General features: G+C 68.5%; 57 protein-coding genes (1 of these 57 only partly in view). 42 read left to right on the top strand and 15 right to left on the bottom strand.

Annotated features, from left to right (window positions below; translation table 11 throughout):
* Positions 1–756: the 3' portion of a PhzF family phenazine biosynthesis protein gene (locus AAD027_RS04865; protein ID WP_341724896.1), read on the top strand. 123 nt of this gene lie to the left of the window's left edge; only the last 756 of its 879 coding nucleotides appear in the window; its start codon lies off the left edge, out of view; it ends in the stop codon at positions 754–756.
* Positions 757–924: 168 nt separating this feature from the next.
* On the opposite strand, the gene AAD027_RS04860 is transcribed toward AAD027_RS04865, so the two are convergent.
* The 4 genes from AAD027_RS04860 to AAD027_RS04845 form a co-directional block, all read right to left on the bottom strand.
* The gene (locus AAD027_RS04860; protein WP_341724895.1) at positions 925–2,589 is read right to left on the bottom strand and encodes an amidohydrolase; all 1,665 of its coding nucleotides are present in this window, start codon (positions 2,587–2,589) and stop codon (positions 925–927) included.
* Between the two features lie 162 nt (positions 2,590–2,751).
* Positions 2,752–3,420, bottom strand: a complete 669-nt coding sequence (locus AAD027_RS04855; RefSeq protein ID WP_341724894.1) for a glycine zipper 2TM domain-containing protein — start codon at positions 3,418–3,420, stop codon at positions 2,752–2,754.
* A 69-nt stretch (positions 3,421–3,489) separates the two neighbouring features.
* Positions 3,490–4,185, bottom strand: coding sequence for an alpha/beta hydrolase (locus AAD027_RS04850; protein ID WP_341724893.1), 696 nt, complete (start codon positions 4,183–4,185; stop codon positions 3,490–3,492).
* 40 nt (positions 4,186–4,225) lie between these two features.
* Positions 4,226–4,660: an OsmC family protein gene (locus AAD027_RS04845; RefSeq protein WP_341724892.1), complete on the bottom strand. Its 435-nt coding sequence runs from the start codon at positions 4,658–4,660 to the stop codon at positions 4,226–4,228.
* Positions 4,661–4,904: 244 nt separating this feature from the next.
* On the opposite strand from AAD027_RS04845, the gene fusA reads away from it, so the two are divergent.
* The 8 genes from fusA to AAD027_RS04805 all read left to right on the top strand — a co-directional run bounded on the left by fusA (position 4,905) and on the right by AAD027_RS04805 (position 11,549).
* Complete coding sequence (gene fusA / locus AAD027_RS04840) at positions 4,905–6,950, top strand: elongation factor G (RefSeq protein ID WP_341724891.1); 2,046 nt, start codon at positions 4,905–4,907, stop codon at positions 6,948–6,950.
* 316 nt (positions 6,951–7,266) lie between these two features.
* Positions 7,267–7,665 carry an HU family DNA-binding protein gene (locus tag AAD027_RS04835; RefSeq protein WP_162109645.1) on the top strand — a complete coding sequence of 133 codons (399 nt, stop codon included), beginning with the start codon at positions 7,267–7,269 and terminating at the stop codon, positions 7,663–7,665.
* 243 nt (positions 7,666–7,908) lie between these two features.
* Entirely contained in the window at positions 7,909–8,589 is a 681-nt protein-coding gene (locus tag AAD027_RS04830) for a tellurite resistance TerB family protein (protein ID WP_341724890.1), read from the top strand.
* A gap of 9 nt (positions 8,590–8,598) precedes the next feature.
* Entirely contained in the window at positions 8,599–9,168 is a 570-nt protein-coding gene (locus AAD027_RS04825; protein WP_341724889.1) for a M23 family metallopeptidase, read from the top strand.
* 110 nt (positions 9,169–9,278) lie between these two features.
* Positions 9,279–9,590: a DUF3861 domain-containing protein gene (locus AAD027_RS04820; protein ID WP_341724888.1), complete on the top strand. Its 312-nt coding sequence runs from the start codon at positions 9,279–9,281 to the stop codon at positions 9,588–9,590.
* 28 nt (positions 9,591–9,618) lie between these two features.
* A complete protein-coding gene (locus tag AAD027_RS04815; protein ID WP_341724887.1) occupies positions 9,619–10,257 on the top strand; it encodes a LysE family translocator in 639 nt (212 codons plus the stop codon).
* A 144-nt stretch (positions 10,258–10,401) separates the two neighbouring features.
* A complete protein-coding gene (locus AAD027_RS04810) occupies positions 10,402–10,971 on the top strand; it encodes a DUF1439 domain-containing protein (protein ID WP_341724886.1) in 570 nt (189 codons plus the stop codon).
* Between the two features lie 8 nt (positions 10,972–10,979).
* Positions 10,980–11,549: a DUF1439 domain-containing protein gene (locus AAD027_RS04805; RefSeq protein WP_341724885.1), complete on the top strand. Its 570-nt coding sequence runs from the start codon at positions 10,980–10,982 to the stop codon at positions 11,547–11,549.
* A gap of 83 nt (positions 11,550–11,632) precedes the next feature.
* Here the strand turns inward: AAD027_RS04805 and AAD027_RS04800 are convergent, their stop codons facing one another.
* Together AAD027_RS04800 and AAD027_RS04795 are read right to left on the bottom strand one after the other, a co-directional pair.
* Positions 11,633–13,843: a DUF5916 domain-containing protein gene (locus AAD027_RS04800; protein WP_341724884.1), complete on the bottom strand. Its 2,211-nt coding sequence runs from the start codon at positions 13,841–13,843 to the stop codon at positions 11,633–11,635.
* Between the two features lie 121 nt (positions 13,844–13,964).
* Positions 13,965–14,432, bottom strand: coding sequence for an SET domain-containing protein (locus AAD027_RS04795; protein WP_341724883.1), 468 nt, complete (start codon positions 14,430–14,432; stop codon positions 13,965–13,967).
* Positions 14,433–14,583: 151 nt separating this feature from the next.
* Between AAD027_RS04795 and AAD027_RS04790 the strand changes: the two genes are divergently transcribed.
* The 17 genes from AAD027_RS04790 (at position 14,584) to AAD027_RS04710 (ending at position 33,923) form a co-directional block, all read left to right on the top strand.
* A complete protein-coding gene (locus tag AAD027_RS04790; RefSeq protein ID WP_341724882.1) occupies positions 14,584–15,117 on the top strand; it encodes a cytochrome C in 534 nt (177 codons plus the stop codon).
* Positions 15,118–15,298: 181 nt separating this feature from the next.
* Positions 15,299–15,760 carry an SUF system Fe-S cluster assembly regulator gene (locus AAD027_RS04785; RefSeq protein WP_341724881.1) on the top strand — a complete coding sequence of 154 codons (462 nt, stop codon included), beginning with the start codon at positions 15,299–15,301 and terminating at the stop codon, positions 15,758–15,760.
* Positions 15,761–15,775: 15 nt separating this feature from the next.
* Entirely contained in the window at positions 15,776–17,215 is a 1,440-nt protein-coding gene (sufB, locus tag AAD027_RS04780) for a Fe-S cluster assembly protein SufB (protein WP_341724880.1), read from the top strand.
* A gap of 191 nt (positions 17,216–17,406) precedes the next feature.
* On the top strand, positions 17,407–18,171 hold the full coding sequence (gene sufC, locus AAD027_RS04775) for a Fe-S cluster assembly ATPase SufC (RefSeq protein ID WP_341724879.1): 765 nt from the start codon (positions 17,407–17,409) through the stop codon (positions 18,169–18,171).
* A gap of 151 nt (positions 18,172–18,322) precedes the next feature.
* A complete protein-coding gene (gene sufD, locus AAD027_RS04770; protein ID WP_341724878.1) occupies positions 18,323–19,633 on the top strand; it encodes a Fe-S cluster assembly protein SufD in 1,311 nt (436 codons plus the stop codon).
* Positions 19,630–20,883 (top strand): cysteine desulfurase, encoded by a 1,254-nt coding sequence (locus AAD027_RS04765; protein WP_341724877.1) that lies wholly within the window; start codon positions 19,630–19,632, stop codon positions 20,881–20,883. The genes sufD and AAD027_RS04765 overlap by 4 nt, the downstream gene beginning before the upstream one ends.
* A 971-nt stretch (positions 20,884–21,854) precedes the next feature.
* On the top strand, positions 21,855–22,442 hold the full coding sequence (locus AAD027_RS04760; protein WP_341724876.1) for a GNAT family N-acetyltransferase: 588 nt from the start codon (positions 21,855–21,857) through the stop codon (positions 22,440–22,442).
* Positions 22,439–22,771 (top strand): non-heme iron oxygenase ferredoxin subunit, encoded by a 333-nt coding sequence (locus AAD027_RS04755; RefSeq protein ID WP_341724875.1) that lies wholly within the window; start codon positions 22,439–22,441, stop codon positions 22,769–22,771. Before AAD027_RS04760 ends, AAD027_RS04755 begins: the two co-directional genes overlap by 4 nt.
* Before the next feature lie 130 nt (positions 22,772–22,901).
* A complete protein-coding gene (locus tag AAD027_RS04750; protein WP_341724874.1) occupies positions 22,902–23,318 on the top strand; it encodes a hypothetical protein in 417 nt (138 codons plus the stop codon).
* 189 nt (positions 23,319–23,507) lie between these two features.
* Positions 23,508–25,733 carry a TonB-dependent receptor gene (locus AAD027_RS04745; RefSeq protein WP_341724873.1) on the top strand — a complete coding sequence of 742 codons (2,226 nt, stop codon included), beginning with the start codon at positions 23,508–23,510 and terminating at the stop codon, positions 25,731–25,733.
* Positions 25,734–25,943: 210 nt separating this feature from the next.
* The gene (locus AAD027_RS04740; RefSeq protein ID WP_341724872.1) at positions 25,944–26,411 is read left to right on the top strand and encodes a hypothetical protein; all 468 of its coding nucleotides are present in this window, start codon (positions 25,944–25,946) and stop codon (positions 26,409–26,411) included.
* A 164-nt stretch (positions 26,412–26,575) separates the two neighbouring features.
* Entirely contained in the window at positions 26,576–28,948 is a 2,373-nt protein-coding gene (locus AAD027_RS04735; protein WP_341724871.1) for a TonB-dependent receptor domain-containing protein, read from the top strand.
* 108 nt (positions 28,949–29,056) lie between these two features.
* Positions 29,057–29,692 carry a PepSY-associated TM helix domain-containing protein gene (locus tag AAD027_RS04730; RefSeq protein WP_341724870.1) on the top strand — a complete coding sequence of 212 codons (636 nt, stop codon included), beginning with the start codon at positions 29,057–29,059 and terminating at the stop codon, positions 29,690–29,692.
* Positions 29,693–29,726: 34 nt separating this feature from the next.
* Entirely contained in the window at positions 29,727–30,260 is a 534-nt protein-coding gene (locus tag AAD027_RS04725; protein ID WP_341724869.1) for a DUF2271 domain-containing protein, read from the top strand.
* 176 nt (positions 30,261–30,436) lie between these two features.
* Positions 30,437–31,246 (top strand): DUF4198 domain-containing protein, encoded by an 810-nt coding sequence (locus AAD027_RS04720; RefSeq protein WP_341724868.1) that lies wholly within the window; start codon positions 30,437–30,439, stop codon positions 31,244–31,246.
* Positions 31,247–31,290: 44 nt separating this feature from the next.
* Positions 31,291–32,283 carry an FAD:protein FMN transferase gene (locus AAD027_RS04715; protein WP_341724867.1) on the top strand — a complete coding sequence of 331 codons (993 nt, stop codon included), beginning with the start codon at positions 31,291–31,293 and terminating at the stop codon, positions 32,281–32,283.
* The gene (locus tag AAD027_RS04710) at positions 32,280–33,923 is read left to right on the top strand and encodes a sulfite reductase subunit alpha (RefSeq protein WP_341724866.1); all 1,644 of its coding nucleotides are present in this window, start codon (positions 32,280–32,282) and stop codon (positions 33,921–33,923) included. The genes AAD027_RS04715 and AAD027_RS04710 overlap by 4 nt, the downstream gene beginning before the upstream one ends.
* Before the next feature lie 48 nt (positions 33,924–33,971).
* On the opposite strand, the gene AAD027_RS04705 is transcribed toward AAD027_RS04710, so the two are convergent.
* Both AAD027_RS04705 and AAD027_RS04700 read right to left on the bottom strand, forming a co-directional pair.
* Positions 33,972–34,571 (bottom strand): HutD/Ves family protein, encoded by a 600-nt coding sequence (locus AAD027_RS04705; protein WP_341724865.1) that lies wholly within the window; start codon positions 34,569–34,571, stop codon positions 33,972–33,974.
* Between the two features lie 312 nt (positions 34,572–34,883).
* A complete protein-coding gene (locus AAD027_RS04700; protein WP_341724864.1) occupies positions 34,884–35,225 on the bottom strand; it encodes a ComEA family DNA-binding protein in 342 nt (113 codons plus the stop codon).
* Between the two features lie 246 nt (positions 35,226–35,471).
* Between AAD027_RS04700 and AAD027_RS04695 the strand changes: the two genes are divergently transcribed.
* Together AAD027_RS04695 and AAD027_RS04690 are read left to right on the top strand one after the other, a co-directional pair.
* Entirely contained in the window at positions 35,472–36,962 is a 1,491-nt protein-coding gene (locus AAD027_RS04695; RefSeq protein WP_341724863.1) for a M20 family metallopeptidase, read from the top strand.
* A 561-nt stretch (positions 36,963–37,523) separates the two neighbouring features.
* Positions 37,524–37,790 (top strand): GlsB/YeaQ/YmgE family stress response membrane protein, encoded by a 267-nt coding sequence (locus AAD027_RS04690; RefSeq protein WP_345786435.1) that lies wholly within the window; start codon positions 37,524–37,526, stop codon positions 37,788–37,790.
* Between the two features lie 57 nt (positions 37,791–37,847).
* On the opposite strand, the gene AAD027_RS04685 is transcribed toward AAD027_RS04690, so the two are convergent.
* Positions 37,848–39,254 (bottom strand): mannose-1-phosphate guanylyltransferase/mannose-6-phosphate isomerase, encoded by a 1,407-nt coding sequence (locus tag AAD027_RS04685; RefSeq protein WP_341724862.1) that lies wholly within the window; start codon positions 39,252–39,254, stop codon positions 37,848–37,850.
* Positions 39,255–39,331: 77 nt separating this feature from the next.
* Between AAD027_RS04685 and AAD027_RS04680 the strand changes: the two genes are divergently transcribed.
* Complete coding sequence (locus AAD027_RS04680) at positions 39,332–40,345, top strand: aminoglycoside phosphotransferase family protein (RefSeq protein ID WP_341724861.1); 1,014 nt, start codon at positions 39,332–39,334, stop codon at positions 40,343–40,345.
* Positions 40,342–41,052 (top strand): N-acetylmuramate alpha-1-phosphate uridylyltransferase MurU, encoded by a 711-nt coding sequence (gene murU / locus AAD027_RS04675; protein ID WP_341724860.1) that lies wholly within the window; start codon positions 40,342–40,344, stop codon positions 41,050–41,052. The genes AAD027_RS04680 and murU overlap by 4 nt, the downstream gene beginning before the upstream one ends.
* A 174-nt stretch (positions 41,053–41,226) precedes the next feature.
* On the opposite strand, the gene hda is transcribed toward murU, so the two are convergent.
* The 3 genes from hda to AAD027_RS04660 are packed head-to-tail and all read right to left on the bottom strand — an operon-like array spanning position 41,227 to position 44,200.
* The gene (hda, locus tag AAD027_RS04670; protein ID WP_341725394.1) at positions 41,227–41,925 is read right to left on the bottom strand and encodes a DnaA regulatory inactivator Hda; all 699 of its coding nucleotides are present in this window, start codon (positions 41,923–41,925) and stop codon (positions 41,227–41,229) included.
* Between the two features lie 11 nt (positions 41,926–41,936).
* Positions 41,937–43,103, bottom strand: coding sequence for an AI-2E family transporter (locus tag AAD027_RS04665; RefSeq protein WP_341724859.1), 1,167 nt, complete (start codon positions 43,101–43,103; stop codon positions 41,937–41,939).
* A 14-nt stretch (positions 43,104–43,117) separates the two neighbouring features.
* Positions 43,118–44,200 carry a DUF2066 domain-containing protein gene (locus AAD027_RS04660; RefSeq protein ID WP_425605393.1) on the bottom strand — a complete coding sequence of 361 codons (1,083 nt, stop codon included), beginning with the start codon at positions 44,198–44,200 and terminating at the stop codon, positions 43,118–43,120.
* A 139-nt stretch (positions 44,201–44,339) separates the two neighbouring features.
* Between AAD027_RS04660 and purM the strand changes: the two genes are divergently transcribed.
* The 5 genes from purM to AAD027_RS04635 are packed head-to-tail and all read left to right on the top strand — an operon-like array spanning position 44,340 to position 48,128.
* Entirely contained in the window at positions 44,340–45,416 is a 1,077-nt protein-coding gene (purM, locus tag AAD027_RS04655; RefSeq protein ID WP_425605392.1) for a phosphoribosylformylglycinamidine cyclo-ligase, read from the top strand.
* Positions 45,417–45,426: 10 nt separating this feature from the next.
* Positions 45,427–46,050, top strand: a complete 624-nt coding sequence (locus AAD027_RS04650; protein ID WP_341724858.1) for a DUF2238 domain-containing protein — start codon at positions 45,427–45,429, stop codon at positions 46,048–46,050.
* Positions 46,047–46,700 (top strand): phosphoribosylglycinamide formyltransferase, encoded by a 654-nt coding sequence (gene purN / locus AAD027_RS04645; RefSeq protein ID WP_341724857.1) that lies wholly within the window; start codon positions 46,047–46,049, stop codon positions 46,698–46,700. Before AAD027_RS04650 ends, purN begins: the two co-directional genes overlap by 4 nt.
* A gap of 16 nt (positions 46,701–46,716) precedes the next feature.
* Positions 46,717–47,436, top strand: coding sequence for a DUF3108 domain-containing protein (locus tag AAD027_RS04640; protein WP_425605391.1), 720 nt, complete (start codon positions 46,717–46,719; stop codon positions 47,434–47,436).
* Between the two features lie 2 nt (positions 47,437–47,438).
* Positions 47,439–48,128, top strand: a complete 690-nt coding sequence (locus AAD027_RS04635; RefSeq protein WP_341724856.1) for a DUF3108 domain-containing protein — start codon at positions 47,439–47,441, stop codon at positions 48,126–48,128.
* Between the two features lie 47 nt (positions 48,129–48,175).
* Here the strand turns inward: AAD027_RS04635 and AAD027_RS04630 are convergent, their stop codons facing one another.
* The 3 genes from AAD027_RS04630 to AAD027_RS04620 all read right to left on the bottom strand — a co-directional run bounded on the left by AAD027_RS04630 (position 48,176) and on the right by AAD027_RS04620 (position 50,125).
* Complete coding sequence (locus AAD027_RS04630) at positions 48,176–48,511, bottom strand: EF-hand domain-containing protein (protein WP_341724855.1); 336 nt, start codon at positions 48,509–48,511, stop codon at positions 48,176–48,178.
* 2 nt (positions 48,512–48,513) lie between these two features.
* On the bottom strand, positions 48,514–49,785 hold the full coding sequence (murA, locus tag AAD027_RS04625) for a UDP-N-acetylglucosamine 1-carboxyvinyltransferase (RefSeq protein WP_341724854.1): 1,272 nt from the start codon (positions 49,783–49,785) through the stop codon (positions 48,514–48,516).
* A 109-nt stretch (positions 49,786–49,894) separates the two neighbouring features.
* On the bottom strand, positions 49,895–50,125 hold the full coding sequence (locus AAD027_RS04620) for a BolA family protein (protein ID WP_341724853.1): 231 nt from the start codon (positions 50,123–50,125) through the stop codon (positions 49,895–49,897).
* Between the two features lie 53 nt (positions 50,126–50,178).
* On the opposite strand from AAD027_RS04620, the gene AAD027_RS04615 reads away from it, so the two are divergent.
* The 7 genes from AAD027_RS04615 (at position 50,179) to hpf (ending at position 55,685) form a co-directional block, all read left to right on the top strand.
* The gene (locus AAD027_RS04615; protein ID WP_341724852.1) at positions 50,179–51,183 is read left to right on the top strand and encodes a KpsF/GutQ family sugar-phosphate isomerase; all 1,005 of its coding nucleotides are present in this window, start codon (positions 50,179–50,181) and stop codon (positions 51,181–51,183) included.
* Between the two features lie 108 nt (positions 51,184–51,291).
* Entirely contained in the window at positions 51,292–51,837 is a 546-nt protein-coding gene (locus tag AAD027_RS04610) for a KdsC family phosphatase (protein ID WP_341724851.1), read from the top strand.
* Positions 51,834–52,397, top strand: coding sequence for an LPS export ABC transporter periplasmic protein LptC (lptC, locus tag AAD027_RS04605; RefSeq protein WP_341724850.1), 564 nt, complete (start codon positions 51,834–51,836; stop codon positions 52,395–52,397). The genes AAD027_RS04610 and lptC overlap by 4 nt, the downstream gene beginning before the upstream one ends.
* Complete coding sequence (lptA, locus tag AAD027_RS04600) at positions 52,375–52,908, top strand: lipopolysaccharide transport periplasmic protein LptA (protein WP_341724849.1); 534 nt, start codon at positions 52,375–52,377, stop codon at positions 52,906–52,908. The genes lptC and lptA overlap by 23 nt, the downstream gene beginning before the upstream one ends.
* Positions 52,908–53,627, top strand: coding sequence for an LPS export ABC transporter ATP-binding protein (gene lptB / locus AAD027_RS04595; RefSeq protein ID WP_341724848.1), 720 nt, complete (start codon positions 52,908–52,910; stop codon positions 53,625–53,627). The genes lptA and lptB overlap by 1 nt, the downstream gene beginning before the upstream one ends.
* A 48-nt stretch (positions 53,628–53,675) precedes the next feature.
* Positions 53,676–55,109, top strand: a complete 1,434-nt coding sequence (locus AAD027_RS04590) for an RNA polymerase factor sigma-54 (protein WP_341724847.1) — start codon at positions 53,676–53,678, stop codon at positions 55,107–55,109.
* A gap of 255 nt (positions 55,110–55,364) precedes the next feature.
* Positions 55,365–55,685, top strand: coding sequence for a ribosome hibernation-promoting factor, HPF/YfiA family (gene hpf / locus AAD027_RS04585; RefSeq protein ID WP_341724846.1), 321 nt, complete (start codon positions 55,365–55,367; stop codon positions 55,683–55,685).
* Positions 55,686–55,876 lie beyond the last annotated feature (191 nt).

The following is a 55,876-nucleotide window of genomic DNA, read 5'->3' as shown; positions in this document are numbered from 1 at the left end:
TGGACGCGCCTGCCGGAGACCACCTTCGTGTTCCCGGCCACCCGGCCGGAGGCCAGCTACGCCATCCGCATCTTCAGCCCGCGCCGCGAAGTGCCATTCGCCGGCCACCCCAGCGTGGGCACTGCGCATGTGGTGCTGGAGGCCGGCCTCGCCTCGCCACGCGACGGCCTGCTGGTGCAGGAAGGCATCGCCGGCCTGCTGCCGTTGCAGGTGGAGGGCGACGGCGCCACGCGCACGATCGCCGTGCGCACGCCGCGCGCGAACGTGGTGGAAGTCGGCGACCCCGCCGCGGACACGTCCCTGCGCGATGCGTTGAACGGCCTGCCACCCGGCGATCTTCCGCCTGCGCTGGTCGATGGCGGCCGCCGCTGGTGGCTGGCGGAAGTCAGCGACGAGGCCACGCTGCGCGCGGCCACGCCGGACTGGATCGCGATCGCGGCGCTGGCGAAAAACACCGACAGCATGGGCGTTTGCGCGTACGCGCGCGCCGAGGACCCCTCCTACGACCTGGCCGTGCGCGCCTTCGTCGGCGCGCCGGCCGCGTTCGAGGACGCCGCCTCCGGCGCGGCCAACGCCACCCTGGCCGCGTGGCTGAAATCGCGCGACGCCCTGCCCGGCGGCCGCGACCGCTATACCGTCAGCCAGGGCCGCGAAGTCGGCCACGACGCCCGCCTGCAACTGCGCGTGGACGCCGAAGGCAATGTCTGGTCCGGCGGCCACGTGCGCACGGTGGTGACCGGCCACATCGACTGGTAGCCCTTGGCCCTTGTGGGAGCGACGTCAGTCGCGACCGCGCGACCACAGGCGTCTGCGGAAGATCGGTTTGCGCCACCAGAACCCACTGCGACGTGCCCGGCATCCTGCCTCTTGAGCCGCCACCGGCGTGCAGTCGCGACTGACGTCGCTCCCACGGCCAGAGGGTTTCTATTCCGCTTCGTAGACAGGCTTGCCGTCTACCCACGTCGAGCGAATGTGCAGGTCGTCGAGTTGCTCGCCCGGCACCGCCAGCGGGTCCTCCTCCAGCACCACGAAATCGGCACGCAGGCCGGGCGCCAGGCGGCCCACGTCGTTCTCGTCGTGCGCGGCCCAAGCCGCATCGGCGGTGAAACCGCGCAGCGCGTCGGCGGCGCTGAGGCGCTGGTCCGGCATCCAGCCCGCTTCCGGATGGCCGGCAGCATCCTGCCGCGTCACGGCCGCGTACAAGCCGCGGCGCGGATCGACGGATTCGACCGGGAAGTCGGAACCCAGTGCCAGCTTCGCGCCGCTGTCGCGCAGGCGCTGCCAGGCGTACGCGCCGGTGATGCGCACCGGCCCCAGGCGATCCTGCGCCCACGGCATGTCGGACGTGGCATGGGTGGGCTGCATCGAAGCGATCACGCCCAGCGCGGCGAAGCGCGGCATTTCCTCCGGCGCGACCACCTGCGCGTGTTCGATGCGCCAGCGATGGTCTTGTCCGGCCCCCTCGCCCAGCACGCGCGCATAGGTATCCAGCACCAAGCGATTGCCACGGTCGCCGATGGCGTGCGTGGCGACCTGCACGCCGCAGCCGTGCGCCTTGCGGATGGCCGCCTCCAATGCCGCCGGTTCGGTGACCAGCAGGCCGCGGTTGCCGGGATCGTCGCTGTAGTCTTCCAGCAGCGCCGCGCCGCGGCTGCCCAGCGCGCCATCGACATACAGCTTCACGCCGCGCATCGAAAGACGCCCGCTTTCGTGACGGTAGGGCCCCTGCGCGCACAGGTCGGCCAACGCAGCGCCGTCGCCATCGGCGTAGGCATCCACGCGCAGCGGCAGCGCGCCTTCGTCCGCCAATCGCCGCATCAGCGCCAGGTCCCCGCGCGACACGCCCATGTCGTGCACGCCGGTCAACCCGTTGCGCACGGCCGCCTGCAAGGCCTTCTCCAGCGCCTGGCGGCGATAGGTCTCGTCCGGCGCCGGGACGACGGCATGCACCAGCGCCATGGCCGCATCCACGAACACGCCGCTGGGTTGACCATCGATGCGCTCGATGCGGCCGCCGTCGGGCTGCCAGTCGCCATCCAGCGGGCGAGCGGATTTCGCCGAAGCGGCGCGCAAGGCGGCGGAATTGGCCCAGCCGGCATGGCCGTCCACGCGTTCCAGCCAGACCGGACGGTCGGGGAACGCGGCGTCCAGATCGGCGGCCGTGGGGAAGTCCTTCTCCGGCCAGTCGTTCTGGTCCCAGCCGCTGCCCAGCAGCCAGGCGTCGGCAGGCAGTTGCTTCTCGTACTCGCGCAGGCGCGCGATCACCTCGGCCTTGTCGCGCGCGTCCACCAGGTCGGCATGCATCAGGGCGTAACCCAGGCCCATCAGGTGGCCGTGCGCGTCGATCAGGCCGGGGATGACGGTCTTGCCGGCGGCATCGATGCGCTCGGCATCGGGATAGCGGGCCAGCAGGTCGTCGGCATCCCCGATGGCAAGCACGCGACCGTTTTCATCCCACGCGAAGGCCCCCGCCACCGGCCGCGACGGATCGGACGTATGCACGCGCGCCGCCGTCAGCACCTGTACCTGCGCATGCGCCGCGCCCGCCAGTCCCAGTACGCACCCGATTCCCCACGCCAGACACCGCATGCCCTGCTCCCGAGTCGTTGATCGGCGCGACTATGCGGGGTGGGCCACGGCAGGGCAACCCGGCACGGAAAAGAGGGGCCTTGCGGCCCCTCGGTTGCGGCAGGATCCCCCCGTCTTTCGACGATGTGCCTGCAAAAGCGAAAGTTTCAGGCCAGTACGGCATCACTCCGGACGCACGTCCACGCGCACGCGGATGCGGTCGCCCGGATGGTGGTCGGTGCGGGTGTGGTAGGTGCGGTTGCCGTATTCGTAGGTGACGTCGTAGCCGCTGACGCGGCCATCGCCGTAGTAATCGCCACCGTAGCCGCGATCGCCGGCCGGCACCGGATCGCAGACGCGTACGCGGCCACGCTGCGCCTGCCGGTCGCGCTGCGCGCTGTCGTAGATGGAACGACCGGCCATGCCGCCGACCATCGAACCGACCGCGGTGCCCACGTAGCGCCCGCTGCCATCGCCGACCTTGCTGCCCAGCACCGCGCCAGCGATGCCGCCGATCACGGTGGCGACGGTACGGCCCGATTCGCTGCCTGTACCGGGATAGCGGCGGTCGCCGTAACCCTCGCCACGGTAATCATCCGGATAACGGTAACCGTCATCGCGGTAGCCGTCGCGCGCGTAGACGTCGTCGGCTTCCCGGTAATAGCAGTTCTGCCGGGCGGTGCCACGGTAGCCATCGTCGATCACCGGATCCACGCGCACCACGCGCGCATAGTCGTAATGCGGGCCGTACGCGTCGCGTTCGTCGGTTCCGTAGTGGCGCGTGGACTGCGCCGACGCGACGCCCGATGCCAGCAGTCCCATGGCCAGCAAGGTGGCGGAAACACGCTTCATGCCGGGACTCCCCAGCGCCGGATCGGCGCAGTCGCATGCTCCGGCCGGATGGGTGAAAAACGGCTGAACTCAGCTCGTCGGCCGGGCGCCGTTTAGCCATGCGACAGTTTGCGTCGCCACGCCCGCCGCATGGCGTCCCAGCAACGGTCCGACATGGCTGCCGGAAGGCGTTTCCAGCACATCCGCGCTCCATGCCGCCGCCATCGCCCGCGGGATCGCCACCGGGATGTCCTCGTCCCGTCGCGACAGCACGAACAACACCGGGCACGCGGGACGCTCGATGGCCAACCCTGCGTACGCCTCGCGCAGGACCGCGCCGGATTCGTCGCGCCAGCGGCGGAACGCGAACAGCGCGGTCGCTTCGTCCGAGTCCGACAATGCGCGATGCGTGGAGGACAGGCGTGCGTCGCGCCGCCAGGGCACGACGCCGGGCCACTCGCGGGCAGGCAGATCGCGATGCCACGGCGCGGGCGGCAACGGATTCGCCAGCACCAGCGCATCGGCGTCTTCCGCCACGCGCATCGCCAGCAGGCCGCCCAGGCTGGCGCCCACCACGGCACGCGGACGCGGCAAGGCCTCCAGCGCGTCCCGCGCCTGCCGCTGGTAGTCGCCGAACCGCGTGGCGGCCAACCCGTCGGCGATGGGCTCGAGGTCGGGCGCGGCCACCGCCATGCCGGACGATGCGAAGACATCGCGCCACAGGTTCCATTCCCAGCCACCGCCGCCGGCGCCGTGCACCAGCAATGCGGAACGGAAGCGGCTCACGCGCATTCCGTCCCGCGACGCCGGCACGCCGTGCGCCGGATCAAAGCAGCGTGGCTTCCAATGTCACCGGCACCGACAGCGCGCGCGAAATCACGCAGCCGGCCTTGGCCTGCTGGGCGATTTCCTCGAACTGCGCCGCACTGATGCCCGGCACGCTGGCCGATACGGTCAGCTTGATGCCGGTGACGGTCGGGCCCGGATCCATGCCCGGCTCCATCGTCGCTTCGGCGCGGGTCTGGATCTTGTCGGGCGTGAAGCCGGCCTTGCCCAGCACCGCCGACAGCGCCATGCTGAAACAGCCCGCATGCGCCACCGCCAGCAGTTCCTCCGGGTTGGTGCCCTTCTCGTCGCCGAAGCGCGTCTTGAAGGAATAGTTCTGCGCCTCGAACAGGCCGCTCTGCGGCGTGCTCAGGCTGCCCTTGCCGGCCTGCAGGTCGCCGTTCCACACCGCATCCGCATAACGTTTCAAAGCCATGGCTGTCGTCCTCGGGTCAGGGGGATGCGCAGCGTACACCGGCGGATGTTCACGCCGCGTTCCGCACTGCGACTTGACCCCCCTTGCCCATGCACCGATGCTGGCCGCCCGCCATGACCGCCCGCCGAGCGCCACGCTCACGGGATGCGCTCCGCCGGACAGCCATGACGACATCCGCGGATTCCTCCGCAAAGGCCCGGCCGTCCCCGGCCGGACTCTCCATAGACACGGGAGAAACGGCCTCATGTCGTACAGCACGCAACAGATCCGCAACGTGGCCCTGGCGGGCCACCCCGGCGCCGGCAAAACAACGTTGTTCGAAGCCCTGCTGCATGCCGGCGGCGCCCTCCAGGTGGCAGGCACCATCGAACGCGGCACCACCGTGTCCGACCACGACCCGATCGAGAAGGCCCGCGGGCACTCCATCGACACCGCCATCGCCAGCACCGACCACGGCGGCATGCACGTCAACCTGATCGACACGCCGGGCTACCCGGAATTCCGCGGCCCCGCGCTGTCGGCGTTCTCCGCGGTGGAAACGGCATTGATCGTCGTCGATGCCGACGCCGGCGTGGCGCACGGCACCCGCCGGCTGATGGAACGCGCGCGCGAACGCAACCTCTGCCGCGCCATCGTCGTCAACAAGATCGACCACGAAGGCGCCGACAGCGCCGGCGTGCTGGCCGCGCTGCGCGAGGAGTTCGGCCCGGAAGTGCTGCCGCTCAACCTGCCCGCCGAGGGCGGCAAGGCGGTGATCGACTGCTTCGGGCGGTCTTCGGGCGATTCCGACCTGGGGCCGGTGGCCGACTGGCACCAGAAGATCATCGACCAGGTGGTCGAGATCAACGAGACCGTGATGGAACACTACCTGGACCTGGGCGAAGGCGGCCTGTCCGGCGACGAACTGCACGACGCCTTCGAGCAGTGCCTGCGCGAAGGCCACCTGGTGCCGGTCTGTTTCGCCTCCGCGCGCACCGGCGTCGGGGTGAAGGAACTGCTGGACGTGGCCGAACGCCTGTTCCCCAATCCCGCCGAGGCCAACCCGCCACCGTTCGTCAAGGGCAATGGCGCCGGCGCGCAGCCCATCGAGGCCATGCCCGATCCGGACAAGCACGTCATCGCCGACGTCTTCAAGATCGTCAACGATCCCTTCGTCGGCAAGCTGGGCATCTTCCGCGTCTACCAGGGCACGCTGAAGAAGGACACGCAACTGTTCGTCGACGACGGCAAGAAGCCGTTCAAGGTCGGCCACCTGTTCAAGCTCAGGGGCAAGGACCACGTGGAAGTGGAGCAGGCCATCCCCGGCGACATCGCCGCGGTGGCCAAGGTGGACGACCTGCACTTCGATGCCGTGCTGCACGACAGCCACGACGAGGACCAGATCCACCTGGCGCCGGTCGATTTCCCCAGGCCGATGTTCGGCCTGGCCATCGAGGCCGCCAGCAAGGGCCAGGAGCAGAAACTGTCCATCGCGCTGCAGAAGCTGGCCGAGGAGGACCCGGCCTTCGTGGTCGAACACCAGCCCGAATTGAACGAGACGGTCATCCGCGGCCTGTCCGACCTGCACCTGCGGGTGATGCTGGAACGGTTGAAGGAACGCCATGGCGTGGAGGTGAAGACGCGGCCGCCGCGCATCGCCTATCGCGAAACCGTCAGCGCCAGGGCCGAGGGCCACCATCGCCACAAGAAACAGACCGGCGGCGCGGGGCAGTTCGGCGAGGTGTTCCTGCGCATCGAACCTCTGCCGCGCGGCGGCGGCTTCGAGTTCGTCGACGAGGTGAAGGGCGGCACCATTCCCGGCCAGTTCATGCCGGCGGTGGAGAAAGGCGTGCGCCAGGTGCTCAGCGGCGGCGCCATCGCCGGCTATCCGATCCAGGACGTGCGGGTGACGGTCTACGACGGCAAGCACCACCCGGTCGACAGCAAGGAAGTGGCGTTCGTCGCGGCCGGCAGGAAGGCGTTCCTGGACGCCATCGCCAAGGCGCGCCCGCAGGTGCTGGAACCGGTGGTGGACCTGGAAGTCAGCGTGCCCGAGGCGCAAGTAGGCGACATCACCGGCGGGCTGTCCAGCAAGCGCGCCCGCATCAACGGCACCGACGCGGTGCGCAGCGAGATCGTGGTCAAGGCGCAGGTGCCGCTGGCCGAACTGGACGGCTATGCCGCCGAGCTCAAGTCGATGACCGCGGGACAGGGCCGCTACAGCCTGGATTTCAGCCACTACGAACCGGTGCCGCCCAACCTGCAGCAGAAGCTGGTGGAGAGCTACAAGCCCGGGCACGAGGAGGATTGACGCCGCGATAATGGGAATACTGGTCCTCCGCACGATTCTTCGCTGCCGTCGGCGTCGTCCCGGAGAGCGCTCCAGCATGCGGATGGCCGCGCGCGGGCGCGATCCGGAACCGCGCGTCGCCGGGCCCGGCAGGGGCATTTCCGACACGCGCAGGCGGCATTCGCGGGCCGCGATGGCACAAAAAACGAAAAAAAGCGAAAAAAAGCAGGTTTGCAGGCCTGTTTGCTCTTGGCGGCGCGATCCCTTTGCCCTACATTTCGCTTGCCGACGCGATCGGCCCGATTACCCAACCTACCGACTGTAGAGACAGGACACTATGGCAAAGAGCACCAAGAAGGCCGCGCCGAAAAAGGCCGCCAAGAAAGCCGCACCGAAGGCCGCCGCCAAGCCGGCCGCGCCGAAGCCGATCAAGGAAGCGCTGAGCAAGTCGGGCCTCGTCGCCCACATCGCCGAAGCTACCGCCGTGGCCGCCAAGGACGTCCGCGCCGTGCTGGCCTCGCTGGAAAGCGCCGTGCATGCCTCCATCAACAAGAAGGGCGCCGGCGCCTTCACCCTGCCGGGCCTGCTGAAGATCACCGCCGTCAACGTGCCGGCCAAGCCGAAGCGCAAGGGCATCAACCCGTTCACCAAGGAAGAACAGTGGTTCGCCGCCAAGCCCGCCTCGGTGAAGGTGAAGGTGCGTCCGCTGAAGAAGCTGAAGGACGCCGCGGCCTGATCGCCACGACATCCAGGTTCCACCGGATCGGGACGGCCATGCCGTCCCGATTCTTTTTGGGGGGCGCCCCGCGGCACGGGGGCGCCGTTGGATACGAGCGCGTCGCAACGCGCCCGAATCCCGCCCCCAACCCATGAAGCGCTTCGGCCAGATGCCGGGAAACAGGGCTCGCTCGGCTCTACCGGAACCCAACATGCCATCGGTCATCCTTGCGATCCATCGCGGCCGTCCGCAGTTCTGCCCATGTCACTTCCCACCGAAGGCGTGCATCGCATGAAGATCCAGGGTTTCCTCGACCATCTGCTGAAATCCCCGCAGGGCGGCGGTTCCGCCGGCGGGCTCGGCGGACTGCTCAACGCGGACTTCGGCAAGGGCGCGGTGGCCGGCGGCGCGCTGGGCCTGCTGCTGGGGAAGAACAAGACCACGCGCAAGCTGGCCACCTACGGCGGCCTTGCCGCGCTCGGCGTGATGGCCTACCGTGCCTACAACGACTACACGCAGCAACAGGGCGGTTTTGCCGCCGGGGCGGGTCCGCAGACCGTGGACCGCCTGCCGCCGCAGGCGGAACTGCACGGCCAGGCCATCCTGAAGGCGCTGGTCGCCGCCGCGAAGGCCGATGGCCACATCGACGCGCGCGAGCGGCAGGCGATCGAAGGCGAGTTCTCCCGCATCGGCGCCGATGCCGAGCTGCAGGGCTGGCTGCACGCCGAACTGGAGAAACCGCTGGATCCGGCCGAAGTCGCCCGCGCCGGCACCACGCCGGAGATCGCGTCCGAGATGTACCTGGCCAGCCTGATGGTGGCCGACGAACAGAACTTCATGGAGCGCGCGTACCTGGACGAACTGGCGCAGCAGCTGAAGCTGGGCGACGGCCTGAAGGCGCAACTGGAGAAACAGTTGGCGCAGCAGGCCGGCGCGGGCTGATTCCGCACCGTGCCTGCGTCCACCGCACGGCGGCTGCGCCGCATCCTGGTCACGCTGGCCTGCCTGGCGGCATTGGCGCTGGCCGCGATGTGGTCGTGGAAGCAGCCCTTCATGGCCATGCCGCGCATGCTGTGGGACATCTCGCGCGCGTCGCCGCCCACCGCCCTGCCCGTGCCCGTGCAAGGGGTCGAGGCGCGCCGGATCGCGGACACCTTCGGCGCCGCGCGTGGCAGCGACCGCCTGCACCAGGGCGTGGACATCTTCGCCCCTCGCGGCACGCTGGTATCAAGCGCCACGCGCGGCGTGGTGGTGTCGGTACGCGAAGGCGGGCTGGGCGGCAAGCAGGTATGGGTGCTGGGGCCGGGCCGCGAACGCCACTACTACGCGCATCTGGACGACTGGGTCCCGGGCCTGGCCGAAGGCCAGGTGGTGCAGGCTGGCGATCCGCTGGGCATGGTCGGGACCACCGGCAACGCCCGCGGCACCCCGCCCCACCTGCACTACGGCATCTATGGCGCGCAGGGCGCCTACGACCCGTTGCCGCTGTTGCGCCACCGGGATTCACCGTCCGTCCGCTGAATCCGCGAGACGCGCGGAACACTCCATCGCGGCGGCGGCCCTCGTGCCGGCACGGCGAGGGGCCTATCTTGGTCCTGCCCCTTCCGCCACGCGTTCCACCGCACGCCGCCATGTCCAATCAGACCCACCGCTATCGCATTACCGTCACTCCCATCGAATCCGATGGCCTGCAGTGCAACGGCCGCTGCACCATCGAGTTCGAACACAGCTGCCACGACGACTGGATGCGCATCCTCGAGAACGTGCAGCGCCAGCGCGGCTTCAGCGGCGACGAACGCGCCGCGCTGGTCGTCGGCACCAAGCTGCTCGGCGGCCTGATGCTGGACCATCGCAAGGACAGCGACGACCTGTTCGCCCCGTTGCGGCCGCACATGGGCGAGTTCATCAAGACACTGAAGGAACGCAGCCGGGAAGCCGGCTGACCCGTCAACGCCACCAGGACCGCCCGCCATGTTCGACGCCACCACTTTGCTGGCCTACACCGCGGCGGCCACCGTGCTGGTGCTGATTCCCGGACCGGGCACGGCCTGGATCGTCGCGCAGAGCGTCGCCGGCGGCACCCGCCGCGGCGCACAGGCCGCGGTGGGATTGGAAACCGCCACGCTGATCCACGCGCTGGCCGCCGGGCTGGGACTCTCCGCCGTGCTGGCCACCTCGGCGCTGGCCTTCGAAGTGGTGAAGTACGCCGGCGCGGCCTACCTGGTCTGGCTGGGCATCAAGGCCTGGCGCGAACGCGACCCTTCCCCCGTGCAGGCCGGACCCGCACCCGCCGCGCGCCTTCCCGCGCACCACGTCTATCTGCGCTCGGTACTGACCGGCGTGCTCAACCCCAAGGTGGCGGTGTTCTTCCTGGCCTTCCTGCCGCAGTTCGTCGATCCTGCGCGCGGCGCGGTGCCGCTGCAGTTCCTGCTGCTGGGGCTGATCCTGTCGGCGATCGGTCTGTGCAACAGCCTGGCGCTGGCCTGGCTGGTCGGCCGCGTCGGCCGCCGCATGACGGCCAGCCCGCGAACGATGCGCTGGAAGCGCCGGATCACCGGCGGCGTCTTCGTCGCGCTGGGCCTGCGCCTGGCCACGCAGGCGCGCGCATAGCCGCGGCGGCCCGGCGCCGCGATCCCTGACTGTGCGACCGCTACATCGTCGCGGTGCGTTTCGGGGAAGGCACCCCGCCGCGCCCGGTTAGCCAACGGACAGGCGACGGCCGCTAAGGTGCGCGGACGTCACACGGAGCCCTCCATGCGCACACGCCGCCGCTTCCTGATCGCCGCCCTGGCTGCAGGCACCGCCTTCGCACTGGCGGGCTGCGAAACTCTCAACACCGTCACCGGGCTGCTGGGCAACCAGCTCAACTTCACCCAGCCGCAGTTGCAGCGCTACCTCAACCACAGCTTCCCGCGCGAGTTCGACAAGCTGGGCGGGCTGGTTTCCGCGACGCTGACCAATCCGCGCCTGAGCATCCCTTCCGGCGACAACCGCCTGCGGCTGGATTTCGACATCGGCGTCAGCGCGCTGGGCGCGCGCGATGTCAGCCGCGGCCATTTCGCGCTGGCCAGCCGGCTGCGCTACAACCCGGCCACGCAGGGGCTGCATCTGGACAATCCCGAGATCCTCGCCGTCGATGTGCCGGGCGCGGGCTCGCTGCTGTCCGGCGGCACGCGCGAACTGGTCAACACCGTGCTGGTGGAATACGCCCGCAACGAGCCGGTCTATCGCATCGACAGCGACGTGCTGAACCGCCTGCCCTCCGGCAAGCGGATCGGCGCCACCGACATCGAGGACGGCCGCGTCGTCGTCCGGCTGCAATGAGGCCCCCCATGAACGCACGCTTCTTCACCCGCATCTGCCTGTCCGCTGGCCTGCTGGCGGCTTCCGCGCTGGCCTTCGGGCAGGAAGACGGTCCCGCCACGTTGCGCTTCGATGCCGCGCAGTTGCAGGCGGCGGCCGAAGGCGGATTTCCCTTGCAGCGCGACCTGCTGGAAGGTTTCGCCACGCTGTCGCTCAGCCAGCCGAAGGTGCGCATTCCCGTTCCCGGCGAACGCGTCCAGCTGGAGTTGGACTACGACGTGGAACTGCTGACGTCCCGCTCGGCGGAAACCGGCCGGTTCACCGTCAGCAGCGGATTGCGCTACGACCCGGCCACGCGCGGGCTGCACCTGGCCGATCCGCAACTTCAGGATTTCCAGACGCTGTCGTCGCGCGGCGGACTGGATGCCGGCACGCGCGGGGTGGTCAATGCCCTGATGCAGGACTACGCACGCGACCGGCCGCTGTACCAATTGACCGAGGAAGAGCTGGCGCAGGTGCCGGGCCAGCTCACCGCGCAATCGCTTCGCGTCGAGGATGGCCAGGTCGTGCTGCGGCTGGGGTCGCCGACCGGGGAGTGATCCATGGGGCGGCACGGCGCGCCCCCGTCACCCACGCCGCAAACCGCGCCCGCGGCCACGCCGCGGAGCGATCCGGCATCGTCTCAGATCTCGAACCGGTAGCTCAGCTTCACCATCAGCTGTTCGTCGTCGCGCAGGCGGAAACTGTCGCGCAGCAGGTCGTCGACGCCGTCGCTGGTCGGCCGTTGCTCGTAGCCGCCGCGCGCGTACACCACGTACAGGTACGACAACGGCGCCAGTTCGTAGCGGTAGCGCACCTGGAAGCCGAGATTGCGCACGCTGAAATCATCGACCGGCTCGCCGGTGGCCACGGCATGCCCCTGCGTGTCGAAACGCCAGGCATCGCGCAGGCGCGCGTCCAGCGCGATCACCTGCATCTTGACCCGCAGTTCGTGGCGGGCGTCGATCACCCAGTCCAGCCCGGCATTGAGGTCCATTTCGCGGCGCTCGAAGCTGCCGGCGAGATTCTCCCGCTCCCATACCAGCCAGTCGGGCGTGTGGATGGCGTAGAAGCCGCCATACAGGCTGAAGGCGTCGCTGAGGAAGTAGGTCGCGGTGTAGCCCGCGCCGAAGCCGACCTTGCGGTTGCCGGCCAGGCCGCCGGTCAAGGCTTCCAGTTCGGTCTCGTGGCCCCAGTTGCCCTTGCGCGGGCGCTGGTACTCGAAATAGGTGTTGACGTTCGCCGGCAAGCGCACGATGCCGTTGCCGCGCAGCAGCAGGTCGCTGATGCCGGCGCTGTTGACGTTCATCTGCGCGTACTCGTAGCTGCCGTCGCGCAGGCGCCCTTCGCGGCTCACCCGGAACTGGTCGTTGAGCTTCTCGCCATGGTTGTTGTGGCTGCTGCTGACCCGCCAGCGCCAGTCCTTCGAGGCATAGCGCGAGGCATCCGGCATGTCGGTGAAGCGCTTGCGCACCTCCCAGTGCAGGTAGTTGGTGCTGTTGCGCGACAGATAGCCGAAGTCGTTGATCTGCAGGTCGTTGCCGAAGTGCATGGCGATCCACTGCTGGCGCCAGCCGCGGTCCATCTCGTAGTCGGCCCACACGGTCGCGCCGATGTCCTGCACCTTGTCGCCGGCCTGATCGATGCGGCTGCCCAGCAGGCGGCTGCGGATGTTCAAGCGCGCGGTCGGCCGCCAGTTGTGGTCCACGCCCAGCACGGTGGCCTCGCGGTCCCGCCACGGATCGTCCACGCGCGTCAGCATCGCGCCGAGGTTCTGCTTGTCGAAATCGCGCACCAGCCGCAGCGCCTGGAACGAACGGCCGGCGGCGCCGTCCTCGTCCGCGGCGAATACGCCGTAGTTCGCCTGGCCCAGGCTGCCGTTGAACTTGACCGCGGCGGTGATGTCGCCGGTGCTGCCCACGCGCCGCGTGTACAGCTGCTGGCTGAAGTCCGACGGCGTGGTCAGCTCGAAGATGCCCTGGTTCTCGGTGAAGAACGGGCGCTTGTCGCTGACGAAGGTCTCCGTCGCGCTGAAGTTGACGACCAGGTCGTCGCTTTCCACCTGGCCGAAATCGGGGTTGAGGGTCGCGGTCAGCTGGAAGCGGCCATGCGGCTTCCAGAACACGTCCACGCCGCCGTTGAAGTCGCTGCCGCCGCCGACGTTGTCGTAAAGCCCGGAGACGTAGGGCGTGACCGCCAACAGCGACTGGTCGTACCGCGGCACGGTGATCGCCGCGAAGTCGGACAGGAAGCGCGGGCGCTCGAAGCTGGCCAGCGGCCACGCCGACCGCTCGCCGGTCGAGCCGATCACCCGGGCCAGGAACACCTTCAACGTGCGCTGGCCGTCCTTGCCGTCGCGCATCGGCGCGGTGTGCCAAGGGATCCGCAGTTCCACCGACCAGCCCTGCTCGTCCTCGCTGACCGCGTGCTGCCACAGCCCGTCCCAGTCGTTGCTGAACTGGTTCTCGTTGGTGATGATCTCGTCGGCGACGCCGCCGGTGGAACTGACCGTGAAGGCATAGCCGGTGCGGCCGTCGCCGTCGAAATCGACGAACACGTTGACGCGGTCCACCTGCTCGTCGAAGTCGCGCTGCACCTTCTGCCGCGTGCGCGGCACGCCCGGCGGCTGGGTATTGCGGAAGGCGAAGGCAAGGCCCTCGGGCGTCGCCAGCACCCACGCCTCGGTGGGCAGCGACGCCGGCTCGCCCGACAGCGGCTGGGTCTTGCGGAAGTCGGTGATGTGCTGCGCCCCGGCCCATTCCTCCGGATCGATGCGGCCGTCGATCTCGACGGCATGGGCGTTGGCGCAGAGCAGGCCCAGCGCAAGCAGGGCGGTCGGGCGGGACAGGGGCATGAGGGCGGGAGGTGGTGGTCCGGGGTGCGCGCACGGTAACGGGGATGCGCGGGCGCCACACCTGCCTTCGGTCATTTCAACCTTTTGGGAGCCGACGGCATCCGTGCCGGCGGGGAAGGCTTCAGCGCTTGGGCTGCAGCATCGTGCCGGTGCACTTCCTGCTGCCGCAGCGGCAGGCCCATATCTTCTTCAGGCGGGCGGTGTGCGGCTCGGACAGGGTGATCCCGTAGTTGTAGGTCAGCTCCTCGCCCGGCTTGATGTCGCGGATCGCCTCGATGAACACCTTGTCCTTCTTGCGGTTCTTGCCGTCGTGTTCCTCGATGACCGCTTCGCAGTTCGGGTCGCAGCTGTGGTTGATCCAGCGCGCCTTGTTGCCCTTGTGGTTGGCGTCGATGACGTAATCGTCGTTGAGCGTGAACAGGAAGGTATGGCCGGAATCCACGTCGCCGGTGTCGTCGGCATCCACCTCGTCGTGCGTGCGGCGCTTGCCCTTGTATTCCACCACCCGCTCGCCCTTCTTGATCGGCGCGATGGCGAACACGCCGTTGCCGTGGATGTCGGATTGGCGGGCTTCGATCTTGCGGGGCATGCAGTGTCCAGGCGCGGGAGGTGGAACCGGGATTCTCGCCTAGTCGGCCGGCTTTCCCAAGCCCGGCGACCTGAATGCCCCCTGTTCCCCCTGGCCGGTGCCTGCGTGGCGCCGCGTTTCAAAGTCCAATTCCCACTCCCGCACATCCGCCATGCGTACGCATTCCCTCTATCCGGTCACTGTCCTGGTCCTGGCGCTGGCCGGCTGCCAGCCCTCGGCCGGGACCGGCACGGCCTCCGCTTCGCCGGCGCCGGTCGCCGCGGCCGACGCCGACCTGCTCGCGCGTGGCGAGTACCTGGTCCGGGTGGCCGGCTGCAACGACTGTCACACGCCCGGCTACGGCGAGGCGCAGGGCCAGGTGGACCAGGCGCAGTGGCTGGTGGGCTCGCGGCTGGGATTCCATGGCCCCTGGGGCACCACCTACCCCACCAACCTGCGCCTGCGCATGCAGGCGCTCACCGAGGCGCAGTGGCTGGAATACAGCGCCAACCTGCGCACCCGGCCGATCATGCCGGACTTCGCCGTGCGCGACATGGCCGAGGACGACCGCCGCGCGATCTACCGCTTCGTGCACTCGCTGGGCCCCGCTGGGCAGCCGGCTCCGGACGCGCTGCCGCCCGGCAGGACGCCGCCGGCGCCCTACTTCGGGCTGGTGCTGCCGCCATTGCCCGGGGCGGGCGAATGACGGGCCGCTGGGCGGCCCCGCTCACCATGGAAAGAGCCGTCCGTTGAATATCCGGTTGCAGTGCCGGTCATCAGCGATCGGGGGTGACATCCGTCAACCGCCTGAACGACCGACCCGGCCGGTTTGAGACGGCCGGGATAAAAGCGTACAATTTCGGTACGCTTTCTGGACTTCCCCCGCCATGCTCCGTGTCACCAAGCTCACCGACTACGCCACCGTGGTCCTGACCGTGCTCGCCGCACGGCCGGGTGAGATCCTCAGCGCCTCCGACCTGGCCGAGCATTCGGGCCTGGAACCGCCCACGGTCAGCAAGGTGCTCAAGCCGCTGGCCCAGGCCGGGCTGGTCGAAGGCCTGCGCGGCGTGCACGGCGGCTACCGGCTGAGCCGCGATGCGGCCGACATCAGCCTGGTCGAGATCGTCGAGGCCATGGAAGGGCCGCTGGCGATGACCGAATGCAGCCAGAGCGAAAGCCATTGCGGCATCGCCCACCAGTGCGGCGCGCGCGCCAACTGGCGGCTGATCAACGACGTGGTCGCCGACGCCCTGCGCGGCTTCACCCTGGCGCAGATGATCGCCCCTCCCCCTTCTTCCTCGGACGACACGCACCGGCGATCCATCGCCGTGCATGTCGCCGCGAGTTGACCCGTAGGCAGCCCCATGGCCACCGAAAACGCTGAAATCCTGGAACAGCTGGGACGTCGCTACGACGCCGGCTTCATCACCGACATCGAATCCGATTCGCTGCCGCCCGGCCTCGATGAGGACGTGGTGCGCGCGCTGTCCGCCAAGAAGGAGGAACCGGAATGGATGACCGAATGGCGCCTGGCCGCCTACCGCCACTGGCTGACCATGCCGGTGCCGCACTGGGCCAAGCTGAGGATCGCGCCGATCGACTTCCAGGCCATCAGCTACTACAGCGCGCCCAAGGCCAAGTACGCCTCGCTGGATGAAGTGCCGCAGGAACTGCTGGACACCTACGACAAGCTGGGCGTGCCGTTGCACGAGCGCGCCAGGCTGGCCGGCGTGGCGGTGGACGCGGTGTTCGATTCCGTGTCCGTCGGCACCACCTTCCGCAAGGAACTGGCCGAGAAGGGCATCGTGTTCTGCTCGATGAGCGAGGCGATCAAGGAATACCCGGACCTGGTCAGGCAGTACCTGGGCAGCGTGGTGCCCACCGGCGACAACTACTTCGCCGCGCTGAACTCGGCGGTGTTCTCCGACGGCAGCTTCGTGTTCATCCCGAAGGGCGTGCGCTGCCCGATGGAACTGAGCACCTACTTCCGCATCAACGCCGGCCATACCGGCCAGTTCGAGCGCACCCTGATCATCGCCGAGGACAAGAGCTACGTGTCCTACCTGGAAGGCTGCACCGCGCCGATGCGCGACGAGAACCAGCTGCACGCGGCGGTCGTCGAACTGGTGGCGCTGGAAGACGCCGAGATCAAGTACAGCACCGTGCAGAACTGGTACCCCGGCGACGAGGAAGGCCGCGGCGGCATCTACAACTTCGTCACCAAGCGCGCCGAATGCCGCGGCGACCGCAGCAAGGTGACCTGGACGCAGGTGGAGACCGGTTCGGCCATCACCTGGAAATACCCGTCATGCGTGCTGCTGGGCGACGACTCGGTGGGCGAATTCCACTCCGTCGCGCTGACCCACCACCGCCAGCAGGCCGACACCGGCACCAAGATGATCCACATCGGCAGGAACACCAAGTCGAAGATCGTCAGCAAGGGTATCAGCGCCGGCCGCGGCCAGAACACCTACCGCGGCCTGGTCAAGGTGGACCGCAACGCCGCCGGCGCGCGCAACTACACCCAGTGCGACAGCCTGCTGATCGGCAAGCAGTGCGGCGCGCACACCTTCCCCTACATCGAGGTCAAGAACCCGACCGCGACGCTGGAACACGAAGCCACCACCTCGAAGATCTCCGACGACCAGATGTTCTACTGCCGCGCCCGTGGCATCAGCCAGGAAGACGCGGTGTCGATGATCGTCGACGGCTTCTGCAAGCAGGTGTTCCGCGAGCTGCCGATGGAATTCGCGGTGGAAGCGAAGAAGCTGCTTGAAGTGTCGCTGGAAGGCTCGGTGGGCTGACCTGCTTTTTCCCTTCTCCCTCCGGGAGAAGAGCCTGCCCCCGAAGTGCTTCTGGTCGGGGGTGGCGCGAAGCGCCGGATGAGGGTACGGAGGCACCAGCGACGTCCGAACCATCATGGACTTCGCCGGACCCTCACCCCAACCCCTCTCCCGTCGGGAGAGGGGCTCGAAGGATCACAACGGAAACGAACATGCTCAAGATCGAAAACCTCCACGCCCGCGTCGCCGGCAAGGACATCCTCAAGGGCCTCTCGCTGGACGTGAAGCCCGGCGAAGTGCACGCCATCATGGGCCCCAACGGCGCGGGCAAGTCCACGCTGGGCAACATCCTGGCCGGCCGCGACGGCTACGAAGTGACCGCCGGCACGGTGGAGTTCGAGGGCAGGCCGTTGCTGGACCTGGCGCCGGAAGAACGCGCCGCCGCCGGCGTGTTCCTGGCCTTCCAGTACCCGGTCGAGATTCCCGGCGTCAACAACACCTATTTCCTGCGCGCCGCGCTCAACGCCCAGCGCAAGGCGCGCGGCGAGCCGGAACTGGATTCCATGCAGTTCCTCAAGCTGGTGCGCGAGAAGCTGGCCGTGCTGCACCTGCGCGACGACCTGTTGCACCGTGGCGTCAACGAGGGCTTTTCCGGCGGCGAGAAGAAGCGCAACGAGATCTTCCAGCTGGCCGTGCTGGAACCGAAGCTGGCGATCCTGGACGAAACCGACAGCGGCCTGGACATCGACGCGCTGAAGAACGTCGCCGAAGGCGTCAACGCGCTGCGCTCGCCCGACCGTGCCTTCCTGGTCATCACCCACTACCAGCGCCTGCTGGACTACATCAAGCCCGACGTGGTGCACGTGCTGGCCGACGGCCGCATCGCCGAAAGCGGCGGCCCGGAACTGGCGCTGGAACTGGAAGCGCACGGCTACGCCTGGCTGAAGGATCGCGTGGCGCCGGAGCGGGCGGCGTGAGCATGAAGACGCCCCCATCCACCCCGCCCCGTCATCCCGGCGAACGCCGGGACCCAGCGACTTCCGTCGCCGGGTGCAGGGTGATTGAAAAGCAAAGGCACTGGGTCCCGGCTTGCGCCGGGATGACGGCTTTATTCTTCTCCGTGACCGCATGAACATCCTGCTCGATTCACTGGCCTCCACCTTCCACGGCGACGCCGCGCGCCGCGCCGTGCTGGACGAAGCATTGCGCGACGGCCTGCCCGGCCCGCGCACGGAGGCGTGGAAATACACCTCGCTGCGCCAGCTCGAGCGCCGCAGCTTCGGCCCGGTGGAAACCGTACCGGCCATCGACCCGCTGCTGCTGGCCGACATCCCCGGGCCGCGCGCGGTGTTCGTCAACGGCCGCTATTCGGTGGCGCTGTCGCTGACCACCGACCTGCCGGACGGCGTCAGCCTGCAACTGCTGTCCGAGGCCCTGGCCGAGGGCGGCGACGCCGCGCGCTTCCTGCAACGCCGGTTCGAGCGCACCGACGAGGTCTTCGCCCGCCTCAACGCCGCGCTGGCCACCGAGGGCGTGCTGCTGCGCGCCGAACCCGACGCCCGCAGCGAACGTCCGCTGCACCTGGTCTTCATCGGCGCGGCCGAATCGGAAATTCCGCACGAGGATGCGCAGGCGCTTGCGAAGAGCTCGCATGCGCCTGATCACGCCTGGCACCTGCGCAACCTGATCGAACTGCGCGCCGGCGCGGCGCTGACCGTGGTGGAGCACCATTTCGCCACCTCGCCGCATGCGCACTTCATCAACGCGCTGACCCATGTGCACCTGGCCAGGGACGCGCGGCTCACGCATGCGCGCGTGCAGGCGGAGAGCGACCGTGCGACCGCGCTGCTGCGCACCGACGCGGTGATGGCGCGCGACACCGAGTACCGCCGCGTCGACCTGGAGCTGGGCGGCGCGCTGTCGCGCCACGAGCTGAACGTGCGGCTGGAAGGCGACAACGCCCGCCTGACCGCCAATGGCGTGCTGCTGGCGCATGGTCGCCGGCACGTGGACACGCGGCTGGGCATCGACCACATCGCCCGCGATACCGCGTGCGAACTGACCTGGCGCGGCATGGGCGCGGGCCGCGGACGCGTCGTGTTCCATGGCGGCATCCTGATCCGCGAGGGCGCCGATGGCACCGATGCGGCGCTGTCGAACAAGAACCTGCTGCTGTCCGAGAACGCCGAGATCGACACCCAGCCGGTGCTGGAGATCCACGCCGACGAGGTGAAGGCCGCGCACGGCGCCACCGTCGGCCGGCTGGAAACCAACGCGTTGTTCTACCTGCGCTCGCGCGGCCTGCCGGAAGCGGAGGCGCAGCAGTTGCTGACCGCCGCGTTCTGCCGCGAGCCGCTGTCGGTGATCGAGAACGGCGAACTGCGCGACCTGCTGGTGGCCCGCGTCGATGGCGCGCTGGCGACGCTGGGGATGGCATGAACCACGAAACCACCCACGTCGCCAGTGTGGATGCCGGCATCGACTGGGCGCGCATCCGCGCCGACTTCCCGCTGCTGACGCGCCAGGTCAATGGCAAGCCGCTGATCTACCTGGACAGCGCCAACACCGGGCAGAAGCCGGCCTCGGTCATCCAGAGCGTGGACGACTTCTACCGCCGGCACAACGCCAACGTCAGCCGCGCCGTGCACACGCTGGGCACCGAGGCCACCGAGGCCTACGAAGGCGCGCGCAGGAAACTGGCGCGCTTCCTCAACGTGCGCGCCGACGAGCTGGTGCTGTGCAGCGGCACCACCTTCGCGATCAACCTGGTCGCGTATTCGTGGGCGCTGCCGAAACTGAAGGCCGGCGACGTCATCCTGGTCTCGCGGATGGAGCACCACGCCAACATCGTGCCGTGGCAGCTGGTCGCCCAGCGCACCGGCGCCAGCATCCGCGTGGCGGAGATCCTGCCGGACGGCACGCTGGACCTGGACGCGCTGCACGCCGCCCTGACCGGCGAGGTGAAGCTGCTCGCCATCGCGCATACCTCCAACGTGCTGGGCACGGTCAACCCGGTGCGCGAGATCTGCCGCGAGGCCCGCAGGCGCGGCATCGTCACCGTCGTCGACGGTTCGCAGGCGGTGCCGCACCGCCCCGTGGACATCGCCGCCATCGGCTGCGACTTCTACGCCTTCACCGGCCACAAGATGTGCGGCCCCACCGGCACCGGCGCATTGTGGGCGCGCCGCGAGCACCTGCAGGCCATGCCGCCCTTCATCGGCGGCGGCGAGATGATCAAGGAAGTCAGCTTCGACGGCACCGTGTTCAACGACCCGCCGCACAAGTTCGAGGCCGGCACGCCCAACATCGCCGGCTTCATCGGCCTGGGCGCGGCCGTGGACTACCTGGACGGCGTGGGCATGGCGAACATCGAGGCGCGCGAGGCGGAGCTGCTGGCGCACGCGACCGAGGAACTGGACAGGATCGACGGCCTGCGCATCTTCGGCCGCGCGCCGGACAAGGCCGCGGTCGTCTCGTTCCTGGTCGAAGGCGCGCACGCGCACGACCTGGCCACCCTGCTGGACCTGGAAGGCGTGGCCGTCCGTTCCGGCCAGCACTGCGCCCACCCGCTGCTGCAGTTCTACGGCGTAGCCGCGACCCTGCGCGCTTCGTTCGCGTTCTACAACACACACGAGGAAATCGAGCGCTTCGTCGCTGCGCTTAAGAAGGCCCGCGGCCTGCTGGCGTAGGGTGCGCCCGCCTCCCGCCTGCACGACGACGAACGCGCCGTAGGGTGCGCCCTGGCGCACCACCGCTCACCGGCATGCACGACCCAAGCCCCTCTTCCCCTCGGGAGAGGGGTTGGGGTGAGGGGCGGACGAAGCCCGTCCGTGTCTTGCTCCATGTACCGGCGGCCTGTGAATTCACGTCTTGCGTTCATTCGGAATGAACGCAATATGTTCATTGTCACTCTTCGGAAGAGCCTGCTTTCGCTTTCGGCATGGCGCCGCTCGCCGCGGGGGCCCTACTTGACCAGCCTTCGGCTGTTGAGGAGCGCTTCTTTGCTTGTGCAAAGAAAGTAGGCAAAGAAAGCACACCCCGGCGGTCCGCCCGCCACTGCGTGGCAGGTGCGCAGTCCCGGCAGGAATTTTCGTAAGGGCCATCCTGGCCCATACGAAAACGGCGCACATCCTTGTGCGCCGCCCCTGCAGGGTTTGACCTGCCGGGACTGCCGGACCTCAGGGGCCCCAAGAACGACACGGATACATCCGGAGCCCAGCTGCTTCTGCTTTTGCTGTTGCCTTTCGGGCCCCCATTTAGGCGCGGCAAGCGGGCCGGGTTAAACCCGTAGGGCGCCGCCCTGGATGGGCGGCGTTTTCGTATGGCACAAGGATGTGCCTTACGAAAATTCCCGGCCCGCTTGCGGACCCGGAGCGAAGCGCAGGGCGCGCCGCCTGGGGCGTGTTTCTTTGGTTCTTTCTTTGCACGAGCAAAGAAAGAACGCCCCCGCGGCGAGCGGCGCCATGCTCGGACAGCGGAAGACCGTTCCGAAGATAGCCCACATATGTCGGGCGAAGAGCCATGGTGCGCCAGGGCGCACCCTACGCATCGGATGGTGGAGGCGAACGGGCTTCGTTCGCCCCTCACCCCAACCCCTCTCCCGGTGGGAGAGGGGCTTGAATCGCGTAGGTCGGGAGTGCTCGCGCGCCAAAGCACCCCCATGGCGCGCCTGCGTCACGCCCGCGGGCGTCGCTCTACAATGGCGCGCATGGACACGCTCACCTTCCGCGCCGCCACGCCCGGCGACATCAACGCCCTGGTCGCCCTGGTCACCTCCGCCTATCGCGGCGAGGTCAGCAAGCAGGGATGGACCACCGAGGCCGACATACTGGACGGCCAGCGGATCGACCCGGACGCAGTGCGGCACGACATCGACCGCCCGGAAAGCCGCATCCTGGTCGCCGAGCGCGGCGGCGAGCTGCTGGCCTGCGCGCATGTCGCCGTGGAGAACGGCGCCGGCTACTTCGGCATGTTCTCGGTGCGGCCCGACCTGCAGGGCGGCGGCGTGGGCAAGGCCATGATGGCCGAGGCAGAGCGCGTCGCGCGCGAGGACTGGGGCCTGCCGGCGATGCGGATGACCGTCATCGACATCCGCGACGAGCTGATCGCGTTCTACGAGCGGCGCGGCTACGCGCGCACCGGCATCAAGAAACCCTTTCCCTACGGCGACGAGCGCTACGGCATTCCCAAGCGCGACGACCTGCGCTTCGAGATCCTGGAAAAGCCGCTGACGGGAACCACCGCATGAGCGAGGCCTGGACGTTCGTCTGCGCCACCGCCGAGCTGCTGCCCGGCGAACTGAAGACCGTCTTCGACGACGTCACCGGCGCGCCCATCGTGGTCTTCAACCTGGATGGCGACCTGTACGCGCTCGAGGACCGTTGCAGCCACGAGGAATTCGAACTCTCCTCCGGCACCTTCGATGCCGGGGAAGCCAGCATCGAGTGCGTGCTGCATGGCGCGCGCTTCGACGTCCGCGACGGCCGCGCCCTGTGCACCCCCGCCTACTCGCCCGTGCCGAAATTCCCGACCAAGCGGGAGCACGGCGGCATCTGGACCCGCGACGACCGGGACTGATCCGGACTGACCGGGCCGCCGACGGACGGGAGCCAGATTGTGAATATTTTGTTGTAAACACGAATTATTCTCATTATCCTGTGCGCCTCCCGCGGCGGCCATGGTCCGCCGTCCTTCGACGAGGCCGGACTTGTCCCGCGATCCCACCCGCTCCCCCGCCCGCCACCGCCGACCGCCGTTCAGCGGCTTCGCGCTGGTCCTGCTGTGCGCGTGGGTGCTGCTGGGCGGGATCGCGGCGGCATCCGCCCAGCCGGCGGCCGGTTGGGATACGACGGCCCGGGTCTCCGCTGACGGGATCGGGCAGGCACAGGCCGCCCCGGACGACCGCATGGCGGAACAGCCCGACGGTCGTTCGCAAGGCAGCCACGTCTCACACCCTTCCGATGGCGTCGCCGGGACTTCGGCCGAACCCGACCTGCTTCCGCAGGCCACCCGCCCCCACCGGCACTGCCCGATCCAGCCCGCCCACCCGGCCCATGGCCGGCCGCAGGTAAGCCAGCGCACCTGCCACGCGTATTGCGGGCGCGCGCCTCCCCGTCTGGCCTGACGCCAGCGACAGCACCCGGCCGTTCTCTCTCCTCCACGGCCGCTTCCGCCAAGCCAGCCCTTTCCGCCCCCGGACCGTGGACTCCGCTTCCACGTCCGTCCGTGGCGGCACGCGTTCGCCTTCCTTTCCGCCCGACCCGCCAGCCGCCGCCAACGGGTGATTCCTCTCCTTCCACCCGAGTAGATCCTCATGAACCCACGCCTCACTCCCCTTGCCTCGGCCCTGCTGCTGGCGCTGTCGTCCCCCGTACTGGCCGAGACCGCCGCCGAAAAGAGCGCGGTCGAACTCGATACCGTCGAAGTCCATGAAGATCGCGTCGTCAAGCCGTCTTCGGTCAAGTACACCGAACCGCTGCGCGACATCCCGCAGACCATCACCGTGGTCACCAAGGAGGTGATGGACCAGCAGAACCTGATCGGCCTGCGCGACGTGCTCAGCACGCTGCCCGGCATCACCTTCGGCGCCGGCGAAGGCGGCGGCGGCTACGGCGACAGCATCAACCTGCGCGGCTTCAACGCCAACAACGACATCACCGCCGACGGCGTGCGCGACAGCGCGCAATACACGCGCACGGACAACTTCAACCTGGAGTCGCTGGAACTGATCAACGGCGCCAACTCGGCGTATTCCGGCGCCGGCTCGGTGGGCGGCAGCATCAACCTGGTCAGCAAGGCCGCACGCGAAGGCGATTTCAACACCTTCACCGTGGGCGCCGGCACCGACGGCTTCGGCCGCACCACCCTCGACAGCAACATCGATTTCGAGAACGGCCAGGCCCTGCGGCTGAACGCCATGGTCCACCGCAACGACGTGCCGGATCGCGACGTCGAGGAATACAAGCGCTGGGGCTTCGCGCCATCGTTCGCGATCGGGCTGGGTTCGGATACGCGCTTCACCCTGAGCTACCTGCACCAGCACGACGAGAACACGCCGGAATACGGCCTGCCCTATTTCGCCGCGTACGGCGGCCTGCTGCCCGGCGTCAGCCGCGAAAGCTACTTCGGCTACCGCAACATGGACAAGCAGGAGATCGACGTCGACATGCTGACCGGCGTCTTCGAACACGATTTCAACGACGGCCTGACCCTGCGCAGCCTGGCGCGCTACCAGAAGGTCGACCAGTACACGCTGGTCAACCCGACCCAGGGCACCTGGTGCCTGGACAGCGGCATCAACCCCGCCAACGGCACGGTCTGCGCCAATCCCGGCACCTTCCTGCCCAGCGGTCCGCGCGGCACCACCCGCGACACCAGCAACGGCCTGGCGGTCAGCCAGACCGACCTGACCGCGCGGTTCGCCACCGGCTCGGTGGAACATGCGCTGGTCGCCGGCGTGTCCTTCGCGCACGAGACCTTCGACCTGGACAACGGCAACACCCAGCGCAACGCGGACGGCACCACGCCGGCCTATCCGCTGATGGACCTGCACGATCCGGACAACTACTACACCGGGCCGGTCAACTACATCCGCTCCGGCAAGACCAGCGGCACCCTCGACAACCAGGCCATCTACCTGTTCGACACGCTGAAGTTCAACCCGCAATGGGAGCTGGCCCTCGGCGCGCGCTACGAGCACAACGAAGGCGACAGCCGCATCCTGACGTTCGCCACGCCCGCCAACGGCGGCGGCGTCACCGTGGGCGACACGATGCGGAACGAGGACGACCTGTTCTCATACCGCGCCGGCCTGGTCTACAAGCCGGCCGAGAACAGCAGCATCTATCTGTCGTACGCCAACTCCAAGACGCCGTCCAAGGCGTCCGTCAACGCCACGTGCACCGATCAGACCTGCGAGGTCGACCCGGAGACGGCGGTCAACATCGAACTGGGCACCAAGTGGGACCTGCTGGGCGAGAAGCTCGCGTTGACGGCCGCCGTGTTCCGCAACGAACGGCAGAACTACAAGGTGGCGAGCGGTGATCCGCTGACCCCCGAACAGCAGCTCGATGGCGAGGCCCGCGTGGATGGCGTCGCGCTGGGCGTGGCCGGCCGCATCACCGATGCCTGGTCGATCTTCGCCAACTACACCTACCTGGACAGCGAAGTGGTGCAGGGCGTTTCCGACCACGTCAAGGAAACCACCGGCATCGATGCGCAGGCGGGCAATCCGCTGCCGAGCACGCCGGAGCACTCGGCCAGCGTGTGGACCACGTACGCGTTGCAGAACTGGACGTTCGGCTACGGCGTCGGCTACCAGGGCAGCTTCGTGACCGCCAGCACCGACAATGCCCCGGAAGTGAAGAGCTACACGATGCACCGGGCGATGATCGGCTACCAGTTCGGCAGCAGCTTCGGGCTGCAGCTCAACGTCGACAACCTGTTCGACAAGCAGTACTTCACCCGCGTGCGCAACAACGGCTGGGCCACGCCCGGCGCCGCACGCTCGGTGGTGCTGACCGCCACGTACAAGTTCTGAACCCGGCCATTCCTGGCCTTAGCAGGCCCCGCCCATGCCTGGGCGGGGCTTTTTCGCGCAAGGAAACGCCCGCGGCCACCCGGCACGACGGCATGGCTTCCAACCGACTGATTCCACAAGGAAAATCTTGCGAACAAGATTCATCCTTGTTTGCATTTGATAAGTATTCTCGTTTACACTGCACCTGTTGATCCGCCCGCAGGCGGATTCATGGGGAAATCGTTGCTTCAGGCCGCTCTACCGCAAGCATCGTCCGCGCGCGCACTCGTGTCGCCGTGGCGGGGGCGTGTCCGGCTGGCCGGCTGGATCGCCGTACTCATCGCCACCGCGGTCGTCCTGCTGGCCCCCATGGCAGCTCAGCGTCCGGAAGGCCAGGCCGCGTCCGCTCTGTCCGTGGGCATGCACAGCTTCGCCCCGCCGGACCGGATGGAAGGCGAGTCGCCCTTGCCGCCGCCGCAGGAAGAGACTCCGGCCAAGAAACCCCGCACCATCGCGTTCAGCGTCCTGCTCAAGCGCAACAAGACCTGCCAGTCCACGCATCAACCCGCACCGGCCTTGCCTGCCTCCACCCACCGGCAGCCACATGGTCGCATCACCCGGATCCACGCGCAGGCCGTGGCCTACCTGACCGATCCCACGCAGCATCTGCATCCGGGCCAAGCACCGCCCACGGCCTGACGCCTCGTCCGGCTGCATCCAATCCCATCGCGACCACACGCGCCGCATCCGCTGGATGCCGGCATGGGCCGGTCGCGCGCATCGCCCCGAACCTTCGCCCACGGCCGCGCATGCGCGGGCCCGCGGCATGCCCCATTCCTCAAACCCACTCAAGACAAAGACCAATGAAGAACCATCGCACCGACCTGAAGGTCTCCCCGCGCCGCCGCCGGCTGGCCACCGCCATACTTGCGCTGCTCTCGGCGCCCGCGTTGGCGCAAGAGACTCCCAATGGCGCCAACGACACCAGCACGCTGGACACCGTGGTGGTCACCGCCGCCGGTTTCGAGCAGAAGATCACCGACGCGCCGGCCAGCATCAGCGTGGTGACGCGCGAGGAGCTGACGAAGCGCCCGTACATCACGCTGATCGATGCCGTGCGCGACCTGGAAGGCGTGGACGTGGGCGAGACCTCGGACAAGACCGGCCAGAAGACCATCAGCATCCGCGGCATGGGCCCGGACTACACGCTGATCCTGATCGACGGCCGCCGCCAGAACAACCACGGCGACATCTATCCGAACAGCTTCGGCGGCAACCAGTTCAACCACATCCCGCCGCTGGACATGGTCGAGCGCATCGAAGTGATCCGCGGCCCCGCGTCCACGCTCTACGGCGCCGACGCGCTGGGCGGCGTCATCAACATCATCACCCGCAAGGTCTCGGATCGCTGGCGCGGTTCGGCCACGTTCGGCCACAGCTTCCAGGAAAACAGCGATTTCGGCACGGACAGCACGTTCGACTTCGCCGTGATGGGGCCGCTGGTGGCGGACAAGCTGGGCCTGGGCGTGCGCGGCTCGTGGTACGAGCGCAATGCGTCGACGCCGGAGTACGAGGTCATCACCGCGCCGGACGGCACTGAGTTCGAGCGCTCGCTGGGCTTCGGCGGCGGCGGCAAGACGGTGGACAACACCAACAAGAGCGCCGGCGTCACCCTGAGCTGGACGCCCACCGACAACCAGAGCGTCATCTTCGAATACGACACGTCCGAACAGGTCTACGACAACACGCCGTTCATCAACAACCTGGGCACGGAAACCTATCCGCTGGGCACGGTGGACGGCCTGGCCGGCATCTGGCGCGCGGCGCCGCAGGTCGGCTACGCCGCCGACCAGGAATTCACCCGCGACCAGTGGTCGGTGACGCACCAGGGCCAGTGGGCGTTCGGCAACAGCTTCGTGTCGCTGGCGCACATCGACACCGGCAACCACGGCCGCACCCTGCCCTTCACCGTCGCGGAGCGCCTGCTCCACCAGGATATCTATTGCAACAACGCCGTGACCTGCGCCACGGGACCCTATGCGGGGCTGACCCGCGACGAGCGCCAGCAATTGGCCGTGGACACCTTCCTGCCGCGCCCGAAGCGGACGATGGAGAGCCGTCAGTACACGCTGGACGCCAAGCTCGACTTCGCCATCGGCGACAGGCACCACTTCATCGTCGGCGGGCAGGCCATCGACGGCGAGCTGGAGGATGGCGTGTTCGGCATGGAGGGCGGCGGAGACGGCGGCGGCACTGTGCAGGAACACAGGATGTGGTCGCTGTTCGCCGAAGACAACTGGAACCCGATCGACGCGCTGACCATCACCCTGGGCCTGCGCCACGACGACCACAACGTGTTCGGCGGCCACCTCAGCCCGCGCGCCTACGCGGTCTGGGACGTCAGCGAGGCCTGGACCCTGAAGGGCGGCGTCAGCACCGGCTTCAAGACGCCCAAGACCACCGACCTGTACGACGGCATCACCGGCTTCGGCGGCCAGGGCACCACGCCCTTCGTCGGCAACCCGGACCTGCAGCCGGAAACCAGCGTCAACAGCGAGATCGCGCTGTACTGGACCTCGGCCGACGACGCGCACAACTTCAACATCACGGTCTTCCGCAACGACTTCGAAGACAAGATCGCCCGCGGCGAAACCAGCCTGAGCTGCGAACAGACCGGCGGCGTGCGCCCCTGCGCCAACCTGGGCGACTACGCGCAGCTGGGCTACACGACCTATGCGCAGAACATCAACATCGACGAGGTGCGCATCCAGGGCGTGGAAGTGGCCGGGCGCTGGGGCATCACCGACGGCCTGTCGCTGCGCGCCAACTACACCTACACTGACAGCGAGCAGCTGAGCGGCGCGCAGGAGGGCCTGCCGTTGACCAACACCGCCAAGCACATGGCCAATGCCAGCCTGAACTGGCAGGCCACGGACAGCTTCAGCATGCAACTGCTGGCCGAGACGCGTTCCAAGCGCTACCGCGACGTGGTCGACGGGGTCCGCCGCGACTACGAGGACTACACCGTGCTCCACCTCGGCGCGCAGTACCGCTTCAGCGAGCACGTCAGCGTGAATGCCCGCATCAACAACCTGCTCGACGAGGACTTCACCTCGTTCCAGACCGTCTGGACGCAGAACCCGACCACTGGCGCCTGGGCGCCCAGCTACCTCGACGACTACAACAACAAGGACAAGTCGCGGAACCTGTGGTTGAGCCTGAACGTCAACTTCTGAGGCTCGCATGCGTTCCCTTCCTTGGTGGGAAGGGAACGCCCGCTAATTGAGAGCCATTCTCATTTGTGATGTAATGCCGATACCGCTCCCTCCCCTTCGAGACATCCGTTGTCCCCGCCTTCCTCCCCGGCCATCCAGCAACAACGCCGCGGCTTCTGGCTGCGCACGCTGCACCAGTGGCACTGGATCAGTTCGGCCGTCTGCCTGGTGGGCATGCTGCTGTTCGCCATCACCGGCATCACGCTGAACCATGCGTCGCGTATCGAGGCCGCACCGGAAGTGACCAACCATACCGCCACATTGCCTTCCCCGTTGCTGGCCGGGCTGGGCGACCGCCAGGAAGGCCATGCGCCGCTGCCGCCCGCGGCGGCGACCTGGCTGGGCGACGAACTGTCCATCAGCATCGGCCAGCGCCCTGCCGAATGGTCGGACGGGGAGATCTACCTGTCGATGCCCGGCCCGGGCACGGACGCCTGGCTCAGCATCGACCGCGAAACCGGCGCGGTGGAATACGAACGCACCCGGCGCGGCTGGATTTCCTACTTCAACGACCTGCACAAGGGCCGCAATGCCGGACCGGCGTGGGGCTGGTTCCTGGACATCTTCGCGGTGGCCTGCCTGGTGTTCTGCATCACCGGCCTGTTCCTGCTGTACCTGCACGGGCGCCAGCGCCGCATGACCTGGCCGATGGTGGGCCTGGGCCTGCTGGTGCCGCTGCTGATCGCCCTGTTGTTCATCCACTGACACCTTCCCTTCCCCTAAACCACGAGTGACCCGCATGTCGAAGATCGCCGTCCACACCACGCTGACCATCGCGCTCAGCGGCCTGCTGGCCACGCCCGCCTATGCCGCCACGCTGGACATCAACGTGGAAGTCCCGAAGTTGAACGTCGCCGAATACCATCGCCCCTACGTGGCGATCTGGGTGGAGGACGCCGACCAGAAGGTCGCCGCGAACCTCTCGGTCTGGTACCAGCACCGCGACACCGCCGAAGGCCATGGCACCAAGTGGCTGCCCGACCTGCGCCAGTGGTGGCGCAAGTCCGGGCGCACGCTGAAGGTGCCGGTGGACGGCGTCACCGGCCCCACCAAGCCGGTGGGCAAGCACGCGCTGAGCTTCACCGGCCAGCAACCGCAGCTGTCCGGGCTGGCGCCCGGCGAATACACGCTGGTGGTGGAAGCCGCGCGCGAAGTCGGCGGCCGCGAATTGCTGAAGATCCCCTTCACCTGGCCGGCGAAGGGCGGCGCACAGTCGGGCAGCGCGCAAGGCACCAGCGAACTCGGCGCCGTCACGCTGACCGTCAAGCCCTGATCCCTGCAGGAGGGGCTTCAGCCCCGCGCCGCGATAACCTTTTCACTGACATGACGATGAACGCGCCGCAGCGCGCCCGCTTAAGGAATGGCCGGGTTTTTCGCTTGGCCTGTCAAGGATCCCATCGGGGCTGAAGCCCCTCCTACATCCACACCCCATATCCGCTGGAGACTTCGATGAAACGCACCGCCTTGATCCTCGCACTCTCGCTCACCGCAACGATTCCGTTCTCGGCCATGGCCCACAAGGCCTGGCTGCAGCCCTCGCAGACCGTCATCGCCGGCAACAATCCATGGATCACCGTGGACGCGGCCGTGTCCAACGACCTGTTCTACTTCAACCACGTGCCCCTGCGCACCGAGGGCCTGACGATCACCGCGCCGGACGGCAGCAAGGCGGAAGCGCAGAACCTGTCCACCGGCAAGTACCGCACGGTGTTCGACGTGGAACTGAAGCAGCAGGGCACCTACCGCATCGCCACCGTCAACAGCGGCCTGTCCGGCAGTTGGGAAGAGGACGGCAAGCCCAAGCGCTGGCGCGGCACGCCGGCCACCTTCGCCACCGAAGTGCCGAAGGATGCCAAGAACCTGCAGATATCGCAGTCCATCGGGCGCGTCGAGACCTTCGTGACCAACGGCTCGCCCAACGACACCGCGCTGAAGACCACCGGCGAGGGCCTGGAACTGGTGCCGGTGACCCACCCCAACGACCTGTTCGCCGGTGAAGAGGCGAAGTTCAGGCTGCTGGTCGACGGCCAGCCGGCGGCCGGCCTGGAATTCGAGATCACCCGGGGCGGCACGCGTTACCGCAACGCGCAGGAAGAGATCAAGGTCACCACCGGCGCCAACGGCGAATTCAGCGTGACCTGGCCGGAAGCCGGCATGTACTGGCTCGAAACCAGCACCCAGGACGACAAGACCTCGCTGCCGCAGGCCAGGCAGCGCCGGTTGAGCTACGTCGCCACGCTGGAAGTGCTGCCGCAGTAATCCGCACGCCGCCTGCCCCGGCAGGCGGATGCGCGATGGTCGCCATGAACGTTCCCGATTCCGACAACCCCGCAGCCGGCGTTGCCGTGCAGGCGCTGCACGGCCAGACCATGGGTACCTCGTGGTCGGTGCAGCTGGTCGCATCCCGCGGCACGGACCTGCGCGCCCTGCACGATGGCGTGCAGGGCTGCCTGGACCGGCTGGTCGCGCAGATGAGCACATGGGAAGCGGAATCGGACATCAGCCGCTACAACCGCTCGCCCGCGGGCGAATGGTGGCCGTTGCAGGACGAGTTCCGCCATGTGCTCCGCGCCGCGCTGGAGATCGCCTCCGCCAGCGGCGGCGCCTACGACCCGACCATCTCGCCGCTGGTCGCCGCGTGGGGATTCGGCGCGCACGGCGGCGCGCGCACCGTGCCTTCGCCGGAACGCCTGCAGGCGGCGCGTGCCCGCGTTGGCTGGCAACGCGTCGTGATGGACCCGGCGGGAAGCCGGGTGCGACAACCCGGCGGCGTGGAACTGGACCTGTCCGCCATCGCCAAGGGCCATGGCGTCGACGCCGTGGCCGCCTTCCTGCGCCGGCGCGGCATCGACAACGCGCTGGTCGAGGTCGGCGGCGAACTCTTCGGCCATGGTCGCAAGCCCGACGGGCAACCCTGGCGCGTGCTGGTGGAATCCTCGCCGGAGGAGGAAGCCGACAGCGATGAGCTGGAACCGCGCGTGCTGGTGCTCGACGGCATCGCAGTGGCGACCTCGGGCGACCGCTGGCACGCGTTCGAGCACGATGGCCATCGCTATTCCCACACGATCGACCCGCGCAGCGGACAACCGGTGACGGAGGCCTCGGCCGCGGTCACCGTGGTGGCCGAAGACGCGATGCATGCCGACGCCTGGGCCACCGCGCTGACGGTGATGGGTGCGCAGGCGGGCCACGCGTTCGCCCTCCGGCACGGCCTGGCGGCACGCTTCCTGGCCCGCGCGCCGCAAGGCCTGCGGGAAACCATGACGCCGGCCTTCGAACGCCATCTCCACGCATGAACGCGACGCGGATCGCACCGGCGTGGAACCGTGCCGTCGTCGGCAATGCCCTCGTGCTGCTGTCGCTGGCCGCCATCGCCTGCGCACTGGCCCGCTGGCATGCGGGCGACTGGTGGATCGCCACCCCGCGCAGCCTGCGCTGGATCGGCGCGGCTTCGTCGCTGGTGGCCTATATCGGTTTTTCCGCGTGGATATTGCGGCGCGCGGCGCGGCGCGATGCCGAGGCGACGCTTCCCGTCGCCGAGGCCGACAGCGAGACGCTCTGGGTGGTGCACGCCAGCCAGACGGGCTTCGCCGTGGAACTGGCCGGGATGTCCGTCGCATCGCTGCGGCAGGCCGGCATGCCGGTACGGCTCGTCGACATCGGACAGGTCGACGTGGAGCAACTGGCGCGCGCACGGCGCGCGCTGTTCATCGTCAGCACCACTGGCGAAGGCGATCCCCCGGATCCCGCACTCGGGTTCGTGCGTGGCGTCATGGCGCAGTCGCCCGCGCTGGGTGCATTGCGCTACGCCGTGCTGGCCCTGGGCGACCGCCAATACGACCACTTCTGCGCCTTCGGCCACCAGTTGGACGACTGGTTGCGCCGGCACGGCGCCCAGCCGTTGTTCGACATGGTGGAAGTGGACAACGCCGATGCCAGCGCGCTTCGCCACTGGCAGCATCACCTCGGCCAACTGGCCGGCAGCACCGACCTGCCGGACTGGTCGCCGCCGCGTTACGAGCGCTGGACGCTGGCCGAGCGCGTGGAGATGAATCCCGGCAGCGCCGGCGGGCCCGCGTTCCACATCGCGCTGGCGCCACCGTCCGGCCAGCCCGCGACGTGGGTCCCCGGTGACATCGCCGAAATCGGCCCGCGGCATTCCACCGCCACCGTCGCATCGTTCCTGCAGTCGCTGGTCCTGCCCGCCGACGCGCAGGTCGAACGCGACGGACAGCGCGAACGCCTCGCCGACGTGGTGGCGGTCTCGCAACTCCCGCCCGCGGAAACGCTCCTGGGCAAGCCGGCGCAGGCGGTGGCCGACGCGCTGTCGCCGCTGCCGCATCGCGAGTATTCCATCGCCTCGCTGCCCGACGATGGCCACCTGCACCTGCTGGTGCGCCGCATGTCGCGACCGGACGGCACCCCCGGCCTCGGCAGCGGCTGGCTATGCCAGCATGCCGCGATCGGCGACGGGATCGCGCTGCGCATCCGCGGCAATCCGAACTTCCATCCCCCGTCGCCCACGACGCCGCTGATCCTGGTCGGCAACGGCACCGGCATGGCCGGCCTGCGCGCCCACCTGAAGGCGCGCGTCCTGGCGGGCGCCACGCGCAACTGGCTGCTGTTCGGCGAACGCAACGCCGATCGCGACTTCCATTACCGCGACGAAATCGAGCGGTGGCAGGCGCAAGGCTTCATTTCGCGCCTGGACGTGGCGTTCTCGCGCGATCAGGCCGAGCGCTTGTACGTGCAGCATGTCTTGCGGGCACGGGCCGACGAACTGCAACGCTGGGTCCACGACGGCGCCGCGATCTATGTCTGCGGCAGCCTGGCGGGCATGGCCCCGGGAGTCGATGCCGCACTGCGCGAAGCGCTGGGGGATGAGCAGGTCGAGCAATTGCTGGCGGAAGGCCGCTACCGTCGCGACGTGTACTGACCACCGCGCAAGCGACGTGCCTCGACGCGCATCGGGTGGACCACCCGGTTACCGCACCGGACCGGACAACTCGCGTATCCGGATCGCAAGCAGTTCCCCTCCACCCTCCAACGCATAGCGGGCACGCCCCTTCCCACCGGTCAGGATGGCGGTGTCGCCCGTCCATAGTGGAGGAAGACCGCAGGCCGCATCGAACTTCGCCTGGCCCGCCAGCAGGTGGATGGCCCAGACGACGCCGGGTTCGGCGAAGAACAGCATCGGCCCGACCAGCGGACGATGGAGCAACTCGGCCTCCACCGCACCCCGGCGCCACATCAGGTTGAAGTCGTGGGTCGGCCCGTCGACCAGCTCACCGGTGACGGCCTGTTCGCCGGCGAAGCGGATGCGCCCGTGCGGGGGCGCCAGCTCCACCACCTCGTCCGCCGCGAAGCGCAGCCGCAACCCGTTCCCGCGGATCAACACCAGTTCGCGATCCACGCCGGGAAACGACGAGAACGCGGCATCCCGTTCGATCTCGGCAATGGACAGGCGCCAGCGCCACCCTTCGCCGTCCGGTAGGCGCAGGATCTCGCGGGTCCAGCCCAATCCGTTCTTCCAGCGCTCGCGCCGGTATTCGTTGGCCGGAATGACGTGGGAGGCGTGCGGCATGTGGGTCCCATGGCGACGAAGGAGCTGCATGGATTCTAGAACGTGCCCGGCCCGCCGCACCGCCGGGATGCGCGCCTGTTCCCATCGCCCGAAAAGAACATCGCCCGGGCACACGGGTGTGTGTCCGGGCGACGATTACCTCCGTGTCGGCTCCGTGCCGGCTTACCAGGCTCCCTGCCCGCTCCTGGCCCCATGCGCTTCCTGCGCTGCGATCAGTACATCCTTGTCGGCATCCCGCCTGTGCCCCCTGGCTTCCTGCCCCTGTCGCCGCGGCACCACACCTCCTGTGCGGGTGCCGCGACGCGGGAATGACTAGCGCCGTGCCGCCTGATTCGGTTTCTCCGTTCCCGTCGCCGTGGCCGGCTTGGGGGCCGGAGCGGCGGCGCTGCGCAACTCGATGCGGTCCCGGTTCAACTCCACCGTGCGCAGGCCGATGCCCTTGACCATCGCAAGTTCCTCGGCGCTCTTGAACGGGCCGTTGGCCTTGCGGTATTCGACGATGGCGGCGGCCTTGGAAGGCCCCACACCCACCAGCACGCGGTCCAGCGTGGCGGCATCGGCGGTGTTGATGTTGACCTTCTCGGTGGCAAGGGCACTGAAGGCCAGCAGCAGCGACAGCACGGCGGCTTGGGCGATGTGGACGAACGATTTCATGGCGACTCTCCTTGTGGCGATGGATGCTCCGTGGATGACCGGGTCCCGGGGACCTGGCCGACTGCCGGTCCGGAGGCCCGAGGCCCATCGAATCGGCACGCACAGTCTCCATCTCCCACGCGGACCAAGGTATCGCCCGCGCTCCGGAAAAACTGCCGGGGAACGCCGCTCCTCCGTGTAGGAAAAGTCCTACACGCGCACAGGCGTAGAATGGGCGGCTACCGCTTCCAGTGCTCCGGAGTTGCCATGGATACCGCCAAAATCGACCGCTATGTCGCCGAGAAATGGGACGACGACATCGTCCCGCAGTTGGTCGAATACATCCGCATCCCCAACAAGTCGCCGATGTTCGACAAGGACTGGGTGGCGAACGGGTTCATGGAAGACGCGGTAAAACTGATGGAACGCTGGGCGAAAGCGCAGTCCATCCCCGGCATGCAGGTGGAGGTGGTGCGCCTGGAAGGCCGCACGCCGCTGATCTTCATCGAGATCCCGGCCACCGGCCCGGAGACGGGCACCGATACCGTGCTGTTGTACGGGCACCTGGACAAGCAGCCGGAGATGACCGGCTGGGACAGCGACCTGGGCCCATGGGTGCCGGTGATCAAGGGCGACAAGCTGTACGGCCGCGGCGGCGCGGACGACGGCTATGCCATCTTCGGTTCGCTGGCGGCGATCCAGGCGTTGCAGCAGCAGGGCGCGCCGCATGCGCGCTGCGTGGTGCTGATCGAGGCCTGCGAGGAATCCGGCAGCTACGATCTGCCCGCCTACGTCGACCACCTGTCCGACCGCATCGGCAAACCGTCGCTGGTGGTCTGTCTGGATTCGGGTTGCGGCAACTACGACCAGTTGTGGTGCACCACCTCGCTGCGCGGCTTGGCCGGCGGCAACTTCACCGTCAAGGTGCTGGAGGAAGGCGTGCACTCGGGCGACGCCTCCGGCGTGGTGCCGTCCAGCTTCCGCCTGTTGCGCCAGCTGCTGTCGCGGCTGGAGGACGAGAACACCGGCCGCATCCTGCCGGAAGGCCTGCAGGTGGAAATCCCGGCCGACCGCCTGGCGCAGGCGAAGGAAGCCGCACGCGTGCTGGATACGGCGGTGTTCGACAAGTTCCCGTTCCTGTCCGGCATGACGCCGATGGCCGACGATCTGACCGAACTGGTGCTCAACCGCACCTGGCGCCCGGCGCTGTCGGTGACCGGCATCGACGGCATGCCGCCGCTGTCGTCGGCCGGCAACGTGCTGCGCCCGCACACCTCGGTGAAGCTGTCGCTGCGGCTGCCGCCCACGCTGGACGGCAAGCGTGGCGGCGAAGTGCTGAAGGAACTGCTGCTGAAGGATCCGCCCAACGGCGCCCAGGTCGGCCTGGATCTGGAAAAGGCCAGCACCGGCTGGAATGCGCCGGCGATGTCGCCCTGGCTGGAGAAGGCCATCGACGCCTCCAGCCGCGAATTCTTCGGCGCCCCGGCGATGTACATGGGCGAAGGCGGCACCATTCCGTTCATGGGCATGCTGGGCGAGAAGTTCCCCGGCGCGCAGTTCATGATCACCGGCGTGCTAGGCCCGCACTCCAACGCGCACGGGCCGAACGAATTCCTGCACATCCCGATGGGCAAGAAGGTCACCGCCTGCGTGGCCCGCGTGATCGCCGAACACCATGCCGCCAGCACGCGCGGCGAGACCACCGGCGTGGCCGCGGTGGCCGGCGGCGAACAGCACGGCGACCACGGCTGCTGCTGAGCGGCCGTTGCCGGTCCGGGACATCACCACCCCGGACCGGCAACGCATCCCTTCCTTGCTTTCCCTCCACCTCTGTCTTGTGGGAGCGACGTCAGTCGCGATGTGGCTTTCATGGGAACGCCTGTCGCGACTGACGTCGCTCCCACACCACACCTCCATACATTGAGTATCCGGATTTCAGTGTGGGGCTGTCCTTCCCCCCCCCCCCGTTGTCGGGGGAGAAGAGCCTGCCCCGTACTCGGTACGGGATGGCCGGCAGGCCCGATGACGGGCGACGGAGCCAGTCGACGTGGTGTTCGTGATGATGGATCGAGTGCGAAAAGGTGCTGGAATTCCGCACTCGATGATGCTTCATGCACCGAATCGCAGCGGCGCCGTCGGCCCCTCACCCGCCTTCGGCACCCTCTCCCCGCAGGCGGGGAGAGGGATACGGCTATCCGCCAGCCCATACAAAATTCCGGATACCCCATAACTTTCCCGCATGGCGGGGCAGGATGGCCGGTGCCCGGGCAGTTGGGTTACGCTCCGGACCACCCCCGCATCCCAAACCGGAGCGACTAGATGGAACAGATCTTTGGTGGCGGCATCCTGTGGACCCTGCTGATCGGCTTCCTGGCCGGCCTGCTGGCGCGGGCGATCAAGCCCGGCAACGACAAGCTGGGCATCATCATGACCATCGTGCTGGGCATCGCCGGCGCCTTGCTGGCGCGCTTCGTCGGCGGCTCGCTGGGCTGGTACGGACCGAACGAACCGACCGGCTTCATCGCCTCGGTGATCGGCGCCATCGTCCTGCTCTTCATCTATGCCCTGGTGAAGAAGAAAAGCTGAAACGCCGCCACGGAAAAGCCCCGCATCGCGGGGCTTTTTCCTTGGGCCGCGACGCGTCTACTCGCTGCGTCCGTAGATGTCCGAATAGCGGACGATGTCGTCCTCGCCCAGGTAATCGCCCGACTGCACTTCCACCAGTTCCAGCAGGTCCTTGCCGGGGTTCTCCAGCCGGTGCTTGGCGCCGATGGGGATGTAGGTGGACTGGTTCTCGAACAGCTCGAACACGTCGTTGTCGCGGGTGACGCGCGCGGTGCCCTTGACCACGATCCAGTGCTCGGCGCGATGGTTGTGCGACTGCAGCGACAGCTTGGCGCCCGGCTTCACCTTGATGCGCTTGACCTGGTGGCGGCTGCCCATGTCCACCGAGTCGTAGCTGCCCCAGGGGCGATGCACTTCGCGGTGCAGGATGGCCTGGCTGCGCTGGTCCTGCTTCAACTGCGCGACCACCTGCTTCACGTCCTGCACGCGGTCCTTGCGCGCCACCAGCACGGCGTCGTCGGTTTCGACCACGACGATGTCGTCCAGCCCCACCAGCGCCACCAGCCGCTGCGCGTAGGCATAGCTGTTGCGGCTGTCCACGGCGATGACATCGCCATGGTGGGCGTTGCCGTCGCCATCGCGTTCGGCCACGTCCCACAGCGCGGACCAGCTGCCGACGTCGTTCCAGCCGATGTCCACGGGAAGCACCATCGCGTGCCCGGTCTTCTCCATCACCGCATAGTCGATGGAATCGGACGGACTGGACGCGAACGCCTCCTTGTCCAGCCGGATGAAATCGCCGTCGTGCTTGGCCGCGGCATGCGCGGCGCGCACGGCATCGACGATGTCCGGGCGGAACTGCGCCAGTTCCTCGATGAAGCGGCTGGCACGGAACAGGAACATGCCGCTGTTCCAGTAATAGCCGCCCGCGTCCAGGTAGGCCTGCGCGGTGGCGGCATCCGGCTTCTCGACGAAGCGCAGCACTTTCCGCAAGCCTTCGCCGGCGTCCGCCTGGATGTAGCCGAACCCCGTTTCCGGCGCATCCGGCACGATGCCGAAGGTCACCAGCGCGCCCGCCTCCGCGGCCGGGATGGCCTGGCGCACGGCGCGCTGGAAGCCCGCCACGTCGCGCACCACGTGATCGGAGGGCAGCACCAGCAACAACGGATCGTCTCCCGCCGCCATCGCCTGCAATGCCGCGGCGGCGATCGCCGGCGCGGTGTTGCGGCCGACCGGTTCCAGCACGATGGCCGGCACCGGCGCATCCACCTGCCGCAGTTGCTCGGCGACCAGGAAACGATGTTCCTCGTTCGCCACCACGATCGGCGCGCGGTCGGCCAGTTCGGCGACGCGGCGCCAGGTGGCCTGCACCATGGTGTCGTCGCCGGCCAGCGGCAGGAACTGCTTGGGGTAGGCCTCGCGCGACAACGGCCACAGCCGCGTGCCGGAGCCGCCGGAAAGCAGGACGGGTTGGAGATTGGCCATGCGGCGCAGCCCTCGCAAGTCTGTAGTGGGTCAGTTTACCCTCTACGGCATTAATGCCCTCTGCCGGCCGGAACCGCATGATCGATTCGATTCAGGACTCTTCCCAGCGGGATGCCCAGCGCCTGGACTGGGCGCGCGGCGCGCTGGGCGATCCGCGGGCGCGACTGGAACGGGCGTCGGTGGATGCCGGCCACCGCAGCTACTGGCGCAGTCGCGGGTACGGTCCCCGCCGCATCGTGATGGACTCCCCGCCCGGCCTGGAAGACGTGCGTCCCTGGCTGGCGATGCGCGACCTGCTGGATGCCGGCGGCGTGCGCGTGCCGCAGGTGCTGGCGCGCGACGTGGACAACGGCTTCCTGCTGCTGGAAGACCTCGGCAGCCCGACGCTGGCACGGGCGATGACCGACGACAACGCCGACGGCTGGTTCGATGCCGCCATCGGCCAACTGCTCCGCCTGCAATCCATCGCGCCTCCCGAGGGCATGGGCGAATTCGGCGAGGCACTGCTGCAGCGGGATGCCGGCCTGTTCGACGAGTGGTTCCTGCAACGCCACCTGGGCCTCGCGTTGACCTGCGGCGAGGCCGAGGGGCTGGAACTGGCGCAGCGCCGCCTGATGGACAACGCGCTGTCGCAGGCGCGCGTGCTGACCCACCGCGACTTCATGCCGCGCAACCTGATGCCGGTCACGCCGGGGCCGGCGGTACTGGACTTCCAGGACTGCGTGCGCGGCCCCATCGCCTACGACGCGGTCAGCCTGTTCAAGGATGCGTTCCTGAGCTGGCCCCTGGCGCGCGTGGATGGCTGGTTGGCGCGTTACCACGCGCGGGCGCTGGAGGCCGGCCTGCCCGTGCCGGCACGGGAGGCCTTCCTGCGCGACGCGGACTGGATGGGCATCCAGCGCCATCTCAAGATCCTTGGCATCTTCGCCCGCCTGCACTACCGCGACGGCAAGACGACATACCTGCCCGACGTGCCGCGCTTCATCGCCTACCTGGACGAAGTGCTGCCGCGCCATCCGCAACTCGCGGGACTGCGACGCCTGCTGGACGACCGCATCAAGCCTGCGTTGCGGGCGAAGGCGACTGCATGAAGGCACTGATCTTCGCAGCGGGACTGGGCGAACGCATGCGCCCATTGACCGACCGCACGCCCAAACCATTGCTGGAAGTCGGCGGCAAACCGCTGATCGTCTGGCACCTGGAAAAACTCGCGGCCATCGGCGTGCGGGACGTGGTCATCAACACCAGTTGGCTGGCGGAGCAATTCCCGCAGGCGCTGGGTGGCGGCGAACGCTGGGGCCTGAGCATCGAGTACGCGTACGAAGGGGAAACGCCGCTGGAAACCGGCGGCGGCATGTTGAACGCCCTGCCTTCGCTGGGCGCCGCCCCCTTCCTGCTGGTCAACGGCGACATCTGGACCGACTACGATTTCGACCGGCTGCCGCGCGAACCCGAGGGGTTGGCGCACCTAGTGATGGCGGACCCACCGGGTTACGCGACCCATGGCGATTTCGCGCTGGACGAAGCAGGCCATGTACGCCGCGAAGGCGCGCGACGCCTCACTTACGCCGGCATCGGCGTATACCGGCCTGTCCTGCTCGAACATTGGCAACGGCATGCGGATGGCGATGCCGGCACCGCCGGCAACGGCAAGCCCCGCTTCCGCCTGGCGCCCATCCTGCGCGCCCACATGGATCAAGGCCGCATCGGCGGCGAGCATCACACCGGCCGCTGGACCGATGTGGGCACGCCGCAGCGCCTGGCGCGGTTGGACGAAGAACTGCGCACACTCCTGTAGGAGCGGCTTCAGCCGCGACAGTGGAAACAGGAAACCTTCAGCCGCGGATTGGCACGGATTACGCGGATAGAGCCAATGAAGCTTTATCCGCGTTCACCCGCGTCATCCATCCGTGGTCGACAATGGCTTTTCTGTTTCGGCGGTCGCGGCTGAAGCCGCTCCTACAAGTGCACGTCACAGCACGCTGCGCAGGAACGGCACCGTGATCCGCCGCTGGGCGGCCAGCGAGGCGCGGTCGAGCTTGTCGAGCAGCGCCACCAGCGCGCCGAGATCGCGATCGGTGCGGGTCAGCAGCCAGTCCAGCGCAGCGTCATCCAGCACCAGGCCACGCCGCTGCGCGCGGTCGCGCAACACCTCGCGGCGGCCGTCGTCGTCCAGCGGGTCGAGCATGATGCGCATGCACTGCTGCAGGCGCGAGCGCAGGTCGGGCAGCACCAGGCCTATCCCGGAGGGAATGCCGCGCGCGGTGTAGAGCACGTTGAGGCCGGCGGCGCGCGCACGGTTATGGAAATCGAACAGGGCGACTTCGTCCTCGCGCTCGCCGGCGATCGCTTCCAGCCCGTCCAGCGCGACCACGTCGTGTCCTTCCAGCGCATCCAGGGCCTCGCGCACGCGACCCGCCGCCGCCGCCATCGGCAGGTAGGCGGCACGCCGTCCATGCTGTTCGGCGGCGGCGCACAACGCCAGCGCCAGGTGGGTCTTGCCGGTCCTGGACGCACCGGCAAGATAGATCCATTCGGCGCCCGGCCGGGCGATCAACTCATCCAGCAGCGCCAGCGCCCCCTCGGGCGGGCGGATGAAACTGTCGAAGCGCTGGTCGGGCGGATAGCGCAGCGCCAGCGGGATCTGCGGGCCGATGCCCTGGCCGGTCATGTCGCCACCGCTCACTTGTCTTCAGGTTCGCGCGCCTGCGCCTGGTCGATGCTGCCCTTGTCGATGTAGGAATCCAGCAGGATCGAGGGCCGGTCGCCGGCGTACAGCGGGCTCTGCTTGTAGCGCTCGTGCGCGAAGCGCAGCAGCACGTTGGCCACGGCCGCCACCGGCAACGCCAGCAGCATGCCGAGGAAGCCGAACAACTGGCCGCCGGCCATGATCGAGAAGATCACCGCGACCGGGTGCAGGCCGATGCGGTCGCCGACGATGCGCGGCGTCAGCACGTAGCCTTCCAGCATCTGCCCGGCCACGAACACGCCCAGCACCATCGCCACCAGCGGCCAATCGCCGCCGGACTGCACCAGCGCGGCGATCACGCCCAGCACGATGCCGGTGGCCGTGCCCAGGTACGGCACGAAGCTGATCAGGCCGGCGATGATGCCGATCAGCAGGCCCACCTTCAGGCCCACCACCGACAGGCCGATCGCGTAGATCGCGCCCAGCGCCAGCATCACCAGGAACTGCCCGCGCAGGAACGCGCCCAGCACGTCGTTGGACTCCAGCGCCAGCCGGTTGACGGTGGCGATGTGGTCGCGCGGCACCAGCGCCGCGATGCGCTCCACCAGCGTGTCCCAGTCGCGCAGGAAGTAGAACGTCAGGATCGGCAGCAGCACCAGGTTGGCCACCCACGCCATCACCGCGAAACCCGAGCGCGAGAAGTAGCCGAACATGGTGGCGGCCACGCCGCCGGCCTGCTGCCAGTGCGCGCGCACCCATTCCGTCAGCTTGTCCGGGTCCAGCCACGTGACCAGTTCCAGCCCGGTGCGCTGCTCCACCCACGGCAACGCCTTCTGCACGAACCAGTCGCGGTACGCCGGCAGCGATTCGATCAGCGTCACGATCTGCCGTTCGATCATCGGCACCAGGATCACCAGCGCCAGCACCACCAGCAGCAGCATCAAGGTGAAGACCAGCACCACCGCTATCGTGCGCGAGCGACCGGAACGTTCCAGGCGGTCCACCAGCGGGTCGCCCAGCCAGCCCAGCAAGGCCGCCAGCACGAACGGGGTCAGCACCGGCGCCAGCAGCCAGATCAGCCAGCCGGCGATGACGGCGATCAACAGCCACTGCCAGCGGCGTGCGAGGGTTCCTACCGGTGTAGGGGAAAGATGGTCCATCCAGCGTCCTTGGGTCAGCGCATCTGATAGGCCGGCGGCTCGCCTTCGCCGCCGGTGAAGGGCGCATCGTCGCCCAGCATGCGGCGGAAGCCGGCCAGGCCCGATACCAGTTCCAGGTCCAGTTCCAGCGTGTCGCCGCTGGCGCGCACCGGGGTGATCCGGCGCACCACGGCCATCCTCTGCAGATGGCCGGTCAGGCGCAGGTAGTCGTCGGTGCTGGCGATGCCGCTGAAGACGACGCGGTAGGTGCCGGCGGGGCCGGTGCTGCCGCGCTTGCCGTAACGCTTCACCAGCGCATCGGCCGCGCCATCGGCGCCGGCCGCCATCGCGCGGCGCGCGTCGGCATCGCTCACCGACCACGTCGACAACACCTTGCCGCCGTCCACGAACACCCAGTCGGCGGTCCAGGCGTCCTTGTCGCGATACAGCTTGCCCACCAGTTGCATCGGCGGGCTGTAGCGCGACGACGCGCGCGCGACCGCGGCGGTGTCCTGGCGCCAGATCGCGCCCACCAGGGCCTGTTCCGCCGCGCCACCGGCCGGCAGGCCCAGGCTGAAGCCGCGTTCGACCGCGCGGTTCAGCAGCGGGCGCGCGGCGTTGGACTGCGGCAGCCCGACCAGGCGCGGGCCGCTGCCGTCGTTGATGGCCAGCCATACAACCGGCTTGGGGCGCGGCTGCGGCCAGACCGGCAGGCCCAGCGCGCCGGCCAGCGCATCGACCTGTTCCGGCTCGAAGCGCACGATCAGCGTGGTGCGGAACGTGGGCGCGCCGCTGGGCGAAGTGCCCTGGTCCTGGCGATAGTCGTAACTGGCCACGTAATTCTTCGCGTTGCGCAATTCCGCGCCCACGCCCGGGCGCGCCATGGCCCCGCGGTCGCCGGACAGCTTGCCCAGCACCGTGCCCAGCGCGCGGGCGAAGCCGCCCTGGCGTTCGGCCTCGCCCTGCCCATTGACCGCCACTTCGGCCTGGTAGACGCCTTGCGCAGAGGCGGCGTCGCCCTCCGTGCGCAGGTCGGCCTGGGCCCGGGCGGAGGACGTGGCGGCCAGCGCCATGACCATCAGGGCGGCGGCGAGGGCGATACCTGGAATGCGGCGCATCGAGCGTCCTTGTGCTCTACGGATCATGCGAATTGTTGCCCGAATGGCCCGCCGCCGCCAATGTCGCCCGTTCAGGAGGGCCGCTTCGCCCGCCGATTCCTTTAAAATCGCGCTTCTTCCGCCCCGCCGACGACCGCCCGTGACCCAGCCTACGCCGCCCACCCCCACCCCGATGACCTATCGCGCCGCGGGTGTCGACATCGACGCCGGCAACGAGGTGGTCGAGCGCATCAAGCCGCTGGTCAGGCGCAGCTTCCGCCCGGAGGTGATGGGCGGGCTGGGCGGCTTCGGCGCGCTGTTCGACCTGTCCGGCAAGTACCGCGAGCCGGTGCTGGTGTCCGGCACCGACGGCGTGGGCACCAAGCTGAAGCTGGCCCAGCAACTGGGCCGCCACGACACCATCGGCATCGACCTGGTCGGCATGTGCGTGAACGACGTGCTGGTGCAGGGCGCCGAGCCGTTGTTCTTCCTCGACTACTTCGCCACCGGCAAGCTGGACGTGGACACCACGGTGGCCGTGGTCGGCGGCATCGCCCGCGGCTGCGAACTGGCCGGCTGCGCGCTGATCGGCGGCGAGACCGCCGAGATGCCCGACATGTACGGCCCCGGCGAATACGACCTGGCCGGCTTCACCGTCGGCGCGGTGGAGAAATCCCGCCTGCTGGACGGCGCCCAGGTACGCGCCGGCGACGTGCTGGTGGGCATCGCATCCAGCGGCCCGCACTCCAACGGCTATTCGCTGGTGCGCCGCATCTACGACCGCGCCGGCCGGCCGGCCGACATCGAGGTCGGCGGCGTGAAGCTGGCCGACGCGCTGATGGCGCCGACCACGCTGTACGTGAAGCCGGTGCTGGAACTGCTGAAGGCGCACGGTGATGCGCATCCCCGTGCGGAATCTCCGATACACGCGATGGCGCACATCACCGGCGGCGGCCTGACCGAGAACATCATCCGCGTCATCCCCGACGGCCTGGGCCTGGACATCGACGCCAGCGCGTGGACGCTGCCGCCGGTGTTCGACTGGCTGCAGCGCGAGGGCGCGGTGGAGGACAGCGAGATGTGGCGCACCTTCAACTGCGGCATCGGCTTCGTGCTGGTGGTCGCGCCCGACCGGTTGACGGCCGTCGAAGCCGACCTGGCCCGCCTGCAACTGGCGCACTGGCGCATCGGCGAAGTCGTGCCGGCCAGCGGTGCCGAGCGCGTGAAGATCGGCTGACCCAGGCCCCATGCAGCCCGCGAAGAAGGCGGCGTTCGCGCTCACCTGGGTCGTGTTCGCGGCCAGCTGGATCGCCCCGCGCTGGCCGCTGGAACAGGCGATGCACAGCAGCCTGACCGTGCTGGGGCTGGTCTGGCTGTGGCGGCACGACCGCCGCTGGCCGCTGCGGCCGTCCCACTTCGCATTGATCTGCGGCTTCATCATGGCGCACTGCATCGGCGCGCGCTGGCTGTATTCCAACGTGCCCTACGAGCAATGGTCGCAGGCGCTGTTCGGCTGGTCGCCCGCGGAAACGTTCGGCTGGCGGCGCAACCACTTCGACCGCTTCATCCACCTGGTGTATGGCCTGTGCTTCACGCCGGCCGCGTGGCATTGGCTGCGCCAGCGCTGGCCACGGCTGTCGGTGCGGCAGGCCTTCATCCTGGCGGTGATGCTGATCATGTGCACCAGCCTGGTCTACGAATGGATGGAATGGGGCATCGCACTGCTGCTGTCGCCGGAAGCGGCCGAATCCTACAACGGCCAGCAGGGCGACATGTGGGACGCCCATGCCGACATGCTGCTGGCGACCGTGGGCGCGTTGCTGGCCTGGCCGCTGGCGCGCGCCGAACGCGGACCGCGGGTGGCGCGATGACCGCCCGCATCGCCGTGCTGGCCTCCGGCCGTGGCAGCAACCTGCAGGCCATCCTGCGCGCCATCGCGGCGGGCCGGCTGGACGCGGACGTGGTGGGCGTGTTCTCCGACAGACCGAACGCCCCCGCGCTGCGGCAGGTTCCGGCCGGGCGCCGCTGGAGCGCCAGACCCACCGCCTTTCCCGACCGTGCGGCCTACGAATCCGCGCTGGCCGACACGGTGGCCGATGCGCGGCCGGACTGGGTGGTTTGCGCGGGCTACATGCGCATCCTGGGCGATGCCTTCATCGCCCGCTTCCGGGGACGCCTGCTGAACATCCATCCCTCGCTGCTGCCGAAATACCGTGGCCTGCACACCCATGCCCGCGCGCTGGAGGCCGGCGATGCCGAGCATGGCGCCAGCCTGCACTTCGTCGTGCCTGAACTGGATGCAGGCGCGGTGATCGCCCAGGTCCGGGTACCCGTGCAATCCGGCGACACCCCGGAAACACTGGCGGCACGCCTGCTGCCGCGCGAACACGCGTTGCTGACGGCCACCTTGGCGCTGGCCACGACGGGCGCGCTTTCTGAACAGGGCGACATGGCCTACTGTCATGGTCAGCCCTTATTAAAACCGCTGTCCCTAGATTCTGCAGATTGTCTGCTGCCCTGACCCCTCTGCCCCTCCGATGCGTGCCCCCTTCCCCCGACTCCTGCTGCTTGGCCTGTGCCTGGCCGGACCGGCGCTTCCCGCGCTGGCACTGGAGCCGTTCGTCGCCAGCTACCAGGCGTACAACGAGGGCAAGCTGGCCGGCAGCGCCACCATGAAGGTGGCCGACCGCGATGCGCGCCAGTGGCAGATCGACCTGAAAGTGAAAGGCACGCGCGGTTTCGCCCGCCTGGCCGGCCTGAACATCGAACAGAGCACCGTTTTCGACACCGTCGGCGAGGACTTCCGCCCGCTCAGCCAGGCCACCGTGCGCCATGCCCTGTTCATGGGCAAGAAGATGGTGGGCACCTACGACTGGAATGCGAACACCGCGCAGTGGCAGGGCGACATCAAGAAGAACCGCCGCGCGCCGCTGCCGCTGCAGTCCGGCGACATGAGCGCGCTGCTGATGAACCTGGCGGTGATCCGCGACGCCGCGCCGGGCCGCCAGCTGAACTACCGGGTGGTGGACAATGGCCGCGTACGCGACTACCAATATGTGGTAGCCACCGAGCCGGAAACCATCGCCGTCGAGGACCTCAGCTACAGCGCCCTGCGCGTGAGCCGGGCCAACGGCGGCCACGACGAGACGATTTTCTGGGTCGCCGACGGCGTCCCCACCCCCGTGCGCATCCTGCAGCGGGAGAACGGCCAGGACACCATCGATCTGCGCCTGGTCGAATACCAAGGAGTGCCATGAGCATGAAGACCACCGCCTTCACCCCCCTCCGCCTGCTGGCAGCCACCGCCGTGCTCGCCGCGTCCAGTGCCCCGGCGCTGGCCATCGAAGGCTTCACCGCACAGTACCAGGCCAGCGCGCTGGGCATGTCCGGCGAGGGCCAGATGGTGCTGGCGCCACAGGGCGACAACCGCTGGCAGTACACGCTCAGCGTGCGCAACCAGGCCGTGGACCTGAGCCAGAAGACCGTGTTCGACGAATACGACGGCCGCCTGCGCCCGCTGTCCAGCAGCGACAGCTCGCGCCTGCTGATCAAGAAGAAGAACGTCAACACCGTGTACGACTGGGGCAAGGCGCAGGCCACCTGGTCCGGCGACGTGAAGCCCGACCGCGCCGGCCCGGTGAAGCTGCAGGCCGGCGACATGGATGCGCTGCTGGTCAACCTGGCCATCGTGCGCGATGTCGCCGCCGGCAAGCCGTTGAACTACCGCATGGTCGAGAACGGCCGCGCCAAGCCGATGGTCTACCAGGTCGCCGGCAAGGAACGCATCACCGTCGGCGGACGGGCGCAGGACGCCACCAAGGTGGTGCGCACCGACGGCGACAAGCAGACTATCGTCTGGATCGTGCCGGACACGCCGGTGCCGGCGCGCATCCTGCAGCGCGAGAACGGTCAGGATGCGATCGACCTGCACCTGAAATCGTGGCGTTGAGCCGATTCATGCCATGACGGAAAAAGCCCGGCGATGCCGGGCTTTTTTCATTCCTTCCCGCTGGCGGCGCCGGCGTCGAAGACGGTCTTGCAGTCCATGCGGATGGTTTCACCGTTGCGGCGCCACGCGAAGGTATTGCACTGGCGCGGGCCCTCCTTGGTCTGCTTGACCACCACGGCGTAGAACGCCTGGGCGATTTCCGATTCGGTGACCGTGCCGTCGCCGTTCCAGTCCATGTCTTCGCTGGAGATGCCGTGCGTGCCGGCCGCGCCGGTGAAGTGCAGCCACGCCATCGCCGCCAGCAACACGGCGACGAAGCCCAGCAGCACCTTGCGGCGCAGGGAGAAACGCGGGCGGGCGGCAGGTGTCGGGAAGCCGGCCATGCTCACGACACCCGCCGGATCTTCGCGCCGAGCGCACCGAGTTTCTCCTCGATGTTCTCGTAGCCGCGGTCCAGGTGGTAGATGCGGTCGATGATGGTATCGCCGCCCGCCACCAGGCCGGCCAGGATCAACGATGCCGAGGCGCGCAGGTCCGTCGCCATGACCGGCGCGCCGCTGAGCCTGTCCACGCCGCGCACGATGGCGGTATGGCCCTCCACGCGGATGTCCGCGCCCAGGCGCAGCAGTTCGTTGACGTGCATGAAGCGGTTCTCGAAGATCGTCTCGTTGATCACGCCCACGCCGTCGGCCACGCAGTTCAGGGCCATGAACTGCGCCTGCATGTCGGTGGGGAACGCCGGGTACGGCGCGGTGGTCAGGCTGACCGCCTTCGGGCGCTTGCCCTGCATGTCCAGGGTGATGCTGCCGGCGGCGGTCCCGACCACCGCACCGGCTTCCTTCAGCTTGTCCAGCACCGCTTCCAGCGTGTCCGGGCGCGCTTGCCGGGCCGTGATCCTGCCGCCGGTCATCGCTGCGGCCACCAGGAAGGTGCCGGTTTCGATGCGGTCGGGCACTACCGAATGGCGACCGCCGCCCAAGCGTTCGACACCATGGATGACGATGCGCGAGGTGCCGGCGCCTTCGATCCTGGCGCCCAGCGCGTTGAGGCATTCGGCCAGATCGGTGACCTCCGGCTCCATCGCGGCGTTCTCCAGCACCGTGGTGCCTTCGGCCAGCGTGGCGGCGGCCATGACGTTCTCGGTGCCGGTCACGGTGACCATGTCGAACACGAAGCGCGCCCCCTTCAGCCGCGCCGCGCGCGCCTTGATGTAGCCGTTCTCGACGGTGATCTCCGCGCCCAGCGCCTGCAGGCCCTTGATGTGCTGGTCCACCGGCCGCGAGCCGATCGCGCAGCCGCCGGGCAGCGACACCACCGCGGCGCCGTGGCGCGCGACCAGCGGCCCCAGCACCAGGATGGAGGCGCGCATGGTCTTGACCAGTTCGTACGGCGCCACGAAACGGCTGACGGTGGTGGGGTCCACGGTGATGCCGCGCCCCTTCGCCAGCGTGCCCTCGTCGATGCTGATGCCGGCGCCCAGTTCGCCCAGCAGCTTCACGGTGGTGACCACATCGTGCAGGTGCGGCACGTTGGTGATCTCCACCGGCGCATCGGCCAGCAGGGTGGCGCACAGGATCGGCAGCACCGCGTTCTTGGCGCCGGAAATGGTGACTTCGCCGTTGAGCGGGTTGCCGCCGGTGACGATGATTTTCTGCATGGATATGGGGTTCTTGGTTGCGGGTTGCAGGTTCTTGGTTACGGACGCGCGGCGCGGATCGGGATTCCTGTTGCCGCCAGCAACCGGGAACCGACAACCAGCAACCTGTTCAGCCCGCTTCTTCGGGGGTCAGCGTCTTCAGCGCCAGGGCGTGGATGGCGCCGCCCATCAGCTCGCCCAGCGTGGCGTAGACCAGCCGGTGCCGGGCCAGCGGCAGCTTGCCGCGGAAGGCCTCGGTCACCACGGTGGCCTCGAAATGCACGCCATCGTCGCCCTGCACCTCGGCACGGGCCCCGGGCAGGCCGGATTCGATCAGTTTACGGATGGTTTCGGCGTCCAACGGGCTTTCCTAATAAAATACCCGGCCATTCTACCCTCGGCGCCCGCCTCCGCATGTCCCAGCCGCTTCCCCTGACCGAGTCCGTCACGCCCGCCAGCCTGGCGGCCAGCGGGCGTCGCGTCATCGAGATCGAGGCCCGCGCGCTGGATGCGTTGGCCGCGCGCATCGACGGCGCCTTCTCGGCCGCCTGCCAGGCCATCCTCGACAGCCATGGCCGCGTGGTCTGCACCGGCATGGGCAAGTCCGGCCATGTCGCCCGCAAGATCGCCGCCACCCTGGCCTCCACCGGCACGCCCGCCTTCTACGTGCACCCGGGCGAAGCGGGCCATGGCGACCTGGGCATGATCACCGATGCCGATGTGGTGCTGGCGTTGTCGTATTCCGGCGAATCGGACGAAGTGCTCATGCTGCTGCCCGTGCTCAAGCGCCAGGGCAACACCGTCATCGCGATGACCGGCCGCCCGCAGTCCACGCTGGCGCGCGAGGCCGACGTGCACCTGGACGTCAGCGTGCCGGCCGAAGCCTGCCCGCTGGACCTGGCGCCGACCAGCAGCACCACCGCCTCGCTGGCGATGGGCGATGCGCTGGCGGTCGCGTTGCTGGATGCGCGCGGCTTCACCGCCGACGACTTCGCCCGTTCGCACCCGGCCGGCAGCCTGGGCCGCCGCCTGCTGCTGCACATCACCGACGTGATGCATGCCGGCGACGACGTGCCGCGCATCGACGAAGGCGCCACGCTGAGCGAGGCGCTGGTGGAAATGAGCCGCAAGCGCCTCGGCATGACCGCCGTGGTGGACAGCGATGGCGCGCTGGTGGGCCTGTTCACCGACGGCGACCTGCGCCGCACGCTGGACAATCCAGCGCTGGACCTGCGCGGCACCCGGATCGGCGAGGTCATGACCCGGCAGCCGAAGACCATCGGCGCCGACCAGCTCGCGGTGGAAGCGGCGCGGTTGATGGAGACCCACAAGATCAGCGGCCTGATCGTGGTGGACGATGAACAACGCCCGGTCGGCGCCTTGAACATTCACGACCTGTTGCGTGCCCGCGTGGTGTAACAAACGCCGGGATTGGGGATTCGGGATTGGAGAGGCAAGCACATGTGTCCTGCCCTGCAATCGCACGAATCCCGAATCCCGAATCCCGAATCCCGAATTTCCCACCCCATGCCCCTATCCCACCTGCACGCCCTCGACGACGATCTGTTGGCCCGCGCCGCGCGCATCCGGCTGGCGTGCTTCGACGTGGACGGCACGTTGACCGACGGCCGCCTGTATCTGGATGGCGAGGGGCATGAACAGAAAGCCTTCCATGTGCAGGATGGACAGGGCCTGGTGCTGCTGAAGCGCGCCGGCATCGAGGTCGCCTTCATCACCGCGCGCGGCGGCACTGCCGCCGTGGCCCGTGGCCACGAACTCGGCGCGCAAGTGTTCATCGGCGTCAAGGACAAGCTGGCCCAGGTGAAGGCGTTGTGCGAGGGCCTGGGCATCACCCTGGAACAGGTCGCCTTCATGGGCGACGACCTGCCGGACGTGCCGCCGTTCCGGGCGGTCGGCCTGGCCATCGCCCCGGCCAATGCCCATGCGTGGACCGCGGCGCACGCGCACTGGCAGACCCGCCGCAGCGGTGGCGAGGGCGCCGCCCGCGAGGCCTGCGACCTGCTGCTGGGCGCGCAGGGACGCGCCCCGGCCTTCGAAGGAGCCACCGCATGAGCTGGCGCACCACCCTCGGCCTGGTCCTGCTGCTGGCCGCCATCGTCAGCGGCTGGTCGGCGTGGAAGAACCGCGACATCCCGGAGCCGGACCGCGCGGCGGCCGACCGCTCGGACTACGTGATGCGCGATTTCGAGATGATCGCGCTGAACAGCCAGGGCATCGAGGCCATGGCCGTGCGCGCGCCGGAAATGGCCCGCAACCCGGCCGACCAGACCTTCACCATCACCACGCCGCTGTTCCTGCTGCCCGAGGAAGACGGCCGCTCCTGGGAACTGCGGTCCAAGACCGGCTGGTTGTCGGCCAAGGGCGAGGAACTGCGGCTGCGCGGGGACGTGCACGGCACGCCGCCGAAGGGCAGCCCCCATACGATGCAGTTCCGCACCCAGCAGCTGAACGTCTTCCCCGACCGCGACCTGGCCCAGTCCGACGATACGGTGACCATCACCCAGCCCGGCTCTATACTCACCGGTCGTGGTTTTGAGACCAACCTCAAGACCAAAGCCTTCGTCTTCAAGTCCCAGGTCAAGTCCGTCTATGCGCCTCCGTCTGCCCGCTAACGCCACCCGGCTGCCGTTCCTGCTGCTTGCGGCAGGCGTCCTGCTCGCGCCGGCGACGGTGCTGGCCAAGTCGTCCGACCGCAACCAGGACATGATCCTGGACTCCAACCGCACCGAAGGCGTGCTGGACGGCAACAGCACCACCACCTGGATCGGCAACGTCAACCTGAAACAGGGCACGCTGGAGATCAGCGCCGAGCGCGCCGAACTGACCCAGCGCAACGGCGACCCGTCGCACGCCGTGTTCACCGGCAAGCAGGTCAAGATGCGCCAGCAACTGGACGACGGCGGCTGGATGGACGCCCAGGCCGACCGCGTCGAGTACAACATGGCCTCGGAAACCATCACCTTCATCGGCAACTACACGGTGAAGTCCGACCGCGGCTCCAACACCGGCCAGCGCATGGTCTACAACACCGTGACCGGCAACATCCAGAGCGGCGGCGACGGCACCCGCGTGCGCACCGTCATCAAGCCCAAGTCCGCTCAGGACGCGCAGGGCAAGAACTGATGTTGACCGCCAAGGGACTGCGCAAGCGCTACAAGCAGCGCGAGGTCGTCGGCGATTTCGGCCTGACCCTGGAGGCCGGCGAAGTGGTCGGCCTGCTCGGCCCGAACGGCGCCGGCAAGACCACCTGCTTCTACATGATCGTCGGCCTGGTGGCCGCCGATGCCGGCAGCATCGAGCTGGACGGCAAGGACATCACCGCCGAACCCATGTACCGTCGCGCCAAGCTGGGCGTGGGCTACCTGCCGCAGGAACCCTCGGTGTTCCGCAAGCTGTCCGTGTCCGACAACATCCGGCTGGTGCTGGAGCTGCGCGAGGACCTGGACGCGGCCGGCATCGAGCGCGAACTGGCCTCGCTGCTGGACGAACTGCAGATCGCCCACGTCGCGGAACAGCTTGGCGCCAGCCTGTCCGGCGGCGAGCGCCGCCGCTGCGAGATCGCCCGCGCCCTGGCCGCCAAGCCGCGCCTGATGCTGCTGGACGAACCCTTCGCCGGCGTGGACCCCATCTCGGTGGGCGAGATCCAGCGGATCGTGAAACACCTCAAGGATCGCGGCATCGGCGTGCTGATCACCGACCACAACGTGCGCGAAACCTTGGGAATCTGCGACCGGGCGTATATCCTCAATGCCGGGAGCGTACTGGCGCAGGGGGCGCCGGACGCGTTGCTGGCCAATCCGGACGTGCGTCGGGTCTATCTGGGGGATGCGTTCCGCCTGTGACCCGCGCGGCGCGTGCCTGTTGGCTCCTACGCGTTTCATGGGTCGGGAATGAAGCCACGCCTGCAGACATCGCTGGGACAGCAGTTGGTCATGACGCCGCAGTTGCGCCAGGCCATCCGGCTGCTGCAGATGTCGACCGCCGAACTGGAAATCGAGCTGACCGAAGCGATCGAGTCCAATCCGCTGCTGGACTGGGCCGAGAACAGCGAAGCTCCCGCCCCTTCCGAAGCGGGCAGCGAGCACGACGCACAGGCAAGCGCACCGGAGGACGATCGCGACACGCTGGCCCGTGACGACGACTGGTCGCCCGACGAGGGTCCCTGGGCCACCTCGGGCGGTGGCGGTTCCTTCGACGACGATGAAGGCGGCAGCCAGGCCGAACGCGTCGCCGAAGTCGATACGCTCCACGATCACCTGCTGTGGCAGCTGCACCTGTCGCACCTGTCCGCGCGCGACCGCCGCATCGGCGCGGCGCTGATCGACGCGCTGGAGGACGACGGTTACCTGCGCGAACCGCTGGCCGACATCGCGCAGGCATTGCGCCCCGAAACCGAGGCCGGCGAAGACGAGATCCTGGTGGTCCTGCACCAGTTGCAGCGCTTCGATCCGGTCGGCGTGGCCGCGCGCACGCTGGGCGAGTGCCTGCACCTGCAATTGTCGGTACTGAGCGACGACACCCCCGGCAAGGCCCTGGCGCTGAAGATCGCCGACACTGCGCTGGAACGCCTGCCGCGCAGCGGCGCGGCCGGGCTGGCGCAGGAACTCAAGCGGCCGGTGGCCGAGGTGGAGGAAGCCGTGCAGCTGCTGCGCACGCTGGACCCCAAGCCGGGCGCGCAGGTGGGCGAGCTTTCGCACGACACCTACGTGGTGCCCGACTGCGTGGTGTGGCGCCAGCGCGGCGTCTGGCGGGCGGCGCTGGCCGGCAACACGCTGCCGCGGGTCACCATCCACCGCGGCTACGAACAGATGATCCGCCAATGCGGCGAAAGCGACGCCGGCTACCTGAAGGGCCAGTTGCAGGAAGCGCGCTGGCTGCTGAAGAGCCTGGAAGCGCGCGGCGAAACCCTGCTGAAGGTCACCCGCTGCCTGCTGCGCCAGCAGTCCGGGTTCCTCGAATTCGGCGAACAAGCGCTGCGTCCGCTGACCCTGCGCGACGTGGCCGAGGAAGTCGGCCTGCACGAATCCACGGTTTCACGCGCCATCGCCCGCAAGTACGTGCGCACGCCGCGTGGAACACTGCCGTTGCGGGCCTTCTTCGCCTCCGGCATCGACACCGACGGCGGCGGCGAGGCCTCCAGCACGGCCATACAGGCCATGATCCGCCGGCTGGTGGAAAGCGAGAACCCGCGCAAGCCGCTGTCCGACGCCAAGCTGGCCGACCTGCTGAAGGCGTCCGGCGTGCCCGTCGCGCGCCGCACCGTGGCCAAGTACCGCGAAGCGATGAACATCCTGTCCTCGCACGAACGCGTTCGCATCGCCTGACCTGCCGCGCATCTCGAATGTGACGCGCACGACATCGCGTCCATACGTTTTCCTAACACCCGCGGAGAATCTGCGGCCACCGGTTGATAGTTGGCCGTTTCGGGTCCATCTTTGGCCTGTGGGCGATGAAAGCGTCCACCACATTCCCGACCACAGAGGAGATTGCCGGAACCCCAAGCCTGTTTGCGTTGTCACTGCAGGTGACACGCTCTCCCGCACCGCGGTGCGGATTACTGACCTGAAGGAGGTAGCACGATGCGTATCGAGACTTACGGCCATGAAATCGAAGTCACTCCCGCCCTGCGCGAATACGTCGAGACCAAGCTGAAGAGGCTGGAGCGCCACTTCGATCAACCCTTTGAAGTCCGTACGCAACTGGGAACCCGCAAACCCGACTACCTCGCCGAGGCCACCGTCAACATGGCCGGGCGCCAACTGCATGCCGACGCCGGCGCGCAGACCATGTACGCGGCCATCGACATCCTGGCCGACAAGCTCGACCGCCTGCTGGTGAAGCACAAGGAAAAGCGCAACGACGTGCAACGCAACAGCGTCCGCTCCGAACTCGCCGAATAGCCTTCGCCCTTTCGTTGCGCGTCGGCACGCGCACCCGCGTGCCGCACGTCCCCCCGAATGAATGCCGCATGCCTCCGCCGCACGGCCGGCGGGGGCCATGGCCGATCTTCCTCATGCGTGCCCCTGCCCGCCATGTCCGGGCGGGTCGCGATGGCCATGAGGGCGCATTACACTGGCACGTACCCGGCCAC

Origin of the sequence: Pseudoxanthomonas putridarboris (assembly GCF_038321125.1) — a bacterium.
GTDB lineage: Bacteria > Pseudomonadota > Gammaproteobacteria > Xanthomonadales > Xanthomonadaceae > Pseudoxanthomonas_A > Pseudoxanthomonas_A putridarboris.
This window is presented reverse-complemented; position numbering and strand designations above follow the sequence as displayed.

Coding starts and splice junctions, on each gene's coding strand:
- lptB (WP_341724848.1), top strand. CDS start 52,908: ATGTTGACCGCCAAGGGACTGCGCAAGCGCTACAAGCAGCGCGAGGTC.
- AAD027_RS04705 (WP_341724865.1), bottom strand. CDS start 34,571: ATGCCGCACGCCTCCCACGTCATTCCGGCCAACGAATACCGGCGCGAG.
- sufC (WP_341724879.1), top strand. CDS start 17,407: ATGCTCAAGATCGAAAACCTCCACGCCCGCGTCGCCGGCAAGGACATC.
- sufB (WP_341724880.1), top strand. CDS start 15,776: ATGGCCACCGAAAACGCTGAAATCCTGGAACAGCTGGGACGTCGCTAC.
- AAD027_RS04740 (WP_341724872.1), top strand. CDS start 25,944: ATGGGGAAATCGTTGCTTCAGGCCGCTCTACCGCAAGCATCGTCCGCG.
- AAD027_RS04630 (WP_341724855.1), bottom strand. CDS start 48,511: ATGGCCGGCTTCCCGACACCTGCCGCCCGCCCGCGTTTCTCCCTGCGC.
- AAD027_RS04820 (WP_341724888.1), top strand. CDS start 9,279: ATGTCCAATCAGACCCACCGCTATCGCATTACCGTCACTCCCATCGAA.
- AAD027_RS04835 (WP_162109645.1), top strand. CDS start 7,267: ATGGCAAAGAGCACCAAGAAGGCCGCGCCGAAAAAGGCCGCCAAGAAA.
- AAD027_RS04640 (WP_425605391.1), top strand. CDS start 46,717: ATGCGTGCCCCCTTCCCCCGACTCCTGCTGCTTGGCCTGTGCCTGGCC.
- AAD027_RS04765 (WP_341724877.1), top strand. CDS start 19,630: ATGAACCACGAAACCACCCACGTCGCCAGTGTGGATGCCGGCATCGAC.
- murU (WP_341724860.1), top strand. CDS start 40,342: ATGAAGGCACTGATCTTCGCAGCGGGACTGGGCGAACGCATGCGCCCA.
- hpf (WP_341724846.1), top strand. CDS start 55,365: ATGCGTATCGAGACTTACGGCCATGAAATCGAAGTCACTCCCGCCCTG.
- AAD027_RS04725 (WP_341724869.1), top strand. CDS start 29,727: ATGTCGAAGATCGCCGTCCACACCACGCTGACCATCGCGCTCAGCGGC.
- AAD027_RS04610 (WP_341724851.1), top strand. CDS start 51,292: ATGCCCCTATCCCACCTGCACGCCCTCGACGACGATCTGTTGGCCCGC.
- AAD027_RS04710 (WP_341724866.1), top strand. CDS start 32,280: ATGAACGCGACGCGGATCGCACCGGCGTGGAACCGTGCCGTCGTCGGC.
- AAD027_RS04815 (WP_341724887.1), top strand. CDS start 9,619: ATGTTCGACGCCACCACTTTGCTGGCCTACACCGCGGCGGCCACCGTG.
- murA (WP_341724854.1), bottom strand. CDS start 49,785: ATGCAGAAAATCATCGTCACCGGCGGCAACCCGCTCAACGGCGAAGTC.
- AAD027_RS04805 (WP_341724885.1), top strand. CDS start 10,980: ATGAACGCACGCTTCTTCACCCGCATCTGCCTGTCCGCTGGCCTGCTG.
- AAD027_RS04665 (WP_341724859.1), bottom strand. CDS start 43,103: ATGGACCATCTTTCCCCTACACCGGTAGGAACCCTCGCACGCCGCTGG.
- sufD (WP_341724878.1), top strand. CDS start 18,323: ATGAACATCCTGCTCGATTCACTGGCCTCCACCTTCCACGGCGACGCC.
- AAD027_RS04635 (WP_341724856.1), top strand. CDS start 47,439: ATGAAGACCACCGCCTTCACCCCCCTCCGCCTGCTGGCAGCCACCGCC.
- AAD027_RS04795 (WP_341724883.1), bottom strand. CDS start 14,432: ATGCCCCGCAAGATCGAAGCCCGCCAATCCGACATCCACGGCAACGGC.
- hda (WP_341725394.1), bottom strand. CDS start 41,925: ATGACCGGCCAGGGCATCGGCCCGCAGATCCCGCTGGCGCTGCGCTAT.
- AAD027_RS04785 (WP_341724881.1), top strand. CDS start 15,299: ATGCTCCGTGTCACCAAGCTCACCGACTACGCCACCGTGGTCCTGACC.
- AAD027_RS04745 (WP_341724873.1), top strand. CDS start 23,508: ATGAACCCACGCCTCACTCCCCTTGCCTCGGCCCTGCTGCTGGCGCTG.
- AAD027_RS04680 (WP_341724861.1), top strand. CDS start 39,332: ATGATCGATTCGATTCAGGACTCTTCCCAGCGGGATGCCCAGCGCCTG.
- lptC (WP_341724850.1), top strand. CDS start 51,834: ATGAGCTGGCGCACCACCCTCGGCCTGGTCCTGCTGCTGGCCGCCATC.
- AAD027_RS04760 (WP_341724876.1), top strand. CDS start 21,855: ATGGCGCGCCTGCGTCACGCCCGCGGGCGTCGCTCTACAATGGCGCGC.
- AAD027_RS04690 (WP_345786435.1), top strand. CDS start 37,524: ATGGAACAGATCTTTGGTGGCGGCATCCTGTGGACCCTGCTGATCGGC.
- fusA (WP_341724891.1), top strand. CDS start 4,905: ATGTCGTACAGCACGCAACAGATCCGCAACGTGGCCCTGGCGGGCCAC.
- AAD027_RS04855 (WP_341724894.1), bottom strand. CDS start 3,420: ATGAAGCGTGTTTCCGCCACCTTGCTGGCCATGGGACTGCTGGCATCG.
- AAD027_RS04700 (WP_341724864.1), bottom strand. CDS start 35,225: ATGAAATCGTTCGTCCACATCGCCCAAGCCGCCGTGCTGTCGCTGCTG.
- AAD027_RS04755 (WP_341724875.1), top strand. CDS start 22,439: ATGAGCGAGGCCTGGACGTTCGTCTGCGCCACCGCCGAGCTGCTGCCC.
- purN (WP_341724857.1), top strand. CDS start 46,047: ATGACCGCCCGCATCGCCGTGCTGGCCTCCGGCCGTGGCAGCAACCTG.
- AAD027_RS04720 (WP_341724868.1), top strand. CDS start 30,437: ATGAAACGCACCGCCTTGATCCTCGCACTCTCGCTCACCGCAACGATT.
- AAD027_RS04590 (WP_341724847.1), top strand. CDS start 53,676: ATGAAGCCACGCCTGCAGACATCGCTGGGACAGCAGTTGGTCATGACG.
- AAD027_RS04860 (WP_341724895.1), bottom strand. CDS start 2,589: ATGCGGTGTCTGGCGTGGGGAATCGGGTGCGTACTGGGACTGGCGGGC.
- lptA (WP_341724849.1), top strand. CDS start 52,375: ATGCGCCTCCGTCTGCCCGCTAACGCCACCCGGCTGCCGTTCCTGCTG.
- AAD027_RS04715 (WP_341724867.1), top strand. CDS start 31,291: ATGAACGTTCCCGATTCCGACAACCCCGCAGCCGGCGTTGCCGTGCAG.
- AAD027_RS04800 (WP_341724884.1), bottom strand. CDS start 13,843: ATGCCCCTGTCCCGCCCGACCGCCCTGCTTGCGCTGGGCCTGCTCTGC.
- AAD027_RS04685 (WP_341724862.1), bottom strand. CDS start 39,254: ATGGCCAATCTCCAACCCGTCCTGCTTTCCGGCGGCTCCGGCACGCGG.
- AAD027_RS04650 (WP_341724858.1), top strand. CDS start 45,427: ATGCAGCCCGCGAAGAAGGCGGCGTTCGCGCTCACCTGGGTCGTGTTC.
- AAD027_RS04790 (WP_341724882.1), top strand. CDS start 14,584: ATGCGTACGCATTCCCTCTATCCGGTCACTGTCCTGGTCCTGGCGCTG.
- AAD027_RS04830 (WP_341724890.1), top strand. CDS start 7,909: ATGTCACTTCCCACCGAAGGCGTGCATCGCATGAAGATCCAGGGTTTC.
- AAD027_RS04735 (WP_341724871.1), top strand. CDS start 26,576: ATGAAGAACCATCGCACCGACCTGAAGGTCTCCCCGCGCCGCCGCCGG.
- AAD027_RS04660 (WP_425605393.1), bottom strand. CDS start 44,200: ATGCGCCGCATTCCAGGTATCGCCCTCGCCGCCGCCCTGATGGTCATG.
- AAD027_RS04695 (WP_341724863.1), top strand. CDS start 35,472: ATGGATACCGCCAAAATCGACCGCTATGTCGCCGAGAAATGGGACGAC.
- AAD027_RS04615 (WP_341724852.1), top strand. CDS start 50,179: ATGTCCCAGCCGCTTCCCCTGACCGAGTCCGTCACGCCCGCCAGCCTG.
- AAD027_RS04845 (WP_341724892.1), bottom strand. CDS start 4,660: ATGGCTTTGAAACGTTATGCGGATGCGGTGTGGAACGGCGACCTGCAG.
- AAD027_RS04810 (WP_341724886.1), top strand. CDS start 10,402: ATGCGCACACGCCGCCGCTTCCTGATCGCCGCCCTGGCTGCAGGCACC.